The following is a 55,531-nucleotide window of genomic DNA, read 5'->3' as shown; positions in this document are numbered from 1 at the left end:
CGGCGACACGCTGAAGGACCGCAGCTTTGACCTGCACTGGCAGATCCTGAGCGAAGAGGGCTGGCGCCCGGCGGTCGCGGTCGGCCTGCGCGATATGGTCGGCTCGGGCACCTATTCATCGGAATACCTTGTCGCCACCAAAAGCTTCGGCCCGCGGATCAAGGCCACTGCCGGTCTCGGCTGGGGGCGCCTTGGCACCGAGGGCGGCCATGGCGGCGGCACTCGGCCCGCGCCCTCGGGCGATGGCGACATTAATTCCGACATGTGGTTCCGCGGCCCTGTCGCGCCCTTCGCGGGTCTGGCCTATGCCGCCAGCGACCGGCTGACGCTCAAGGCCGAACTCAGCTCGGACGCCTATCTCGCCGAAGAGGCGAACGGCTTCGACCGCAAGACCTCGCTGAATATCGGCGCGGATTACAAATTCAACGAGATGATCGGCGTGGGCGCCTATTACCTTGCCGGCTCCGAGGTCGGCATTCAGGTGAATATCGCGCTGGACCCGCGCAACCCGCCGGCGCCTTCGGGGCTGGAGCGCGCGCCGCTGCCGGTGCGTCCGCGCGTGGCGCCGGGCGCCGATGTCGACGGCTGGACGGGCGCCTGGAGCGCCGATCCGACCGCGCGTCCCGCGATTCAGAAATCGGTGGCCGATGCGCTCAAGGCCGACGGGCAGCTGCTGGAAAGCATGAAGCTCACCGCGACCGGCGTCGAGCTGCGCGTGCGCAACGAAACCTATGACGCGCGCCCGCAGGCGATCGGCCATGTCGCGCGCATCCTGACCCGCGCGATGCCGCCCTCGGTCGAGAGCTTTACCATCACGCTGGTGGAAAAGGGCATGCCGACCTCGTCGACGACGCTGCAACGCTCGGATATCGAGGCGATGGAGAACGGCCCCGCCCATGAGATTCTGGCCAAGACCGCGATCTCGGAGGCCGCACTTGGCACCGCGGGCTATGACGCCAACCCCGATCTCTATCCGCGCTACAAATTCGCGCTCTCGCCCTATCTCGACCTCGGGCCGCATCAGGCGGGCGAGAATATGCGCGCCGATGTCGGGCTGCAGTTCAAGGGCCGCTTCGAGCTGGCGCCGGGGCTGCTGCTGTCGGGCACGGTGCGCCAGCGCGCCGCGGGCAATATCGAGGACGGCACCTACACGCCCTCGCTGACTTCGCCGGCGGTCGTGCGCTCGGATATCGGACTCTACAAGCAAGAGGGCGACCTTGCGGTGCAGAACCTGATGCTGTCGTGGTACGGGCGCCCGGGCGACAACCTCTATTCGCGCGTCTCGGTTGGCTATCTCGAACGGATGTATGGCGGCGTGTCGGGCGAAGTGCTGTGGAAGCCGGTGGATTCGCGCCTAGCCCTTGGCGCCGAACTGAACTGGGTCAAGAAACGCGACTATGACCAGCATTTCGGCTTCCAAGATTACGACACGGTCTCGGGCCATGTTTCGGCCTATTACGACTTCGGCAAGGGCCTGACCGGGCAGCTCGATCTCGGCCGCTACCTCGCCGAGGACTGGGGCGCAACGGTCTCGGTCGATCGCGAGCTGGCGAATGGCTGGAAGGTCGGCGCCTTTGCGACGCTCACCGACATGAGCCAGGCCGAGTTCGGCGAAGGCGGCTTTGACAAGGGCATCCGCCTGTCGATCCCGCTGTCCTGGGCGCAGGGCAAGCCGACGCTGGCCACCTTCGACCATACCGTGCGCCAGTCGATCGGCGATGGCGGCGCGCGCGTGGATGTCGAGGGGCGCCTTTACGAAACCATCAAGGACACCCATGTCGGCGCGCTCTATGACGACTGGGGCCGCGTGTGGCGATGAGCCTGAAGCGCGCGATCCCGGCGGCTCTGCTCTGCGCACTGGCGCTGGGGGCCTGTGCGCGTGACAGCGCGGGGCTTGGCGCGGCACCGACGGGTGGCAGCCTGCTGGCCGGGTCGTTGGCCAGCGCCCTGCCCGGCCGCAAGGCCAAGGCCGGTGCGCCGCAGGACGTGGCCACGATTGCCGCCAATGCGCTGGCCGCGAACAGCGGGCCAGTGCTGCTGGCACAGTTCGAAGGGGCCCCCACGCCGATGGTCATGGCCGAGCGCGGGCGCAACGGCGCGATGCGCACCTTCATCTCGCCCGACAACCGCGCGCTGATCCTGCGCGACGGGATGATGGCGGGCACGCGGGGCCTTGGGCGCGACCTGATGTCGTCGGAGACCGCGGAAAGCGCCGCGCTGATCGGCGCGCGCAAGGCGGGCACGGCGAAGCGTGTGCAATATTATCTGGACGGTGACGGGCTGGAACGGCCGCTGCCGATGACCTGCACGATCGCGCCGGGCGCGCCAATGCAGCAGCAGGGCGTGACGGTGACGCCGGTCTCCGAGACCTGCGCGCCGGCGGGGGCCGAGAACAGCTATATGGTTGGGGCGGATGGCCGCATCCTGGCGTCGCGGCAATGGATCGGGCCGCGCATGGGCTATCTGAACATCACGCAGCTGCGCGACTGAGCCACGAGCACATCTTTATGCGAAAGGGGCCCACGCGGCCCCTTTTTGCTGCCCGGCCCTGCGCGCGGCCCCCGGACAAACGAAAAGGCCGGGAAGCCATTCAGCTTCCCGGCCTTTGGTCTGGGCTTGCGCCCGAACCCTATTAGTCGTTCGACGCCACGGCGATGCCGACCAGCAGCAGCAGCGGGATCAGGATCGCGGCGTTCGACGACGACGCGCCTTCGGCGACGACCGGCTCTTGAGCGACGACCGGGGCTTCGTAGCCGCCGGCAACAGCGGTGGTGGCGGTCAGGCCGAGGGCCAGAGCGAGGGTAGCGAGTTTTTTCATAGTAATCTCCGTCATTACTTGAGACAGCCGCCAACTGTCGGCAGCATCGGGGTGACACTTACACAGGCCCCGAGAATTGCAAAGAGGAAAACGGAATGTCCTCAATATGGTTGAGGCGACTGTTGCAGTTTCGCACATCCCGTAACGGAAAGCGCCTGTATTTTCGGCCCGGACGCCGCGCGGATGTCCGCATGGGAAAAATTTCTGTGTTTTCCCCGTGCCTAAGCCGCGATAATACGCTTTTTGCAACAGCCACATTTGTGCTCCGAAATCGTGCGGCCGCAGAATCACGCCGCAGCCCGGGCGGGAGAACCTAGATGAAAATCGTGATGATCGGGACCGGATATGTCGGACTGGTGTCGGGCGTGTGTTTCTCCGACTTCGGGCACGAGGTGATCTGCGTCGACAAGGACCCGCGCAAGATCGAGATGCTCGAACGCGGCGAGGTGCCGATCTACGAGCCCGGGCTCGAGCAACTGATGGCGAAGAATGTCGAGGCCGGGCGGCTGAGCTTTTCGCTCGACCTCAAGGCCTCGGTGGCAGATGCGGAGGCGATCTTTATCGCGGTCGGCACGCCGACGCGGCGCGGTGATGGCCATGCCGACCTGAGCTATGTGATGGCCGCCGCCGAGGAAATCGCCCATGCGATGACCGGCTACGCGGTGGTGGTGACGAAATCGACGGTCCCCGTGGGCACCAACCGTCAGGTCCGGCAGGTGATCCGCAAGGCGCGCCCCGATCTGGAATTCGACGTGGCCTCGAACCCCGAATTCCTGCGCGAAGGTGCCGCGATCGACGATTTCATGCGCCCCGACCGGGTCGTCGTCGGCGTGACCTCGGAGCGCGCGAAAGAGGTGATGGGCGAGATTTATCGCCCGCTGTTCCTGCGCGAATTCCCGATCCAGTACACCGATCTGGAAACCGCCGAGATGATCAAATACGCGGCCAACGCGTTCCTCGCGACCAAGATCACCTTCATCAACGAGATCGCGCGGCTCTGTGAAAAGACCGGCGCGGACGTCAAGGAAGTGGCCCGCGGGATGGGTCTTGATGGCCGCATCGGCAACAAGTTCCTGCACGCGGGGCCGGGCTATGGCGGCTCGTGTTTCCCGAAAGATACCAAGGCGCTGGCCCGCATCGGTCAGGATTATTCCAGCCCGATGGAAATCGTCGAGACGGTGATCCGCGTGAACGAAGACATCAAGCGCCGGATGATCGACAAGATCGTCGATCTTTGCGACGGCACGCTCAATGGCAAGACGATCGCGGTGCTGGGCGTGACCTTCAAGCCGAACACCGATGACATGCGTGACGCGCCCGCGCTGACGATCGTGCCGGCGCTGGTGGGTGGTGGCGCCAAGGTCAAAGTCGTCGATCCGCAGGGCCGCGCCGAGGGCGAACATCTGCTGCCCGGCGTGCATTGGGTCGAGGACCCGTACAAGGCCACGACCAAGGCCGATTGCGTGGTGATCCTGACCGAGTGGAACGAGTTCCGCGGCCTCGACCTGAAGAAGATGGCGAAAAAGATGACCAGCGCCCGCATGGCGGACCTGCGCAACATCTATACCGCGCGCGATGCGAAACGCGCGGGCTTCGAGGCTTATATCGGTGTCGGGCGCCGCACGCTGGGCGAGCAGGACGACTGACGCCTAGCCGCGCCGCCGGACCATCAGCGAAAGCGTAAACAGCACCGCCGCCGCCGCCACGATCGACGGCCCGGCGGGGGTGTCGAGTTGCAGCGAGCCGTAAAGCCCCGCCAGAACCGAGGCCGCCCCCACCGCCGTGGCACCCAGCGCCATCGCCTCGGGGTTGCGCGCAATCTGGCGCGCCGTGGCCGCCGGGATGATCAGCAGCGCCGCGATCAGCAACGCCCCCACGATCTTGATCGAAACCGCCACCGTCAGCGCCAGCGCGACCGTCAGCGCGAGCCGTTCGGCCCGCGGGTTCAGCCCCGAGGCGCGCGCGAGTTCCTCGTTCAGCGTCGCGGTCAACAGCCCCTGCCAGCGCCAGGCCAGAAGCGCCGCGACCAGCGCCGCGCCGCCCCAGACGATCGCAAGATCCGTGCGGCTGACCGCGAGGATATCGCCAAAGAGCCAGGCGCTCAGGTCGACCCGCAGCCCCGACTGGAACGAGGCCGCGACCAGGCCGAAGGCCAGCGCCGAATGCGCCAGCACGCCTAGCACCGTATCCATCGCGTGCCCGCGCCCCGAGAGCCCCGCCACCGTCAGCGCCATTCCCAGCGCCACCGTCAGCGTGCCGACATAGACCGAGATCCCGAAGGCGAAGCTCAGCGCGACGCCAAAGATCGCGGCATGGGCGGTCGCGTCACCGAAATAGGCCATCCGCCGCCAGACTACGAAAGACCCCAAAGGCCCGGTGGCCAGCGTCAGGCCAAGCCCGGCCAGCGCCGCGCGGATCAGAAAATCGTCAAGCATGGTCATGGTGATGGTGCTCATGTGCGGGGTCATGGGTGCAGGCCGCCCCGCCCTCGTGTTCGTGGTCGTGTTCGTGGCGATAAAGGGCAAAGGCGCCCCCGGTGCCCAGCCCGAAAAGCGCGCGATATTCGGGCGCCTCGGACACCACCTTGGGCGTGCCCTCGCAGCAAACATGGCCATTGAGGCAGATCACCCGATCCGAGGCCGACATCACCACATGCAGGTCATGGCTGACCATCAGCACCGCGCAGCCGGTTTCGGTGCGCAGATCCTCGATCAGCCGGTAGAAGGCGGCGGTGCCGGGCTGGTCGAGCCCCTGCGTCGCCTCGTCGAGGATCAGGATCTGCGGCCGCATCAGGAGTGCACGCGCCAGCAGCACGCGCTGGAATTGCCCACCCGAAAGCCGCGCGAGCTGGCGCGTCTCAAGCCCCGGCACGCCGGTATGGGCCAGCGCCTCGGCGGCCTCGGCATCGCTCACGCGGCGCGGCAGCGACAGGAACCGGCGCACCGTGATCGGAAGGCTCGCGTCGATATGCAGCTTTTGCGGGACATAGCCGATGCGCAGGCCCGGCGCGCGGATCACGCGCCCCTCGGCGGGCGTTTCCAACCCGATCAGCGCCCGCACCAGCGTCGATTTTCCCGACCCGTTCGGGCCGACGATGGTCACGATCTCGCCCGGCTCAAGCGCGAGATCGACCCCGGCCAGCACCCGGGTCTCACCGTACTCCACGGCAAGATTCTCCGCGCGGATAAGCGGCGTCATACGGCCTCTCCGGCGCAGGCGGGACAAAGGCCGAGCGCCTCGATATTGGCGCGCTCGACGGTGAACCCGGCCTCGGCGGCGGCGGCATCAAGGGCCGCGCGCACGGGCTCGCCCGCCGCTTCGGCCACCGCATCGCAGGCCCGGCAGATCAGGAAGACGGGCGCATGCGCCTGCCCCGGATGCATGCAGGCCGCAAAGGCGTTCAGCCGCCGCACGCGATGCGCAAGCCCTTGGTCTACAAGGAATTCCAGCGCGCGATAGGCCACCGGCGGCTGCGAGCCGAAGCCCTCGGCCGCCAGCTTTTCCAGCACCTCATAGGCGCCCATCGCGCGGTGTTCCTGCAACAGGATCTCAAGCGTCCGGCGGCGCACCGGCGTCATCCGGGCGCCTGCGCGCGCAGCCACATCCTCGGCCCGCGCCAGCGTGTCGCGCGCGCAGTGATCGTGGTCATGGCTGGCAAAGGCCAGTGACGGCTGGGATTCGTTTTTCATGTTATACTGTCACATTCATCTTGACGCGTTACGATATAACATAAATATATTCGACCGGATCAACAAGACCAGAATGGACCCGACATGAAGCCCTTGCTCGCCTCCTTGCCGCTCGCCCTCCTCCCCGCTTTCGCCAATGCGGAAGTGCCGCGCGTCGTCACCGATATTCCCGCCGTGCAGTCGCTTGTCGCGCAGGTGATGGAAGGTGTCGGCGCCCCCGAGGTGCTGCTGGAGCAGGGCGCCAACGCGCATAACTATCAACTCCGCCCCTCGCAGGCGCGCGCGCTGCAAGAGGCCGATCTGGTGGTCTGGATCGGGCCGGAAATGACGCCCTGGCTGGGGCGTGCGATCGAGGGCGTAAGCCGGGGCGGCGCGCTGTCGTTGCTGGACGCCCCCGGCACGCATCTGCAGGCCTTTGGCGCGGGTGCGCATGACCATGATGACCACACCGAGGAGACACACGACGACCATGACCACGAGGCCGAAGCCAAGGCCGACATGCATGACGATCACGACCACAGCGGCACCGACCCGCATGTCTGGCTTGATCCGGTCAATGCGCAAAGCTGGCTGGGCCTGATCGCGCAAGAACTCTCGGCCCGCGACCCCGCTAACGCGGCGCAATATGCCACCAATGCCGAGGCGGCGGCAGCGCGGATCGCGGCGCTCGACACCCGGATCGCCGCCGAGCTGGCGCCTATCGCGAGGCGCCCCTTCGTCGTGTTCCATGACGCTTACGGCTATTTCACCGCGCATTACGGGCTGACGCAGGCGGGCACGGTCGCGCTTGGTGATGCCGCTGCGCCGGGGGCCGAACACCTCTCGGAGCTGCGCGCCGACTTGCAGGCAGGCGGCGTGGTCTGCGCCTTCCCCGAAGCTCAGCATGACCCGAAACAGGTCCGCCAGCTCGTCGAAGGCACGGGTGTGAAACTGGGCGGCGCGCTGGACCCGTCGGGTTCGAGCCTCCCCTATGGCCCGGCGCTTTACGAAGGGCTGATGCAGGGGCTGGCCGATACGCTGACCGCCTGCCTCGCCGATTAAGCGCCCGGCCCCGGCTCGGGCGGCTCCAGCAGGTCTTCGATGAACAGGCTCAGGAGCTGCGGCCGCCCGCTCACCCCCGCCTTGCGATAGATCGCGGCGGTCTGCGCCTTGACCGTGCCTTCCGAGGTCGTGCGCAATGCCGCGATCTCGGAGGTCGAAAGCCCCTTGATCGCAAACAGGGCCACGTCGCGCTCGGCGGGCGACAGGCCCCATTCCACGAATCTTTCCTCAAGCACCTCGGCAAAGGCCGATGACGCCCGTCGGAGCTTTTCACGCGCCTCGCGCGCCTCGTGCAACGATCGCCAGAGCATGATCGCGCCAAGGATCACCCCCAGGATCAGCCCGATCGCTGCACCGATCTCCAGCACCTCGCGGCTTTGCCACGAGATCGGCTCCAGATAGACGCCGAACACCGACAGGAGGATATCCGAGACGAAAAACAGCGCACAGAGCGCCTGGATCGCGAGAACGGCCAGAAGGGTCAGGATACGCGTCACAGGCGGCACCTCGCGCCGCTTCGCTCAGTCATCATCATCCGAACCGCTCCCCGAGCCGGAACTGTCGTCCGAGTCGTCGTCATCGCTGTCGGAGCCCGAATGATCGTCATCGTCGTCGCGATCATCGCGGTCGTCGTCGTAAGAGCCGGAGTCCTTGTCATAGCTCCGCCCCGCGCTCGACCCGTCGCTCAGTTCGGGGATATGGCGCCCACGGCGATCGCGCAGCAGGTCGCGCAGGATCTCTCCGGTGCGCGGGTCCAGCACGATCTCACGCTCGGTGTCGCCCCGGCGCGCGGTGATCCGCATCCGGCCCAGGAGCGTGCGCCGGACGGAAACGTCGCGATAGCCGAACGACTCGAGCTGGCGCACCACCGCATCGACCGGCGCCTCGGCCCGGGCCAGACCCGGAGCCAGCGCGGCAGCGGCAAGACCCGCACCCAGCCGTGACAGGAACATGCGCCTGTTCATGAGAGACCCTTCCCGAACGCTCCTGACATCAGAAGCGCCCCCGATAATGCGGGGGCGCTGTGCTGCGGGCAAGGGGGCTTACCCACAGCACGTCGACAGATTCGACACTGCTCAGTCGTCGTCGCCGTCATCGTCCGAACCGGAACCGCCATGATCGTCGTCATGGTCGTCATCCGAGCCGCTACCCGAGTGATCGTCATCGTCGTCATCGTCGTCGTCATCCGAGCCGCTGCCCGAGTGATCGTCGTCGTCATCCGAGTCGTCGTCGGAATCATCATCGGAGTCGTCGTCATCGTCATCATCGTCGTCATCGAGGAAGTCCTCGTCGCGATCGCGCACCGAGACGCCCCGGCTCATGTCTTCGCCTTCGCGCACGGTGTGCGTTTCCTGCTTCAGGACCTCGCCGGTCTCGCGGTCATAGATCACTTCGACTTCGGTCGTGCCATCGCTCGCCTCGACCTTGATCTCGGTCGGGCCGCGCTTGATCTCGATCGAGGTGAAGCCCTGCGCGGTGAAACCGTCTATGATCGACTGCGTCGAGACTTCGGCCGAAGCCGCGCCCCCGGCGAACGTGGCCGCGGTGGCCAGCATCAGGAATTTACGTTTCATCTCTGTCTCCCTTGGTTCCGGCGGCGGATCGGTGCCGCGATGACCCCAATAGAGAGGAGTTTTGCCGGGCCGGCTATTGAACCGAAGGACTAAAACACCCTGTTCTGTCGTTGGTTGAGCCGCATATATCAAAAGTTTATACGCAAAAACCCACGCTTTCGCGTGGGTTTAGCGGAAATTTAACAGATCGTCCGGCCTCAGATCTTGATATCGACCTTGAGGTGCTTCGCGACGGTGAAGATATCCTTGTCGCCCCGGCCCGAGAGATTGACCACGATGATATGGTCCTTGGGCAGGGTCGGCGCGATCTTGATCACATGCGCGAGCGCGTGGCTCGATTCGAGCGCAGGGATGATGCCTTCGGTGCGGCACAGCGTCTGGAACGCACCCAGCGCCTCGGCATCGGTGATCGAGACATACTCGGCGCGGCCGATGTCATGGAGCCAGCTATGCTCGGGCCCGATGCCCGGATAGTCGAGCCCCGCCGAGATCGAATGGCCCTCAAGGATCTGGCCATCGTCATCTTGCAGAAGATAGGTGCGGTTGCCATGCAGCACGCCCGGACGCCCACCGGTCAGCGAGGCGCAATGCTGCATCCGGTCGTCAACGCCGAGCCCGCCAGCCTCGACACCGATGATGTTCACGCTCGGGTCGTCGAGGAATTCATAGAACAGGCCCATCGCGTTCGAGCCACCGCCCACGGCGGCGATGATCGTGTCGGGCAGACGCCCCTCGCCTTCCTGCGCCTCAAGCTGCCAGCGGGTTTCACGCCCGATAATCGCCTGAAAGTCGCGCACCATCGCCGGATAGGGCGCCGGGCCCGCCACCGTGCCGATGCAATAGAACGTGTCGCGCACATTGGTCACCCAGTCGCGCAGCGCATCGTTCATCGCGTCTTTCAGCGTGCCGCGGCCAGACGTCACCGGCACCACCTCGGCGCCGAGCAGACGCATCCGGAACACGTTCGGCGCCTGCCGCTCGACATCCGTCGCGCCCATGTAGACGATGCATTTCAGGCCGAATTTCGCGCAGACCGTGGCGGTCGCAACGCCGTGCTGACCGGCGCCGGTTTCGGCGATGATCCGGGTCTTGCCCATGCGCCGCGCCAGCAGGATCTGCCCCAGCACGTTGTTAATCTTATGCGCGCCGGTGTGGTTCAGCTCTTCGCGCTTGAGATAGACCTTGGCGCCGCCCAGCTCTTCGGTCAGGCGCGGAGCGAAATAGAGCGGGCTCGGGCGGCCCACATAATTCTGCCAGAGGTCCTCCATCTCGGCCCAGAAGGTCGGGTCGGTCTTGGCGTGCTCATACTCGGCCTCGAGATCGAGGATCAGCGGCATCAGCGTTTCCGACACGAAACGCCCGCCGTGAATGCCGAAACGGCCCTTCGCGTCGGGGGCGTTCATGAAGCTGTTGGGGCGGTCTTCGGACATGCGCAGTCACCTTGAAAAATCTGTCCCTCCGCAGATAGCGCGAATGGGGGGGGCGGTAAAGTTAGCGGCGCAAAATATCATGCGCTGCCGCTTTGCGCGCGAAGGGAACCCTGCGGATCAGGCGCTTTGCGCGGCGGCGATGAAGGCGCGGATCAGGGCGGGGTCTTTCTGGCCGGGTGCGCTTTCCACGCCCGAGCTGACATCGACCTGCCAAGCGCCGGTGAGGCGCACCGCCTCGGCGACGTTCCCGGGCGTGAGCCCGCCCGCCAGCATCCAGGGCCGCGCCCATTCGCGCCCGGCAATCAGCCGCCAGTCGAAGGCCAGCCCGTTGCCACCCGGCAGATCGGCCCCTTTCGGCGCCTTCGCATCGACCAGGATCTGGTCGGCCACCGCCTCATACTCGGCCAGCGCGGGCAGATCCGAAGCTTCGGCAACGCCCACCGCCTTCATCACGGGCAGGCCAGTGCGCGCGCGAATCTCGGCCACGCGGGCGGGCGTTTCGGCGCCATGCAGCTGGACCATGTCGATCGGCACTTCGGCCAGGATCGCGTCCAGATCGGCGTCCGAGGCATTCACCACAAGCGCCACCTTGGCCAGCCCGACGGGCGCGGCCAGCGCCAGCGCGCGGGCTTCGGCAAGGCTCAGGTGGCGGGGGCTTTTGGGAAAGAACACGAAACCCGCATAGGCCGCACCTGCCTCGGCGGCGACAGCCAGATGCGCGGGCTCGCGCAGCCCGCAGATTTTCACGCGGACACCGCCCGCGGGGCGGTTCCGGTCGATCGCAACGGTGACCATCTTACTTCGCCGGCGGCTCGATCAGGGCGAGGATCTCGTCTTTCGGGCCCTCTTTCGAGGTCTTGAGACGATCCACTTCCTTCTCAAGATAATGCGCGCGGCGCGTCGCCTTGGTCGCGGTCGTGCGGATCTTGTATTCGCGCATCCACTCCCAGACGAAGCCGATCAACAGGCCCAAGAGGACGCCCGCGAAGATCGCCGCAAACAGCGGCACCTCAAGCGACCAGTTTAGCCCCAGATGCTGGCCGATTTCCTCGGGCAGCACCGAAAGCGTGACCCAGGCGCGGTTCGCCATGGCAATGGTGATGAGAACCACGGCGATCACGCCGAGGAACAACAGTCGCAGTAGTCGGAACATCTCAGCTCTCTTCGCCGTTCAGCCGATCCCGGAGGAGTTTGCCGGTCTTGAAGAAGGGCACGTGCTTTTCATCGACGTCCACCGCTTCGCCGGTGCGCGGGTTGCGCCCGGTGCGTGCGTCACGTCGCTTGACCGAGAAGGCGCCAAAACCGCGCAACTCGACCCGGTCGCCGCGCGCAAGCGCCGACACGATCTCTTCGAAGATCGTATTCACGATCTTCTCGACATCCCGCTGAAACAGATGCGGGTTCTCCTCGGAAATCTTCGCGATCAACTCGGATCGGATCATCGTTTCCCCCCCCAAGGGCCTCGGCTGGCAGGACCGGGTTTCTTTTTCTTTCTTCGACTATACGGAAGAATCCGCTTTGCTCAAAGTCAAAGGCTTGGAAAACGGTCGCAATTTCGTGTGGTTTTCATCGGCCTTCGCCTTTCTGAACGCCCCAAAACCGCGATTGCCCTCTTACCGGGCCGGCACTGCAACTGCAGCATAACGAATCGGCAAAAGAAAACCCCGCCCCTCTTGCGAGGGGCGGGGTCGGTCACTGACCTAAGGTCAGATTACTTGTCGCCCTTGAGGGCCGCGCCGAGGATGTCGCCCAGCGAAGCACCCGAGTCCGACGAGCCGTACTGTTCCACGGCTTCTTTCTCTTCGGCGATCTCACGCGCCTTGATCGACACGCCCAGCTTGCGGGTTTTCGAGTCGACGTTGACGACGCGGACGTCGACGTGGTCACCGACCTGGAAGCGCTCGGGGCGCTGGTCGGCGCGGTCGCGCGCGAGGTCCGAACGGCGGATGAAGGACTTCATGCCGTTGTATTCGACCTCGATGCCGCCGTCTTCGATCGCGGTCACGGTCACGGTGATCACCGAACCGCGCTTCACGCCGTCAACCGCGTCCGAGAAGGTGTCGGCGTCCAGAGCCTTGATCGAGAGCGAGATACGCTCTTTCTCGACGTCCACTTCGGTGACAGCGGCCTTGACCATGTCGCCTTTGCGGTAGTTCTGGATCGCGTCTTCGCCGCGCTGTTCCCACGACAGGTCCGACAGGTGGACCATGCCGTCGATGTCGTTGTCGAGGCCGATGAACAGACCGAATTCGGTGATATTCTTGACTTCGCCTTCGATGACAGTGCCGACCGGGTGGGTTTCAGCGAACACTTCCCACGGGTTGCGCATGCACTGCTTGAGGCCGAGCGACACGCGACGCTTCGCGGTGTCGATCTCGAGGACCATGACGTCGACTTCCTGCGAGGTCGAAACGATCTTGCCGGGGTGCACGTTTTTCTTGGTCCAGGACATTTCGGACACGTGGACCAGGCCTTCGACACCGGCTTCGAGTTCGACGAATGCGCCGTAGTCGGTGATGTTGGTCACGCGGCCCTTGTGGACCGAACCGATCGGGAACTTGGTTTCCACCGAATCCCACGGATCGTTCTGGAGCTGCTTCATGCCCAGCGAGATGCGGTGGGTGTCCTTGTTGATCTTCACGACCTGGACCTTCACGGTCTCGCCGATCGAGAGGATCTCGGACGGGTGGTTCACGCGGCGCCACGCCATGTCGGTGACGTGCAGCAGGCCGTCGACGCCGCCCAGATCAACGAACGCACCGTATTCGGTGATGTTCTTGACCACGCCATCGACGATCTGGCCTTCGGCCAGTTTCGAGATGACTTCGGCGCGCTGTTCGGCACGCGATTCTTCGAGGATCGCGCGACGCGAAACCACGATGTTGCCGCGACGACGATCCATTTTCAGGATCTGGAACGGCTGCTTGAGACCCATCAGCGGGCCGGCGTCGCGCACGGGGCGCACATCGACCTGCGAGCCGGGCAGGAACGCAACAGCGCCGCCCAGATCGACGGTGAAGCCGCCTTTGACGCGGCCGAAGATGGCGCCATCGACGCGCTCTTCCGCGGCGTAGGCTTTCTCCAGGCGATCCCAGGCCTCTTCGCGGCGAGCTTTCTCGCGCGAGATGACGGCTTCGCCACGGGCGTTTTCAACGCGGTCGAGGTAGACTTCCACTTCGTCGCCGATGGCGATCGAGGGGGCCTCGCCCGGGTTCGAGAATTCTTTCAGGTCAACGCGGCCTTCCATCTTGTAGCCGACGTCGATGATGGCCTGGCCCGCCTCGATGGCGATGACCTTGCCTTTGACAACCGCGCCCTCCTGGGGGGTGTCGATCTCGAGGGCTTCGTTCAGAAGGGCCTCGAATTCTTCCATAGTCGCTTTAGCGCACATGCAGATCAGTTCCTTTACTTCTGTTTCGCTGGCCATGCGGTTGGCTCCGCCGGTCTTTCGTTGAATAAGTCCAAACAGGGCAGACTCGCGCCTGCCCTTTCGGACCCGCGCCGTATAGGCCCGAATCCGCCCCTTCACAAGCATTTATTGGGGATCGGGGGCGCACGGGCGCAAAACCGCCCTGCCCGCGCCGCTTAGCCGCGCTGGTGGCGTAGCACCTCGGCGCAGGCGGCATCCACCGCCGCGTCGATCGTCATTTCGGAGGTGTCGATCGTCACCGCATCCGCAGCCGGGCGCAGGGGCGCATCGGCGCGGTTCATGTCGCGATCGTCGCGTTCCTTGACCTCGGCCAGCACCTGCGAGGCGTCGCCACCCACTTCCAGCCAGCGGCGATGGGCGCGCACCTCGGGGCTCGCGGTCACAAAGAGCTTCACCTCGGCGCCGGGGCAGATCACCGTGCCGATGTCGCGCCCGTCGAGCACCGCGCCGCCGTCCTGGCGGGCAAAGCGGCGCTGAAACTCAACCAAAGCCGCGCGCACCGCCGGGATCGCGGCGACTTTCGAGGCCGCCTGCCCCGCTTCGAGCGAGCGCAGATCGCCGCGCTCCAGATCCTCGGGCACGAGCCCCTCGGCTGCCGCCTCGGGCGTCATCCCTTCGGCCACTTTCGCCCCCACCGCACGATAGATCAGCCCGGTATCGAGATGCGCAAAGCCGAACCGCGCCGCGATCTGGCGCGAGATCGTGCCCTTGCCGGCGGCTGCCGGCCCGTCGATGGCCACGGTGAATTTCATAGCGCCTCTCCGTCACTGTAGCGGGCGTAGCAGGGCAGCCCGTCGGTGATCTCATAGTAATCGCCCTTGTCGGCGGCGAAAATATGATGACTGAGCCGCAGACCCGTCGGCGGATCAAGCGTGCCCGCCGTGACCCAGACGGCATCGCCCTCCTGCCAGAACAGATAGGAGCCGCAGACCGGGCAGAAGCCGCGCCGCGCTTGTGGTGAGGACTGAAACCAACGCAGCTCGCCCTCGATCCGCAGCGCCGCCATTTCGGTGCGCGCCGAGGCCGCGTAATGGCCGGTCTGGCGGCGGCACTGGCTGCAATGACAGGCCGTCACCGGCTCCAGCGGCGCCTCGACGCGGTACTGCACCCCGCCACAGAGGCAGCGCCCGGTGGTCATGCCCCGGTCCGCTCGATCTGGGCGCCAAGCCCCGCCATCAGCGCCTCGAACACCGGGAAGGAGGTGGCGATCGGCGAGCCGTCATCGACCGCGACCGGTTTCTGGCTGGCCAGCCCCAGCACGAGGAAGCTCATCGCGATGCGGTGGTCGATATGGGTCTGGCAGGTCGCGCCGCCGGGCACGTTGCCGGGGCCCATGCCGTGGACGATCAGCGTGTCTTCATCTTCCTCGATGCGCACACCGCAGGCCTCAAGCCCGCGCGCCATCGCGTCGATCCGGTCGCTTTCCTTCACCCGCAGCTCATGCACACCGCGCATCACCGTGGTGCCGGTGGCGCAGGCGGCGACAACCGAAAGCACCGGGTATTCGTCGATCTGCGCGGCGGCGCGCTCGGGCGGCACCTCGATGCCGTGCAGCTCCGAATAGCGGACGCGCAGGTCGGCCACGGGCTCGCCGCCCTCGGTCCGTTCGTTCAGGAATTCGATATCGGCGCCCATGTCGCGCAGCGTCAGGAACAGCCCGTTGCGCGTCGGGTTCTGACTGACGCCCGGCACGAGGATATCGGAGCCCGGCACCAGAAGGGCCGCGCAAACCGGGAATGCCGCCGAGCTCGGGTCGCGCGGCACGGCGACCTTTTGCGCCCTGAGCTCGGGCTGGCCTTGCAGGGTGATCTTGTGGCCCTCGGGGGTGTCCTCGGTGGTAATCTCGGCGCCAAAGCCACGCAGCATCCGCTCGGTATGGTCGCGCGTGGGGGTCTTTTCGATCACCACGGTCTGGCCGGGCGCGTTCAGCCCCGCCAGCAGAACCGCCGATTTCACCTGCGCCGAGGCCATCGGCGTCACGTAGCTGACCGGCACCGGATCGGCGGCACCCACGATGGTCATCGGAAGACGGCCGCCCTTGCGGCCATAGGCGCGCGCACCGAACAGCGCGATCGGGTCAGTCACACGGCCCATCGGGCGCTTGCGCAGGCTCGCGTCGCCGGTAAACGTGGCCGAGATCGGAGAACTGGCCATGCAGCCCATGATCAGCCGCACGCCGGTGCCCGAATTGCCGCAGTCGATGACCTGCTCGGGCTCGGCAAAGCCGCCGACGCCCACGCCATCCACCGTCCAGTGCCCCGGGCCAAGCCGTTTCACGGTGGCGCCAAAGGCCTCCATCGCCTTGGCGGTATCCAGAACGTCCTGCCCTTCCAGGAGCCCCGTCACCTCGGTCTGGCCGACCGAAAGTGCGCCAAGGATCAGCGCGCGATGGCTGATCGACTTGTCGCCGGGCACCTCGGCCACACCCGAGAGCGGGCCGCCCTTGCGGGATTTCATCAAAATCGGATCGCCATGGCCGGACATGCGTGCCTCCCTCAAAGCCTTGGCCCCTGTTAGCGCAAGGGGGCGGGGGCGGCAATCGGCAGGCGGGGCGACGGCGCGATTTTCCCGCCGCGCCCCCCTCAGGGGCGGCGATAGGTCAGGTAATGCGGCTTGCGGCCCTCGCGCAGCGCCTTTTGTTCGTAGCGCGTCGAGATCCAGTCATCCCAGGGCGCGTCCCAGTCGCCCGGCACCTCGGCGGGGGCGGCAGGGTCGAAGCCCGCGGGCACCTCGAATTCGGGCACGAAGCCAGCCTGCGGCACCTCTTCAACCGCCTGGCGCACGTAATCGGGAATGTCGGTCGCGATGCGAAATTCAGCCCCCGGTTTCAGCGCGCGAAACAGCGGCGCAAGGTGCTCTTGTGTCACGAACCGGCGGCGGTGGTGGCGCTTTTTCGGCCAGGGGTCGGGGTAGAGCAGAAAGGCCTTTTCAAGGCTGGCTTCCGGCAGCACATCGAGCAGGTCGCGCGCATCGCCCGGATGCACCGCGACGTTCTGCACCTCAAGCCGCCGGATCTTGCCCAGAAGCATCGCGACACCGTTGATGAAGGGCTCGCAACCGATGATCTCGACACCCGGATAGGTCTCGGCCATGTGGACCATATGCTCACCACCGCCGAAGCCGACCTCCAGCCAGACCGGCTTGCCATGAAACCGCGCGGCCATGTCGAGGGGCACACGCGTGGGGTTCTCCTCCCAGCGAACCTTGCCCGGCGAGAGCGCCGCCAGATCCTCGGTCAGATAATCCTTCTGCGCCTGATTGAGCGTCTTCCCATGGCGGCGGCCATAGAAATTGCGCCAGCCGCGCTCGGGGTGATCGGGGGTTTTGGGCGTGTCACTCATGGGGCGCGCACCTAACGCCGCCCCGCGCGCCGGTCAAGCCGTCTCAGGCCTTGAGGATCAGCATCAGCCCCAGCGCCATCGAGCCAAGCCCCGCCGCGCGCATCACGCTGATCGGGCGCTGGATCGCCCCAAACAGCCCGAACTGGTCGATCAGGGCCGCCGAAATCATCTGCCCCATCAGCACGAAGAACACCGCATTGCCGACGCCGAATTTGGGCGCAACCCAGGTGATCGAGAGCACGTAGAAACACACCAGCAGCCCGGCGAGAAACAGATAACGCGGCTGCGCGGGCACGTGGCGGAAGGCCAAAGGCCCCTGCGTCAGCATCATCGCCACCACCGCCCCGGTCAGCGCCACACAAAACAGCACCACCGCCGCGACGACGGGCGATCCGATGCGCGCGCCCAATTGCGCGTTCAGCGCCGCAAGAATCGGAATGCCGATCCCCGCCGCCAGCATCACCATCGCATACCGCATGCTCTCGCCCATGATCGTCTCCCTCACTCCCTGCGCGCAGCCTGCCCGCGCCGCGCGGCGGCCACAACCCCTTTCATCGAGCCGGAAATACTCCGGGGGGAGGCCGCGCCCGCGCGGCCCGGGGGGCAGAGCCCCCCGCCCGGGCCAATGAAAAAGGCGGGCCCAAAGCCCGCCTTTCCCGAAATCCATCGTGACCCGATCTCAGAGCGCCTTCTTCAGCGCCTCGGTCAGGTCGGTCTTTTCCCAGCTGAAGCCGCCATCGGCCTCGGGGGCGCGGCCGAAATGGCCATAGGCGGCGGTGCGCGCGTAGATCGGGCGGCAGAGGTCCAGATGCGTGCGGATGCCGCGCGGGGTCAGGTCCATGCACTCACCGACAATGCGCTCGATCTCTTCATCCGGCACCTGGCCCGTGCCATAGGTATCGGCATAGATCGACAGCGGCTTGGCCACACCGATCGCGTAGGACACCTGGATCAGGCATTTCTGCGCCAGACCCGCAGCGACCACGTTCTTCGCCAGATAGCGCGCGGCATAGGCGGCCGAGCGGTCGACCTTGGTCGGGTCCTTGCCCGAGAACGCCCCGCCCCCATGCGGCGCAGCGCCGCCATAGGTGTCGACGATGATCTTGCGCCCGGTCAGGCCCGCGTCACCATCGGGCCCCCCGATCACGAAAGTGCCGGTCGGGTTGACCCACCATTCGGTCGCCTCGGTGATCCAGCCCTCGGGCAGAACCTCGCGGATATAGGGCTCGACGATGGCGCGGATGTCGTCCGAGGTCTGGCTTTCGTACATGTGCTGCGTCGAGAGCACGATCGAGCTGACGCCGACCGGCTTGCCGCCCTCGTAGCGCACCGAAAGCTGCGATTTCGCGTCGGGGCCGAGCGTCGGCTCCTGCCCGGATTTGCGCACCTCGGCGAGGCGGCGCAGGATCGCGTGGCTGTACTGGATCGGCGCGGGCATCAGCTCGGGCGTCTCGTCGGTCGCATAGCCGAACATGATACCCTGATCGCCCGCCCCATCCTTGTCGACGCCCTGGCTGATATGGGCGGATTGCGGGTGCAGGTAATTGGCGAAGTTCAGCGTCGCCCAGTGGAACTTGTCCTGCTCATAGCCGATATCCTTGACGCACTCGCGGACGATGCCGTCGATCTTGGTCATGAAGTCGGCGAGCCGGGTCTTGTCGCTCAACCCGACCTCGCCGCCGACGACGACCTGATTGGTGGTCGCGAAGGTCTCGCAGGCGACGCGGGCATTGGGTTCTTCGGCCAGGAAGGCGTCAAGCACCGCATCCGAAATCCGGTCACAGACCTTGTCGGGGTGCCCTTCCGAAACGGACTCGGAAGTGAAGATATAATTCTGTCGGGTCATTGGGAGGTGCTCCATTGATGAATCCCCGTCACGCCAGGAAGCCGTTGTGACGGTTCGATGGTCTTGCCTAGCTGGGCTTGCCCTGCCGGTCAACGCGGTATTTTCGCCGCAGGGTAGAAACCACGAGCCCAAGCGCAACAATCAGCGCAAAGACCGGCCAATCCCCCCGGCGCGCGTAAACAGTGGCCGGCAGGCTGCCCGGCAGGTCGGCATCGACCCAACCGATCTCGCCCAAGGCGATCTGTTCGACAATGCGCCCACGCGCGTCGATAAGCGCCGAGATTCCGGTATTGGCCGCGCGCGCCAGCGGCAGGCCCTGCTCGATCGCGCGCATCCGCGCCTGCGCCAGATGCTGGCGCGGCCCCGAGCCCTGCCCGAACCACGCGTCATTGGTGATCTGCAACAGCCAGTCCGCCCGCCCCGCCACCGCGCGGATATCCTGCGGGAACACGGCCTCATAGCAGATCAGCGGCACGACCCGGCCCAAGGGCCCAAGGTCCAGCAGCGTCTCGCCCGCCCCCGCCGTATAGCCGTTACCCTCTTGCGCGGCGAAGGCGGAAATACCGAGACGCGCGGCCAGATCGCCAAAGGGAATGTATTCGCCGAAGGGCACGAGATGGGTCTTGTCGTAAACCGCCGTGACCTGCGCATCAGGCGCGATCACCGCGAGCGAGTTATAGAACCGCCGCCCCTCGCCGCGCTGGATGCCCAGCACGACCGAGCGCCCGCCCGCAGCCTCGGCAATCATCTCAAGGCCCACGCCCGCGTCTTCCAGCAGGAAGGGCACCGCGGTTTCGGGCCAAAGGATCAGGTCGGGCCGGCGCGCACCGCCCAGCGGCAGCTGCCCCGTCAGGTCAAGGTGTCGCAGAAAGAATTCGCGCGCGTAATCGGCCTGCCATTTCAGGTGCTGCGCTGCATTCGGTTGGATCAGGCGCAGACGCACCGGGGTTTCGCGCACGGGCACGGGTACGGCCAGTTGTGCCTGCCCCCAGAGCCCAAGCCCGCTCGTCCCGGCAATCAGCACCAGCGGCACCAGCAGCCCCGCCCAGCGGCGCGCGGCCAGTGCGCGCAGGCCCGCAACCAGCCCCGCCGCCAGGAATGTCGTCAACAGCGACAGCCCGATCGGGCCGATCAGGGCGCCCACCTGCGCGACAGGACTGTCCAGCCAGACATGGCCCAAAAGCACCCAGGGAAAGCCGGTAAACACATAGGATCGGAGCGCGTCCGAGGCCGCAAAGCCGAGCGCCACGCCCCAGGGCCGAGGCGCCCCCGGCCCGGCCAGCGCCGCCCCCGCACCCGTCGCCAAGGCCCAGAACAGCCCCATTCCCGCCGCCATCAGCACCAGCGCGAAAGGCGCCATCCAGCCATAGATCTCGGCTTCGACAAAGAAAGGCTCGACGATCCAGTGCATCGCGGCCAGCGCATAGCCAAAGCCCGCGGCAAAGCCGATCCAGGCGGCCGAACCGGCGCAGCCCGGGCGCGCGGCCAGGCCGATCACCCCCGCCAGCGCCAGCGCCGCCACCGGCCAGAGCCCGAAGGGCGCCTGTCCCAGCGCCACACCCGCGCCCAGCGCCATGGCCGCCAACAGCCAAAGCCAGCCGGGCCGAAGGGGCGCGCGAAACAGGCGAAGGGCGCGCGGCATCTATTCCGCCGCCACACCCGGCAGGCGCACGCGCAGGCGCTTGATCCGGCGCGGGTCGGCGTCGATCACCTCGTATTCCACGCCATTCTCGGCCACGATCACCTCGCCGCGCGAGGGCACCCGGCCCACCTGCATGAAGACCAGCCCGCCGAGCGAGTCGATCTCGTCATCCTCTTCGGGGCGGGCAAGCTTCAGGCCGATCTCGGTTTCGAACTCGCCCAGTGGGGCGCGCGCCTGCACAACCCATTGGCCGGGCTTTTCCTGCGTCCAGAACCGGCCCTCGGCCTCGTCATGCTCGTCCTCGATCTCGCCGATCACCTGCTCGATCAGGTCCTCGAGCGTGACCAGCCCGTCAACGCCGCCATATTCGTCGATCACCAGAGCCATGTGGATGCGCTGGACCTGCATCTTTTGCAGCAGCACACCGATCGGCATCGAGGCGGGCACGTAAAGCAACGGACGCAACAGCTTGCGCACCGAGAACCGCCCGACCCCCGACTTACCGAAACCATGTTCGAGCGCCAGATCCTTGAGGTGCACAAGCCCCAGCGGCGTATCGAGCGTATCCTTGAACACCGGCAGGCGCGAATAGCCATGCTCGCGGAACACCTCGACCAGCGCGTCGCGGGTGATGTCGGCGGGGACGGCGACAATCTCGACCTTGGGGATGGCAACATCGCCCACACGCATCTTGCGCAGATTGCCCATGCCGGGCAGCGGCGCAGGCGCGGCTGGCGCGGTCAGCGCCGGGCGCTCGGGCTCGTCCGGCGCGGGTTCAGGCCCGGCGAACGCATCCAATATCCTGCCAAAGAACCCGCGCGAGGCGGCTTCAGACGAACTCTCGCCCGCGTCTTCCGACGAAGCGGGCGCGTTGGCGGAGGATCCTCCGTCAGCGACTTGTCCCATAGACCCTTTCCAAAACAAACTGCCGAGCCGGCATCATTGCTCATATGGGTTAACAATCCCCATCCGATCAAGGATGCGAATTTCGATTCCTTCCATCAAAACCGCATCTTCCTCGGAAATGTGATCATAACCCAACAGATGCAGAAGCCCATGCACCAAAAGATGCATGACGTGATCGGCCTCGGATTTCTCCTGTTCCGCGGCCTCGCGCGCACAGGTTTCGTAAGCAATCGCCAGATCGCCCAGCGTGATCGCGCCGAAAATATCGGTCTCGGGCGGCGCGGGCGCCTGCCCCGGCGCGGCGGCGCCACGCTCTTCGGCGGGCCAGCTCAGCACATTGGTCGGCGAGGGTTTGCCCCGAAACTCGGCGTTCAACTCGGCGATGCGCGCATCATCGCAGCCCAGCACCGACAGCTCGCACAGCTCCGGATCGAGCCCGAATTCCGCCGCCACCGCAGCCGCAGCGCGCGCGCAGAGATCCTCGAACCCCAGCGCGTCCCAGCGCTTGTCCTCGATATCGATGTCGATCTGCATATCCATGCGCCGCCCTAGCGCCGAAACGGGAAAAAGAAAAGGGGGCGCTGCCCCCTCGGCCTGCGGCCTCTCCCCCGGGATATTTGAAGCAAAATGAAAGCAGGTTCCCCCTTCATTTTGCCGGAAATATCCCGGGGTGAATTCGCCGCGAGGCGAAGAGGGGCAGCGCCCCTCTGCTCAGGCGTCCTCGGACTTGTCGTAGGCTTCGATGATCTTGGCGACCATCGGGTGGCGCACCACGTCCTTGGCGGTGAAATAGTTGAACGAGATACCATCGACGCCGCCGAGGATGCGCTCGGCATCGGCGAGACCCGAAGGCATGCCGCGCGGCAGGTCGACCTGGCTGCGGTCGCCCGTGATCACCATGCGCGAGCCCTGGCCGAGGCGCGTCAGGAACATCTTCATCTGCATGGTGGTCGCGTTCTGCGCTTCGTCGAGCACGACGAAGGCCGAGGACAGCGTGCGTCCGCGCATGAAGGCGAGCGGCGCGATCTCGATGCGTTTCTCCTCCATCAGCTTGGCGAGCTGTTTCGAGGGCAGGAAGTCGTTCAGCGCATCATAGAGCGGCTGCATGTAGGGGTCGACCTTGTCCTTCATGTCGCCGGGCAGGAAGCCCAGCCGCTCGCCCGCCTCGACCGCGGGGCGCGAGAGGATGATCTTGTCGACATGGCCGCCGATCAGCATGGTCACACCAACGGCGACGGCGAGATAGGTCTTGCCGGTACCGGCCGGGCCGATGCCGAAGGCCAGCTCGTGCTGGAACAGGTGCTTGACATAGGCCTTTTGCGCCTCGGTACGGGGCTCGACCTGTTTTTTGCGGGTGCGGATCTCGTATTGGCCAGCCGCGAACATCTCGAGCTGCTCGTCCATCCCGGCGCCGGCGGTGCCGAAATCGGCCATGCGCAGCGCGGCGTCGATCTCTTCGCCGTCGATCGGCTTGCCCTGTTCGAGACGCTGATAGAGGTGGTGCAGGAGCCCTGCGGCCTGCAGCTGCGCGTCGGGCGTGCCGACCACGGCGAGCTGGTTGCCACGCCTGAGGATATGGACGCCGAGCTTGTGCTCTATCTGGGCGAGGTTGCGGTCAAATTCGCCGCAAAGATCGATCAGCAGCCGGTTGTCGGGAAACTCAAGCAGCGTCTCATGCGCGTCCTGAGAACGGGGCGGGGGAGTGATCGCACTAAAGCCCAATGACGTCTCCTTGGCAGAGGTTGACACAGATATGGTGCCTTGAGACCCCCATTCACGCAAGCATTGGTTTTGCCTTTCCGGGCCGTCCCGCAAAATTTCATCTGCTGATTACAAAATGGGCCGCGCAAAACGCCGCACAAGGTCCAGGATGAAATTTTAGGCAAATGCGCGACGAGCAGGCCCTTGCGGCACCCCGTTTCAGGCGCCGATCAGCTCGCCGGCAAGCGAGTTCGGGCCCGAAGCGGTGATCCGCACCCGCGCCAGAACGCCCGGCGCCAGCCCTTCGGCGGCGACATGGACGGCCTGCAGGTAATCCGACTTGCCGACCCATTGCCCCGGCAGGCGGCCCGGCTTTTCGAAAAGCACGCCGACCTCGCGCCCGACCATGCCGGCCTGGGTGGCGCGCTGTTGCTCGGTGATCAGCGCCTGCAACGCCTGCAGCCGCGCGTCGGCGACCTCGGCCGCGACCTGATCGCTGCGATCAGCGGCGGGCGTGCCCGGGCGCGCCGAATATTTGAAGCTGAAGGCCGCGCCGTAATTCACCGCCCGGATCAGCGCCATCGTGTCTTCGAAATCCTGATCGGTCTCGCCGGGGAAGCCGACGATGAAATCGCTCGAGAGCACCATGTCGGGCCGCGCCGCACGAATCCGCTCGACGAGGCGCAGATAGGCCTCGACGGTGTGCTTGCGGTTCATCGCCTTCAAAATCCGGTCCGAGCCCGATTGCACCGGCAGATGCAGATAGGGCATCAGCTTGGGCTCTTCGGCATGGGCCTCGAGCAGGTCTTCGGCCATGTCATTGGGATGCGAGGTGGTGTAGCGGATGCGCTCCAGCCCGTCGATTTTCGCCAGCGCGCGCACCAGCCGCCCGAGGCCCCAGTCACCGCCCTCGCCCGCGCCGTGATAGCCGTTGACGTTCTGGCCCAAAAGAGTGATCTCGCGCACGCCGCGATCGACGAGCTTCTGCGCCTCGGTCAGCACCTTGGAAACCGGGCGCGAGATTTCCGCGCCGCGCGTGTAGGGCACGACGCAGAAGGCGCAGAACTTGTCGCAGCCTTCCTGCACCGTCAGAAACGCCGTCGGGCGCGCCGAGAGCGGGCGCTGCGGCAAGAGGTCGAACTTGTCCTCGGTCGGGAATTCGGTGTCGACGGGGCGCTCGCCGCGGTCGGTCGCTTCGACCATCTCGGGCAGGCGGTGGTAATTCTGCGAGCCCACCACCAGATCGACCAGCGGCATCCGGCGCATGATCTCGGCGCCCTCGGCCTGCGCCACGCAGCCCGCGACGCCGATCTTGAGATCGGGTTTTTCATCCTTGAAGGGCTTGAGGCGGCCCAGATCGGAATAGACCTTTTCGGCGGCTTTCTCGCGAATGTGGCAGGTGTTCAGCAACACCATGTCAGCCTCGGCGGGGTTGTCGGTCAGCACATAGCCCTTGGCGCCCATGGCCTCGGCCATGCGCTCGCTGTCATAGACGTTCATCTGACAGCCATAGGTCTTGATATGCAGCTTCTTCGGCGCGTCCGACATTCCGGCCCCCTTTGCAATGGCCCGCCTGATAGAGCAAAACGCCCCCCTCCCGCAACTGCCCGCGCACGGGCGACTTGCATTCAGGCGCGGCTTTGCCCATCCTGCGCGCCACTGCCAGACCAGCCGACCGGAGCTTCGGGGCCAGATGCAACATCCGTCGCTCGACGATTTCCTTCGCCTTCACAAAGACCTGCTGACGCCCGGCCCGGTGGCGATGATCTTCGCCGAAGACCCGGTCGAGATCGCCTCGACGCTGGATCATCACCTTCGCGCGGGGTTCCGCACGGTGCTGTTCTTCGCCCCGCGCGAAATCCCCCTGCCCGAGGATTTCACGGAAACCGTTCACCATATCCTCTTCGACACCCGTCGCCCCGGCGCAGTGCAATCCGCCGTGAACTCGGTGATCGAGGCCGCGCCCGGCGCCTGGCTCTATTACTGCTTCAACGCGGAATACCTGTTCTTCCCGTTCTGCGAGACCCGCAACGTGCGCGAGCTGCTGGCCTTCCACACCGAAGAGCGGCGCGACGCGATGCTGACCTATGTCATCGACCTCTACGCGCCGAACCTCGCGCAGACGCCGAACGCGGTCGACCTGAGCGATGCGATGCTCGACCGCTCGGGCTATTTCGCACTGGCGCGCGAAGATGCTGCGAATCATTACCACCCCAAGGACCGGCAACTGGATTTCTACGGCGGGCTGCGCTGGCGCTTTGAAGAGCATGTGCCCGTGGACCGGCGCAAGATCGACCGGATCTCGTTGTTTCGGGCCAAGCCGGGGCTGCGCCTGCGCCCCGATCACACCTTCAGCGACGAGGAATACAACACCTATTCCTGCCCGTGGCACCATAACCTGACCGCGGTCGTCGCCTCGTTCCGGGTCGCCAAGGCGCTCAAGCGCAACCCCGGATCGAGCCATGAAATCCAGAGCTTCATGTGGCACAATTCGGTGCCCTTCGGATGGAATTCTCAACAACTGATGGATCTCGGCCTGATGGAGCCGGGGCAGTGGTTCTGAGCCACTGATCCGCGCGCCCGGAGCGACGTTGAGGCGGCGGTTTGCTGTCCCTATATTTCCGAGTATTTTTATCACCCTTTACAAATCCTGATTCTTTTGCTCAGATAATGCCGTCGCGAGTCATTCAGGGATGACCGCTTGGATCAGATCAGGAGAGCACCAGAATGAGACGCCCGATCCCCTCTCATCCGCCGCGCCGCTCGGCGCATCCCTCGGACCCGCCGCTAAGCCTTGGCGATATCGTCGAGGCGCTGTGCGGCGCGCTGCCCGCCAACGGCGCGGGCGTCGAATTCTTTCTGGACCGTCTGGAGAGGCAGAAATGACGATTTCCCCGAATTTCCTCAACGCCCTGCCTGCCCATCAGGCCGAAGCCCTCTGCGACGGCGGCAATCTGGCGAATATCCTGCATAACGGGCAGGTCTACACCTTGCGCATCACCCGTCAGGGCAAGCTGATCCTGACGAAATAAACCATCCCCGAAGTTGCGCGAAGGCGTTATACTGGGCGCATTAAACGAGGAAGTTTGATGCGCCTGTTCTTCGCCCTTGCAGCCGCCGTGATCGCTGCCGCCCCCCTTGCCGCGCAAGAGTTACCCGCCCCTCTGGCCGCAGAACTCGACCGGGCGCGCGCCGATTGCGCGGGCTTCGAAGCGGGGCAATTCACGCTGGAGGACGGCGCGGTGAGCCGGGTCGATCTGGATGGCGACGGCGCGCCCGACTGGGTGCTCTACAGCCGCTTTTTCAGCTGCAGTTCGGCCCATAGTTTCTATTGCGGCACCGGCGGTTGCATGGCTTATTTCCTCGTCGGCGAGACCGTCACCCCGATCCTCACCAAGGGCTGGGACGTCGCCGATCTCGGCCCGTTCCGCGTGCTGCTGACACAGATCCACGGCTCGGAATGCGGCGGGATCAACCTCGCGCCTTGCGTGCGCGCGCAGGTCTGGGACGCGGACAGCCACAGCTGGCGCCATACCGAGTAAATCCGCGGGTAATCGGGGAAACTGGAGCGGGTAGCGGGAATCGAACCCGCCCCATCAGCTTGGAAGGCTGAGGCGCTACCACTACACCATACCCGCCGCTCTGCGCCCTGATTAGCCAATGCGCGGGACGGTTGCAAGAACGCGCGGTCAAATCCCCGGCAAAAGAAAAGGGGCCGCGCGGCCCCCTTTCGCATCCTTGGATCACCGGCTTATTTCACCGTGATGCGGCCATCCAGATAGGGCGTGTAAGGGCCCATGGCCGCGAGGTAATCCGCCGTCACCTCGGCGAGGTCCGGGCCGTAGTCATAGGCGTTCATGCCCTCGGCATCGAACATCTTGTAGCCGTCGCCGCCCTTGCGCACGTAGTCGTTAGTGACCACGCCATAGACCGCCTCGGGGTCGATCGGCGCCCAGGCATCACCCGCCAGCACCATCACCTCCGAGATACGCATCCCCGGCGGCTGCGCGGGATCGAGCGTGTATTTCAGCCCGGCAACCTGGGTAAAGCGGCCCGCGCCCTCCTCAAGCTGGCTGGCGCCGTTTTCCAGCGCCGCGACGATCGTCGAGCCCTTGGCCTGGAAGGTCGCGAGCGTGTTCTGGAACGGCAGCACGGTATAGACCTCGCCCATGGTCACCGGGCCAGCGTCAATCGAGGCGCGCAGACCGCCGCCGTTCTGGATCGCGATGGTCACGCCCTGATCCTTGACCCGGTCCAGCATCGCGTCAGCCACGAGGTTGCCCATCGCACATTCCTTGGCGCGGCAATTGCCACGGTCGCCGTCGATCTCGGCAGCGGCCTCGGCCACGACCTTCTGGCGCACCTCGTCGAGCGGCCCGGCCAGTTCGGCCACGCGCGCGGCAATCGCGGCATCGGGCGCAACCGAGGCATCGAGCAGGACGGTATCGCCCTTGGCCTCTTTCAGCACACCCGCATCGTCGAAGGTCAGCTCCAGATGGCCGACATATTTCGAATAGGCATAGGCCGAGACCACCGGCACGCCGCCCGCCATCGTCGGATAGGCCATCGCGCCTTCCTCGGTGTTCGAGAACAGCGTGTGCGAATGCCCGCCCACGACCGCATCGAGCCCCGGAACCGCCGCCGCCAGCGCCTGATCCTTGACGACGCCGACATGGGTCAGCGCGATGATCTTGGTGACGCCCTCGGCCTCCAGCGCGGCGACATCGGCGGCCAGCGCATCGGCCTCATCCTGGAAAATCACCGCCGGCCCCGGCGACGAGGTCTCCGCCGTATCCGTCGCCAGCGCCGAGACGATGCCGATCTTTTCGCCGCCAACCTCAAGCACCAGCGAATCGGAGACCCGCCCGTTCAGCAGGTTCGACTGCGACAGATCGAGGTTGCCCGACACCATCGGGAAGCTGATCTTGTCGAGAAACGCCGCCAGCGCCTCGGGGCCATCGTCGAATTCATGGTTGCCGACCGCCATCGCATCGAAGCCGATCTGGTTCATGAACTCGGCCGTGTCGGCGCCCTTGTAGGTCGTGTAGAACAGCGAGCCCTGGAACTGGTCGCCCGCATCGAGCACGATCACATTGCCGCCCTCGGCCTTGATCGCCTCGCGCAGCTCGTTGATCTTGGTCGCGACCCGCGCGATGCCGCCAAAGCATTTGCCCTCGGCATCATCCTCGGCCGAACAGCTGGAGTTGTACTTGTTGATCGGCTCGATCCGGCTGTGCAGATCGTTGATGTGCAAAACGTGCAACGTGTAATCGGCCTGAGCCGCGCCCGCCGAAAGCGCGATGATCGCGGCCGAGGCGAGAAGACGAGCAGACATGGGTTCCCTCCGAGTTGTCCAAGTGCAGACACTCTGGGCCACATTTGACCAATCTGTCAAAAATTGAATCGCCTGCCGCATCGTCAGCCACATGGACAACTGCCACCGCGCGCGACACTCCGCCGATTGCGCGGCACTCTTGAGCGGGATTGACCATTTCGCAGGCATCCGCCATTTCTGCCCCATGCTGATCTACAAGATTTTCCGCCGCCCCGAATGGGATGCTTTCAAGGCCGCAGGCCGGACGCTCGGCGCGCCGGTCGATCTGGCCGACGGGTTCATCCATTTCTCCACCGCCCAGCAGGTCGTCGAGACCGCTGCCAAGCATTTTACCGGGCAATCCGACCTGGTGCTGGTGGCGTTCTCGTCCGATGCGCTCGGGGCTGCGCTGAAATGGGAAGTGTCGCGCGGCGGCGCGCTCTTCCCGCATCTCTATCGCCCGCTCGAACTGGCCGAGGTGGTCTGGGACAAATCCCTGCCGCTTGGCGCCGCGGGCCATATTTTCCCGGAGGACCTGCTATGAACCTCGCCGAACGCGCGGGCCTTGCGCTGATGCATCGCCTCGACCCCGAGGCTGCCCACGGCTGGGCGATCAAGGCGCTGAAGGCGGGGCTGGTGCCCCTGCCCGGCCCGGTTTCCACGCCGCGTCTGGCGACGGATCTGGCGGGGATGGCGCTGCCCAACCCGGTCGGCCTTGCCGCCGGTTTCGACAAGAACGCAGAGGCCGTCGGTGCGCTGATGCGGGCGGGGTTCGGTTTCATCGAGATCGGCGCCGCCACCCCGCGCCCGCAACCCGGCAACCCGAAGCCGCGGCTCTTTCGCCTGAGCGAAGACCGCGCCGTCATCAACCGCTTCGGCTTCAACAATGAGGGCATGGAGGCGATCACCGCGCGGCTGGCGCAACGCCCCAAAGGCATTCCGGTCGGGCTCAACCTCGGCGCCAACAAGGACAGCACCGACCGCGCCGCCGATTTCGCCCGCGTGCTCGCCCATGCCGGCCCGCATGTCGATTTCGCGACCGTCAACGTCTCCTCGCCCAACACCGAGAAGCTGCGCGACCTGCAAGGGCGGGCCGCGCTTGAGGCCCTCCTGGCGGGCGTCATCGAAACCCGTGCCGGGCTTGCACGGCAGATCCCTGTTTTCCTGAAAATCGCGCCCGATCTCTCGGCTGACGAGCTGGCCGAGATTGCCGAAGTCGCGCTCACCTCCGGCATCGACGGGGTGATTGCCACCAACACCACACTCTCGCGCGAGGGTTTGAAATCTGCTCATCGTGGCGAGGCTGGCGGCCTTTCCGGCGCGCCATTGTTTGAAAAGTCCACGCATGTCCTCGCCCGGCTTTCGCAACTGACCGACGGCAAACTGCCGTTGATCGGCGTTGGCGGGATTTCCTCGGCCGAACAGGCCTATCAGAAAATCCGCGCGGGCGCCTCGGCCGTACAGATCTACAGCGCGATGGTCTATCAGGGCCTTTCGCTCGCCGGCGAGGTCGCGCGCGGGCTCGATCGTCTGCTCCAGCGCGATGGGTTCGCCTCGGTCGCGGAGGCCGTCGGCAGCGGGAGGGGCGAATGGCTCTGACGATCTGGCACAACCCGCGCTGCTCGAAATCGCGCGAGACGCTGGCGCTGATCGAGGCTCAGGGCGCTACGCCCAAGGTGCGGCTCTATCTGGAAGACGCGCCCTCGCGCGCGGAGCTTGAAGCCGCGCTGGCGCTGCTCGGCCGCCCCGCCGCCGATCTCCTGCGCTGGAAAGAAAAAGACCGCCCCGAAGGCCTGACCAAGGACGCACCCGAGGCCGCGATCCTCGACGCGCTCGCCGCCAATCCGCGCCTGATCGAGCGCCCGCTGGTGCTGAGCGACAGCGCCGCACGCCTCGGCCGTCCGCCGGAGGCGGTCCTCGACCTCCTGTAACTTCTTCTTGGCCGAAATACGCCGGGGGTCCGGGGGCAGCGCCCCCGGCCTTGCTCAGCCGTTCAGGTCCTTGATCAGCCTCCCGTGCTTGCGCACCTCGGCCACCACCTCGCCAAAGCTGTTCAGCCCGCGCGCCTTCAGCGCCGGCAGCAGCTTCAGGAAGGCATCCGCCGTCGCGACCGTATCCCCGATCGCGGTGTGGCGCGCCTCTTCGGGGATGGTAATGCCCAGCCGATGCGTCAGCGAGTCCAGCGAATGGCTTTCGGACTGGCCAAAGACCACCGCCGACAAGAGCACGGTATCCAGAACCGGATTGTCGAAATTCTGCCCGATCAGCAGCTCTTTGCGGCGCAGGAATTCCATGTCGAAGGGCGCGTTATGGGCCACCAGAACCGCGCCTTCGACGAATTTATGGAACTTGCGACCGACTTCGGCAATATCGGGGGCGCCTTCGACCATCGCGTCGGAAATCCCATGCACCGCGGTCGAGGCCTGCGGGATCTTGCGACCCGGATTGACCAGCGTGTCGAAGACCTCGGTATGCACGCGCCGCCCGTTGACGATCCGCACCGCCGCGATCTGCACGATCTCGTCGCCCTCGGTCGGCAGGAGCCCCGTGGTCTCGGTGTCGAAAACGACATAGGTCAGGTTTTCCAAGGGCGTCGCGGCAATCTCGGCCTCGCGCGCCTTACCCAGCAGCTCGAAGTCATAGACCACCGCGCGCGGCACCGGCGCCGGGCGCGCGGTTTCCCAACGCGCCTCGCGCAGCGGCAGACACAACCGCGCCCGCCCGCCAGGCAGGGTTTCGGGCCAAAGCTCGGAGGCGTGGCTGATCAGCACGCGCCGCCCGGTCATGCCCTCAAGGCCGATATCCAGCGGCTCTTCGAGCCAGCCTTCCAGCGCCGCGATCGGGACCGGCGCGCCGCTCCAGCTCAGCGTGATCAGCGCCCCGGCGCCATCCTCATGGACACCCAGCGTCAGATCGGCACAGGGGCCGAGCCGGGTGCTCAGATGCGACAGAAGCGCGACCGTTTCGAAGCCCTCGCAGCGCAGCATCAGTGGCGCGACATCGAGCGCGATGGTCCCGCCTTCGGCCTCGATCCGCGCCTGCACGGCATCGCCAAGGTCCGAGGCCCGGATCATCGCCAGCGGCCACCAGTCGGCGCGGTTCGCTTCGTGGCGCTCGAACAGGGTGTGGATCGCCTCGGCCAGTTGGCGCGCCTCGGTCCGGGCGGCGGAGCGCACCTTGTCGCGCGCGGCCCCCGTCGGGCCGTCATCGTCGGTCAGCACCCCGGTCAGCGATTGCAGCGCCGCCGAGGGGCGACGGATGCGGTCGAACAGCTCGTCCATCAGTTGCTCGCGCTGCGCATGGGCGCGCATGTCGCCCGACACGTCGCGCAGCGTCAGCACATAGCCCGGACGTTTCGACAGGTGGTGATCCTCGCCCTCGGACAAAAGCCGCATCCGCGCGGCCAGCACCTTGCCGTCCGCGATCGTGGCGCAGAGCAGGTCCGATGCCGCGTCGGGGTCTTCGGTCTGGATCAGGCGTTCATAGGCATGGGCGACGGGCGGTTCGTGCAGATAGTCGAAGACGCGCCGATCCAGCCCCGGCGCATGGCCCGCGCCCAGCAGGTCAACCGCCTGCCCGTTGTAGAACGCAAGCTGATGGTCGGGCGTACATAGCAGAACGCCAACGGGCACGTCGCACAGCAGCGCCTCAAGGCGCTCTTTCTCGGAGGACAGCCGCGAGGTTTCACGCTGGACGGCCTCGGTCAGCGCCTGGCGGGTTTCGCGCAGATGCGCGGTCATCGCCTGCGCGGCGGGCGCGAGATCGCCAAGGTGGCGCGCCAGATCGGCATCAAGTTCGCCCTCGACCTCAGCATGGGTGCGCGTGCGCAGGAACCCGGCGAGCCGCTCGATCGGCTTCGAGACGTTTTCGTCAAACAGATACCAGACCCCGGCCAGCGACCCGAGAATGGCCATCCCGGCGATCACGCCGCCGATGATCATCGCGTCGCGCACGCTCGGGTCGCCAAGGCGTTCGTAGCCGAAGAACAGGCCGGTGATCAGGGCGATGACGTTTCCCGCCGCGAGCGCCGCGAAAAACAGGAAAACCCGGACCCGCAAGCTCAGACGAGAAAGGTTCATCACGCACCCTCCTTGTCGAGAATGCGGTGCACCTCCTCGCGCAACTCCTTGAGCTCGAAGGGTTTTGCGATGAACCCGTCGGCCCCGAGCGCAAGCCCCTTGCGCCGCTCCATCGCCGAGCCGCGCGCGGTCATCATCAGGATGCGCACATCCGCGAGGCTCTCGTCGGAACGCACATTCTGACAGATTTCATAGCCCGAAACCTCGGGTAGCATGACATCGAGGAGCACCAGATCCGGCTTGAGCGATCGGATCCGGTCGAGCGCCTCGGCGCCGGACGCGATCCGCTCATGCTCGTAGCCTTCGCGCGTCATCAGATAGTCGAGGGCGATGGCGATATTATCCTCGTCCTCCACGATCAGAACGCGCTGTTTCCTCCCCCCGACAGCCATGCTTTATCCTCCGTTGCACGCCACGTTCAGCCCGCGGTCCTGCGGATCAATCGGCAGCCAGCTTCCTCCGACCAGCTGCCCCTCCTCGCTAATGACCGCGCCGTCCAGAAGGTCGGCACGGGCATGTGCGGCACAATCATAGGCAACCGGCACCGCCTTGACGCCAAGCTGCCAGCGCTGCGCCAGCAAAAGCTCCCCCTCCACGACATCGCCGTGGCGTTTGAGCCGGTTCGTATCCATCGCCATCAGCCGGGTGGTGATCGGCACGAGATAGGTCCAGGGGCGCCACCACGAGCTTTCCTCGCCGGTCAGCACCACCTCGACACCCTCATGCAGCCCCGCGCGCATGGTCGGATACCAGTTGTATTCCTGCCAGATCGTCACCGCGAGCATCGCTGCCCCCGCGCAGGCCGGCATCACCCATTTCGCCATCTCGATGCCGGCCCATTTGCGCAGCGCATGGCGCAGCGCGTAGATCGTCAGCGCCGCAAAGGCGCCGCCCGCCAGCATCGTCATAAAGTCGTTCAGCATTCCGTATTCTTGTCCTTAGCTCATGCTGCCCTTGCCGTGACCGATCGCCGATTGCATCGTGCGCACGACCACGAAGGCATCGCGCAAATGCGACCGCTCGAAATCGCTCAGATCGGAAGGGGCAAGGAAGTTGTCGGGTTTGCGGCCCGCGCGCACCAGATGGGTCTGGTTCTCGAGCCGCATCGTCTGGATCAGGTCATAGGCCTCGATCAGGTCGCGCGCGCCCGAGGCCGAGATGATGCCCGCATCCTCGGCGCCGAAGATGCGCGCGCGGGTGTTCACCTCGGTCAGGCGGCCCTGCAGCGCGTAGACACGCGCCAGATCGGTCACCGGCACCACGCCGTTGTGTTTCATGTCGATATGGTTGCGATGCTCGCCCGAGCGGATCGTGGCAAAGCCGCGCAAGAGGCCCAGCGGCGGCGTGTGCTTGAGCGAGTTGGAGATCATATGCGCCACGAAGATCGAGTTGCGCGCCGCGTTGTCGAGCATCTCGGCCTGCAGCTCGGCGAACAGATGCCCACCGGTGCCACCGATCGCGCGCAGGTCGAACATCACCGAGGCCAGCATCTGCGCCTCGGGGTTGGGCTTGTTGATCCAGTCCTGGAAATAGCCGCGCCAAACCCGCGCGGGCTGGCACCAGCGCTCGGCCGTGGCCATCATGTCGCCCGGGCAATAGACGTAGCCGCATTCATTGAGCCCGTCCGAGACGATCTTGGCGAGCGCCTTGAAATAGGCGTGGTCGTCGGCCGTGGCGGCATCGTCATAGATGATGCAGTTGTCCTGATCCGAAACGCCGGTTTGCTCCTGCCGGCCCTGGCTGCCACAGGCGAGCCAGAGATAGGGCACGGGCGGCGCGCCGAGCTGTTCTTCGGCCATGGTCAGCAGGCGGCGGGTGACGGCATCGGCGATGTCGGTGATCAGGCGGGTGGTGACTTCGTGGCTCTGGTGCCCCCCCACCAGCTGCACCAGCAGTTGCGGGATCTGGGCGGTCACGCGGGCCATCTCGGCCACCGTCCCGGCCGAGGCCACGTCGCGGATCAGCACCGCCGAGCTGACCGCCTGGAAGCGGGTCAGGTCGGTCTGGGTGATCATGCCGACAAACCGGCCCTGATCGACGATCGGCAGGTGGCCGATCTTGCGCTCCAGCATGATGTGCAGGATGTCCGAGCCGAGCGCATTCGGCGAAAGCGCGATCGGATCGGGCGTCATGATCGCGGCCACCGGCGTGGCGATCGGCATCGCCTCGGCGACGATCTTGTTCGACAGGTCGCGCTGCGTGAGGATCCCGCGCAGCTTGTCGCCCTCGACCACGCCCAGCGAGGAGGCACGGGTTTCGCGCATCATCTGCGCGGCGGCCTGCGCGGTGGTGTCGGGGGCGCAGAACAGCGGCTTGCGCGCCAGAAGATCGGCCACTTTCATCGTCGCGATCGTGGTCGGGCGATCGGCGGCTGCCTGTTCGCTGCGCGAGCGGTTGAAGAAGCGGGCAAAGGCCGGCGCCTCATCGCGCAGGCGGGTGAATTCGGGGGCGGGCAGAACCAGCAGCACGCTCTCTTCGGTGGTGCGCGCCGAGGTCAGCGCATAGCCCTCGCGCATCAGCCCGCGTTCACCGAAGGAGTTGCGCGGCCCGAGGATCGAGACCAGCGCACCGTTCGCATCGGTCACCTCGACCCCGCCGGCCTTGATCAGGCACAGCCCGTCCAGCTCGTCACCGAGGTTGTAGATGACTTCGTTTGCCGCGAGCTCCCTGCGGCTGAAGGAACCGGCAACTCGTACCAGCTCGTCCCGCGTCAGGTTGTCATAAGGATGAACGCCTTCGAGAAATGCGATGATGGGCTGCAGATCAGCGCTCATGATTTAGCTCCGAAAAAGAAGAAGGCGCGCCCCGCGCCAATCAGCGGGGCGCGCCCGGGATTTCAGGTCGGGCGATGCTTAGCACATCGCCCGAGCGTTGGCTCAGTGGTCAACCGCCGCACCGGCCCCTTTCGGGATACGGATCGATTCCACCAGTTCCTGGATCTCGGCCGGGGTGTCTTTGGTCGCGCCGGACACGACGAAGGCCACCACGAAGTTGATCAGTGCGCCAACCGCGCCGAACGAGGTCGACTTGATCGAGAGGAGCAGCGGATCGCTATCCGAGAAGGACGCGGTGTCGGCCACGAAGAACCAGCCTTTGTGCAGGAAGATGTAGACGATCGTCACGCCCAGGCCAGCCAGCATACCAGCCACGGCACCGGTGTTGTTGATGCGCTTCGAGAAGATGCCCATCATCAGCGCCGGGAAGATCGACGAAGCCGCCAGACCGAAGGCCAGAGCCACGGTTTGCGCCGCGAAGCCCGGGGGGTTCAGACCCAGGTAGGTGGCGACCGCGATAGCGACAGCCATCGAGATACGCGCGGCGAGCAGTTCGTTCTTCTCCGAGATGTTCGGGTTGATCTGCGACTTGATCAGGTCGTGCGACACGGCCGACGAGATCGCCATCAAGAGGCCCGCAGCGGTCGAGAGCGCGGCGGCGAGACCACCGGCGGCGACCAGAGCGATAACCCAGCCCGGCAGCTGCGCGATTTCCGGGTTCGCCAGCGTGATGATGTCACGGTTCACGTCGAACTCGTTGGCTTCTTTCGACGCGGCGTACTGGATGAGGCCGTCACCGTTCTTGTCTTCGAACTTGAGCAGACCGGTCTTCTCCCAGTTCTTGACCCAATCCGGACGCGCTTCGTAAGCGAGCGGCGCGGCGGAGGTGCCATCGGGATAGATGGTGTTGATCAGGTTCATGCGGGCCATCGCACCCACCGCCGGAGCGGTCAGATACAGCAGCGCGATGAAGACCAGAGCCCAGCCAGCCGACGAACGCGCGTCCTTCACGGTCGGAACGGTGAAGAAGCGAACGATCACGTGCGGCAGACCGGCGGTACCGATCATCAGCGACACGGTGAACAGGAACATGTTCAGCGTGGTGTCTTTCTGCTCGGTGTACGAGCCGAAGCCGAGGTCAGCCATCATGCCGTTCAGGGTTTCCAGGATCGGCTTGCCGGTGGCAGTCGCGTCCGAGAACAGGCCCAGCGGCGGCAGCGGGTTACCCGTGAGCTGCAGCGAGATGAAGATCGCCGGAATGGTGTAGGCGATGATCAGAACGACGTACTGAGCCACCTGAGTGTAGGTGATGCCTTTCATGCCGCCGAGCACGGCGTACATGAACACGATCGCAGCGCCGATAAAGAGGCCGGTCGCGTTGTCCACTTCGAGGAAGCGCGAGAAGGCCACGCCCACGCCGGTCATCTGACCGATAACGTAGGTCACCGAGGCGACGATGAGGCAGATAACGGCCACGGTACGGGCGGTCTGCGAGTAGAAACGGTCGCCGATGAATTCCGGAACCGTGAACTTGCCGAACTTGCGCAGGTAGGGCGCGAGCAGCATGGCGAGCAGCACATAGCCGCCGGTCCAACCCATCAGGTAGGCCGAGGTGTCGTAGCCGCCGAAGGCGATGATACCCGCCATCGAGATAAACGACGCGGCCGACATCCAGTCAGCACCGGTCGCCATACCGTTGACGATGGGGTTAACGCCGCGACCAGCGGCGTAGAATTCAGCGGTCGAGCCCGCACGGGCCCAGATCGCGATACCGATGTAGAGCGCGAAGGTCGCACCCACAACGATAAGGTTAAGCGTAAACTGATCCATTGTCCCTGCGCTCCCTTACTCTTCCACGCCGAATTCTTTGTCCAGCTTGTTCATGCGCGCGGCATAAGCGAAGATCAGGATCAAGAAGACGATGATCGAGCCCTGCTGGGCAAACCAGAAGCCCAGATCAGTGCCACCAATGCCGATGCCCGCAAGCATCGGACGCAGCAGGATGCCAAAGCCGAAGGAACACACGAACCAGATGACCAGGAAGACCTGAATCGTCTTGATGTTCGCTTTCCAGTAGGCGTTGGACGAAGAATTGTCCGCCATAAGCGTTACTCCCTTTGTTTTGCTCCAGACGGGCCCCTCGCGGGCCCGCCCCTCCCCGAAATTAGGCCGAGACGCGTTCGACGATCGACCCGAGGCCCGAAGCGATCTCGTCGATGGATCCCATCGCGTCGACCTCTTCGAGAACGCCGAGTGCCCGGTAGTGAGCGATCAGCGGCGCCGTCTGGGCGTGATAGGCTTCCAGCCGCGCACGCGCCGTCTCGGCATTGTCGTCGGCACGGCGCTTGAACTCCGTGCCTCCGCATTTGTCACAAGTGCCCGCAACCGCCGGCAGCTTGAATTCATCATGGTACCCTTCGCCGCATTTGGCGCAGGTGTAGCGGCCCGAGACGCGCGTGATCATCGCCTCGTCATCCACCACCAGCGAGATCGCCGCAGTGACTTTCTGGCCACTGTCCGACAGCAGCTCGTCAAGCGAGCCCGCCTGGCCCGCGGTGCGCGGGAAGCCATCGAGGATGACACCGGCGCTCACGTCCGGCTCGGCCAGACGATCGCGCAGGATGTTCAGGACGATCTCGTCCGAGACCAGACCGCCGGCTTCCATCACCGCCTTGGCGGCCAGACCGGCCGGGGTGCCCGCAGCCACGGCCGCGCGCAGGAGATCCCCGGTCGAGAGTTGCACGAGCCCGAATTTCTCTTCGAGCATCCGCGCCTGCGTCCCCTTCCCGGCGCCCGGAGGGCCGAGAAGGATGAGCACGGCGGGCTTGGTGTCGACTTGATCGGTCACGAGCCCAGCCTCACTTGTTGCCGCGGTTGGAGATCAGCTCGTCGACCACCGACGGATCGGCGAGCGTCGAGATGTCGCCCAGAGCGCCGAAGTCGTTCTCGGCGATCTTGCGCAGGATGCGGCGCATGATCTTGCCCGAGCGGGTTTTCGGCAGGCCCGGGGCCCACTGGATGACGTCGGGCTTGGCGATCGGACCGATCTCGGTACGGACCCACTTCTCGAGCTCCTTGCGCAGCTCGTCGGTCGGCTCCACGTCGTTCATCAGGGTGACATAGGCGTAGATGCCCTGACCCTTCAGCTCGTGCGGGAAGCCGACAACAGCGGCTTCGGCCACGGCGGCGTGGGCGACGAGCGCCGATTCCACCTCGGCGGTGCCCATGCGGTGACCCGAGACGTTGATAACGTCATCGACGCGGCCGGTGATCCAGTAGTAGCCATCCGAGTCACGGCGGCAGCCGTCACCGGTGAAGTAATAGCCCTTGTACTGGCTGAAGTAGGTTTCCTGGAACCGCTCGTGGTCGCCCCAGACGGTGCGCATCTGGCCCGGCCAGCTGTCGGCGAAGCACAGAACGCCCTCGGCCTCGGTCTCGTCCTGACGCACGGCGGTCTGCGCATCAAGCACGACCGGCTTCACGCCAAAGAACGGACGGGTCGCCGAGCCCGGCTTGGTCGGGATCGCGCCCGGCAGCGGGGTCAGCATGTGGCCACCGGTTTCGGTCTGCCAGAAGGTGTCGACGATCGGGCATTTGCCCTTGCCGACGTATTTGTCGTACCAGACCCAGGCTTCCGGGTTGATCGGCTCGCCCACCGAACCGAGCACGCGGATCGACGAGAGGTCGTATTTCTCGACCCATTCCGGGCCCTGGCCCATCAGCGAGCGGATCGCAGTCGGCGCGGTGTAGAACTGGTTGACCTTGTGCTTTTCGCAGACGGCCCAGAACCGGCCCGCATCCGGGAAGGTCGGCACGCCTTCGAACATGATCGTGGTCGCGCCGTTGGCGAGCGGACCGTAGACGATGTAGCTGTGGCCGGTGACCCAACCCACGTCAGCGGTACACCAGAACACGTCGCCTTCCTTGTAGTCGAAGACATATTCATGGGTCATCGCGGCATAGGCCAGATAGCCGCCGGTGCAGTGCACGACGCCCTTCGGCTTACCGGTCGAACCCGAGGTGTAGAGGATGAACAGCGGGTCTTCGGCGTTCATCGGGCGCGGCGGGCACTCGGGGCTCGCGTGCTCCATCAGGTATTTCAGGTCGACGTCGCGGCCCTGGACCCACGAGGTCTGGTCGCCGGTGTGCTTGACGACGAGGCAGCGCACCTTGTCCGAGCAGTGCAGCAGCGCCGCGTCGGTGTTGCCCTTGAGGGGCGTGCGGCGGCCACCGCGCGGCGCGGTGTCGGCAGTGATCACAACCTTGGCGCCGCAGTCGTTGATACGGTTGGCCAGCGCGTCCGGCGAGAAGCCGGCGAAGACGATCGAGTGGATGGCGCCGATACGGGCGCAGGCGAGCATCGCATAGGCCGCTTCCGGGATCATCGGCAGATAGATCACGACGCGGTCACCGCGCATCACGCCCTGCGAGAGCAGGACGTTCGCCATGCGGTTCACTTTTTCCGACAGCTCTTTGTAGGTGATGTGCTGGGCGGGGGTTTCCGGATCATCGGGCTCGAAGATGATCGCGGTCTGGTTGGCACGGGTAGCCAGGTGGCGGTCGACGCAGTTGACCGAGGCGTTCAGGACACCGTCCTCGAACCATTTGATCGACACATGGCCGAAGGTGAAATCGGTGTTCTTCACCTTGGTATAGGGCTTGATCCAGTCCAGACGCTTGCCCTCGCGCCCCCAGAACTCATCCGGGTTGGTGATCGATTCCTGGTACATCTCGCGATATTTCGCGGTGTCGCAATGGGCGTTCTCGAAGCCCGGCGGGATCTCCTTGATCGTCGGCGCGACGGTGGTCTGTTCCTGAGTGGCCATATGGCAACCTCCCTAGAATTCCTCTTGCGGCGTTAACCGCTCCCTGCCCTCGACCCCAGTCAAGAGCACTCTACCCCACAGCCATTGTAAACCGGAATAGATTTCCCATGTAACCCCCTATGTGCATTGATTTTTTTTGTAAATAAATTCACAGCCACATCGGTAATCCTGTAAATTGCCAAGAAAAAAACGGTAAAATTACGTGACGTTTCAACCCCTTGACTGTTCACGAAATCGGTAACGAACGAGTGATAAATTATAGACCAAAGAAACAAAATTTCGCGCTGCGGCGCGGCATTGCAAGATTCGGCAAGAATCATGTCATGATTCGAAGAGCTCCTGAAATGCGCCCCTTGAACCGGCGGCGCGGGGCTCTAGGCTGACCCTCGAAACCCCACCGGAGAGATGCCATGGCCGCCACTCAGCCCCCGTCGATCGACCCGATCCGCAGCACCGATGACGCGGCGCGCGAGCTGGCGCGCGGGCTCCTGCGGGAAGCCCGGTTCGGAAGCCTCGGCACGATCGATCCCGAGACCGGCCATCCGCAGGTCACGCGTGTGGCGCTGGGGATCGGGCCGGACGGCGGGCTCTATACGCTGGTCTCCGGGCTCTCGGCGCATAGCCGGGCGCTGCGCGCCGATCCGCGCGCGGGGCTCCTGATCGGCGAGCCCGATGCCAAGGGCGATCCACTCACCCATCCGAGGCTGTCGCTGAGCGCGCGGGCCCGAACCATCGCGCCCAACCACCCCGAAGACGCCGCACTGCGCCAACGCTGGCTGGCGGACCACCCCAAGGCCAAGTTCTATATCGACCTGCCAGATTTCTTTTTCGTGGAATTCGTCCCGCTCGGAGCCCTGCTCAACGGCGGCTTTGCCCGCGCCTTCCGGCTGACGCCCGACGACCTGCGTCTGTAAAAGCGGGCGCCCGAAGGCGCCCGCGCCGCCCCGCTCCGGGGTGAGGTCGGCCCGCCCCGGAGCCGCCCATCTCTCCGAACTCAGTTCGGGTTGTCCATGCGGATGCGCATCTGCAGCCGCCCCTTGGCCGCCTCGGGCCAGACCACCTGAACCTGGTTCCTGGCGCTGCCCTGCTCGACATTCACATAGGGCATCGAGCTGACGCGCCCGCCCCCGGCATTGGTGATCGCGCCCTCGGCAATCAGGCTTTCGACATTACGGGCCCAGCCACAGAACGGCAGGTAGGTGCTCGGATCAACCGTCCAGGTGGTCTGCGCCGTCGCCTGGTTCACCTCAAGAGACACCGGGTTCGAGATCAGCTCGGTGATCCCGTTGAAGATGTTGCCCTCGACGCGGATGTTGCGCATCCGACCGTAATCGAGATCGGCATAGGTCGTGTCCACCTTGTCGATCCGGATGATATTGCCGTCGATCGCCTTGAACACATTGTCCGAGATCGTCAGCCCGTGGATGAAATGGCCGCTGCCGTAGGGCTTCACCGAGAAGAAGGTGAACCAGGGCGCGGAATCCATCGCGACGCAGGTGTTGCCGATCACCGTCAGGCCACCAAAGGAATAGCCCAGCCCGAAATCGACCTCGGCCTCGTGCTCGTTGGTCCATTCCACGATCGAGCTGTCGATGTAATTGCCGGTCACCGCCGATTGCACGTTGGGCGTGGTGAACACGAGCCCCGGCATCCGCACGTTATTGTCCTCGTCATCGCCCTGGAACCAGTGGTTGCCGACCAGCAGATGCCCGGTGCCATGGATCACGAAGGTCGTGCCAAAGCGCACGAAGCGCGAGTCGCGGATCTTGGTGTCATTTGCGTTGACGTTGATCGCGACCGAGGTGCGGTCCTGCGCCGGCAGCGCGGTTTCGTTCGAGATGAACTGGCACTGGTCGACCAAAAGATCCTGACAGCCGCGCCCGATTGAGGTGATCGCGCGATCCTTCGGCTTGACGATATAGCTGTCGCGCAGGTGGAACATCTGCCCCGCCGGCGGCATCATGATCGTCGAGGCGAAGCCATTGCAGAGGAACTCGACATCCGCGATGTTGAAGCGGTCGAGCTGCCCCATCCCCGAGAAATCCAGCACATAGCGGAAACGGCGGAAGGTCAGCGTGCGCGTGCCCGAGCCGCCATAGATCGGCTCCGACAGGGTCAGCGATTGCGCCGCCTCGTTCTTCGCCTTCACATAGACTTCGCGGCCGACGCCCGCCCCCGTCACCAGCGCGCCCACTTCGATATTCGCGACATTGACGACGCCGGTCAGTTCGTAGGGCTGCGCGGAACTGTAAGTCGTCAGCGAGGTCACTTCGGCATCGGCCCAGGCCGGACCGTCGATCACGTTGAACTGGCCGTTGCGAAGCACGCGGCGGTTGGAAAAGGTGGTCACGCCCGGCGCGATCTCGGCCACGCGGATCGGCTCGGTAACTTCGACACGGCGCCCCTTCAGGTCGAGCGTGTTGTGATCGGTATAGCCGAACAGCGCCTGCAGCGCCTTCTTGAAGCCCTCCATCTCATCGCCGAAGGCTTCGGCATAGGTCGGGAAATCGTAGCTCGACAGCAGCGCGAGCCGCGCCTCGACCGGCATCACAAGCGTGCCCTCAAACCGCACGGGCCCGGTGATCGACAGCGACGAGCCGATGTAATAGCTGCCCTCGGGCACCAGGATCGAGCGCCCCGCCGCAGCCGCATCCGCCGCGACAAAGGCCGCGCGGTCATCGCTCACGCCATCGCCCAGCGCGCCGAAGTCGCGCACATCGACCCAATCAAGCAGATCGCGCAGGAAGGCCTCGGTGATGTCCTCAATCTCGAAATTCTCGATCCGCACGATGCCGCCGTTCAGCCCCATCAGGTCCAGACCGAAATGGCCATAGGCGGGCTCCAGCCCCCAGACCATGTCGACGCCACCGCGCGCGCCGGTGCCGACGATCGCCTCGACCTCGACCAGCGTGCCATATTCGCTCAGCACCACGCTCTCGCCGATCTCGACCAGCCCGGTAACATGTTGGTTCGCCGCGGTCATCGCATAGCCCGCGATGCGCACCTCGGGCAGGTTCCCCGAGATCGCCTTCACGCGGGTGCGCACGCGCAAGTAGCACCCCGGCAGGATCGGCGTCTCGCCCATCCAGCGCAACTGCTGCGTGGTCTGGGTCTTGGTCAGCTCCAGACAATTGCCGAAATCCTGATCGGCAATCGCAATCGCGGCATTGCTCGCGCCGTCATAGCTCGCCGAGCCCGAGGTGCCATTCTCGCTCGACCAGACGTCGAGCCCCAGTTCAAACGCGGGCGGCGTCAGCACCAGCCCATCGGTAATCGCCTTGTTCATCCAAGAATCCCCTTGTGGTGTTCCGGCCCCCCGCCAAGCCGCCGGCACAACGCCTCCGCCCCGCAAAACAGGCTGGCGCATCACGCGTCGGGTCTCAAACCGGGGTGTGCCGGTGCCTCTCGCCCCGGCCCGAACAGGACTAATCTGGAAGGTTAAAGGAGTGTTTAGGCCAGCGTGCGGTAGCCCCCGCCCGTGGGCTGTCATGAGGATGCAGCAATTCCGTGCTATTCTTCCTGAATTGAACCACCCCGAGAGCCCAATGCCCTACGCGCTGCAACTTGATGATCGCTCCGCCACCGCCGCGCTCCGCCGCATCGCCCTGAACGAGTTGGACAAGGCCATCGGCGCCGCGGGGACCTGCGAAAGTGACACGCTGGTCCACGAGCTGCGCAAGGCGGTCAAGAAAACCCGCGGGCTGCTACGACTGGTCCGGCCGGGTTTCGCCCCTTTCGAGGCCGAAAACGCCGCCCTGCGCGACACCGCCCAGGGCATCTCGGGGCTGCGCGATGCCGAGGTGCTGCGCCAGAGCCTTCAGGGTCTTGGCGAGCAGGAAACCGACCCCGAAGGCGCCGAAGCCGCCCGCGCGCTCCTCACCCAACTACCCGAGACGCCCGCACTGGCGCCCGACCACACCGCGCTCGCCGATTTCTCCACCGCGCTTGGCGAAATCCGCGCCCGCGCCACCCACTGGAAGGCACCCGGCAAGGGCTGGACCGCTTTCGCCCCGGGCCTCGCGCTCAGCTATGCGCAGGCGCGCAAGCGGATGGCCCGCGCCCAGGCCACGCGCACGGACGAGGCCTTTCACGCTTGGCGTAGCCGCGTGAAACATCATTGGTATCACAGCCGCCTGCTGGCCCCGATCTGGCCCGAGATGATGCAGGCCCAGGCCGATCTGGCCGACCGCCTCGGCGAGACGCTTGGTGCGCATCACGACCTGGCGGTCCTGCGCGCGACGCTGCCGGGCCCGCTGTCGCCCGATCAGGCCCATGCGCTCAAGCGCCTGATCCGCAGGGTCCAGAAACGACAGGAAGCCGAGGCGTTTCACCTCGGCTCCCGCCTGTTCGCAGAGCCCCCCGCGGCCTTGGCCGATCGCTGGGGGCGCTGGTATGAGCTGTGGCGCGCCGAGTGATCAGCCTGCCAGTTCGCCCGCCAGCGCGCGCTCGATCAGCGCGACGGTCTCGGGCACGCCGTAAAGCGCGATGAACCCGCCAAAACGCGGCCCCTGGCTTTGGCCCAAAAGCACCTCGTAAAGCGCCTGGAACCAGTCGCGCAGGTTCTCGAAACCATTGGTCTTGCCAACGGCGAACACCACCGATTGCAGGAACTCGTCGCTGTGGAAATCGGCATCGGGCAGCGGCTCGTCGTTGCCGACAAGCGCGTTCTTGGCCGCGATCGCCGCCAGCGCCGCCTCGGGCGAGCCAAGCGCCGCCACGAGATCCTGCATCGCCTTGCGCTCCTGCTCGGAGGGCAGGCGGAAGCTGCGCTCGGGTGCCACGAAATCGTGGAAGTAGCGCACCGCGAAACCTGCCGCCTGATCGAGATCGGGATGGGTTTCGGGCGTGGCCTCGGGCGCATAGCGCCGAATGAAGCCCCAGAGCCCTTCCTTGTCGGTCGCGCCCGCCACAGCCGCCAGGTTCAGCAGCATCGCAAACGGCACCACCATCTTCGACTCGGGCGGGTTGCCGCCATGGATATGCCAGACCGGATTGTTGACCTGCTGATCGATCGTCTGATCGGGATAGGCGCGCAGCTGCTGGTGGTATTCGTCCACCATCTTCGGGATCACATCCCACCACAGCCGTTTGGCAGTCTTGGGCTTGAGATACATGAAGTAGCTCAGGCTCTCGGTCGAGGCATAGGTCAGCCATTCGTCGATCGACAGCCCGTTGCCCTTCGACTTCGAGATCTTCTCGCCATTAGCATCAAGGAACAGCTCGTAGGTGAAATGCTCGGGTGCACGGCCACCCAGAACGCGGCAGATCCCGTCATAGATCGGCGTGTTGGTCGAGTGGTCCTTGCCATACATCTCGAAATCGACATCCAGCGCCGCCCAGCGCGCGCCGAAATCGGGCTTCCACTGCAGTTTCACATTGCCGCCCGTGATCGGCAGCGTCCATTCGCGCCCGTCTTCGTCATCGAAGGTCACCGTGCCGGCCTTGGCATCGACATTCTTCATCGGCACATAGAGCACGCGCCCCGTTTCCGGGTGGATCGGCAGGAAGCAGCTATAGGTCTGCTGGCGCTCTTCGCGCAGCGACTTCAGCATGATCGCCATGATGTCATCGTATTTCTCGGCGGCACGCAGCAGGATCTCGTCGAACTTGCCCTGCTTGTAATACTCGGTCGCGCTGGCGAATTCGTATTCGAACCCGAAGGTATCGAGGAACCGGCGCAGCATCGCGTTGTTGTGGTGGCCGAAGCTCTCGAATTCCTCGAACGGGTCGGGCACAGCCGTCAACGGCTTCTGGATATTGGCCTTGAGCAGGTCCTGGTTCGGCACGTTCTCGGGCACCTTGCGCATGCCATCCATGTCATCCGAAAAGCACAGGAGCTTCGTCGGAATGTCCGAGATCACCTCAAAGGCGCGACGGATCATCGAGGTGCGTGCGACCTCGCCGAAGGTACCGATATGCGGCAGCCCCGAGGGGCCATAGCCCGTCTCGAACAGCACATAACCCTTCTCCGGCGCCTTCTTTTCGTAACGTTTGAGCACCCGACGGGCTTCCTCGAAAGGCCAGGCTTTGGATTTCATCGCGGCATCGCGCAGAGTGCTCATGTCATACCTCTTCGGGGCGCCCTTTGCGCCCATCCGCGCCTCACCTATTGAACGGGCGCGGGATCGTCAATAATTTGCAGGTGAAACCACCAAAGGAAGCCCTCCCGTGACCGCACCCCTGCCCTCCCTCTCGCCCCAGGACGCGCTTGTCGCGGTGATGGTGGCCGTCTCCGCCTCGGACGAGGACATCCGCACCTCCGAGCTGGTCGCGATCGAACGCATGGTCAACCACATGCCGATCTTCGGCACCTATGACATCGACCGCATCCCGACCGTCGCGCAGACCGTCTATTCGCTGTTCACCGAGGAAGACGGGCTTGATGCACTCTTCGGTCTCGTGCGCGAAGGGCTGCCCGAAAAGCTCTGGGAAACCGCCTATGCGCTCGCCTGCGACGTGGCCGCGGCCGACGGTATCCTGCATCAGCCCGAGCTGCGCATGCTGGAAGAAATCCGCGGCGAGTTGTCGATCGACCGGCTGCACTCGGTCGCCATCGAATGGAGCGCGCGCGTCCGCCACATGACCAGCTGATCAGCCGTAAAGCGCGCCCCAGCGTTCCAGCAACCGGCTCTGCAACACCTTGGAGCGGCGGATCCAGCCTTTCGAGGCTCCGCCCTCCCCGTCTGCGGCCTTTTCCCGCGCGCGCCGCGCCAGATCGCCGGTGAAGATCGCGAATCCCAGCTCGCGCCCCGACGGCGCCGTCATGTAGCCCGCCAGCGTCGAGACGTAATCCAGCGTCCCGGTCTTGGCATCGACCCTGAGCGGGTGGCCCTTGACCTTGCGCCCCTCGCCATCGCGCATATCAAAAGGCTTCATCAGCCCGCGCAGCCCCATCGGCGCCCCCAATGCGCCCATGGCCTGCGCCATATCGCCCGCCGAGATCCGCGACCCGGTGTTCAGCCCCGAATGATCGACGAAGCGCGCGCTTTTGACGCCCACCCGTGCCTCAAGCCACGCGCTCATCGCGACGCCCGAGCGCCCCATCCGCGCATCCGCCCCGCGCCGCACCGATGTGGTCATGCCCACCGCTTCGGCGGTGATATTGGTCGAGTATTTCATCATCGCGCGCAGCAGGCCGGGCAGCGCCTCGCTCTGGCGAAAATACAAAACCTCACCCGCAGGCAGGTCCCGCACCTCACGCGGCGCGGGCAGCGCAAGGCCCTGCGCGCGTGCGAGCGTCTGGAACACGTCTCCCGCATAGGCCGCCGGATCGCGCACCGGCAACCAGCGGCTGCCCGCCTTGCCCAGCGCCCCCGCCGCGACCGACCACACCTCTTTGCCGCCCTCGCTGCGATAGCTGTAGACCGGCGCGCGCCGGTTCACGAGCTTCGCCGCCGCCGTGTAGGCCTGCGGGCGGTACCGCTCGCCCAGCGCCTCCATCGCCAACTGATAGCCGCCACCCGCGCGCTTCCAGGCGAAATGGACACGGTTGTAATTCAGGATGATGCCGGCCACCGCGGGGTTATAGCCGACATGGATGGGCTGATCCCCGGCGATCTCGTCGCTGCGCGGAATCGCCCCCGCCCAAACCAGAAACCGCCCCGTGATCCCGCGCACACCGCCGCGCACCAGCGCCGCCGCCATGTCACCCAGATCGTCGGTCGAAAGCGTCGGGTCCGCCCCGCCCGCCAGCACCAGATCGCCCTGAAGCACGCCGCCGCGCACCGGTCCCGTCGCAATCAGCCGCGTCGCAAACCGATAGCCGCCGCCCAGATGCTCGAGCGCGTAAAGCGAGGTTATCGCCTTGGTCGTCGAGGCCGCAGGCAGCGCCTTCTGCGCATTAAACGCCTCTAGCACACGACCGCTGCGCAGATCCGTCACCGCGTAGCCGATGTCTCCGCCCAAGGCCGCCGCCTTCAGCAGTTCGCGCACGGAGGCGCCCTGTTGCGCCCGCGCCGGAACCACAGCGGCGAGCGGCGCGACGGTCATCCCGCCGAGCCCAGAAATCACGTTGCGTCTGGAAATCCTCATGCCGCCCTCCGGCTTTGGCCAAAGCGTAACGCGGCGCCCGCGGGGGCTCAAGGGTCCGAACGCTTCCACTGCCCGCGTGCGCGCAACTCCGACGACGACAGATCGTTCAGCGGCACATCGAGAAAGCACCAGGCTGGCGGCGGCGCATCGGCCAGCGCACGCGCCATGCTCCGAGGCAGCTGCGCGGCGCGGAAGATCCGCGCGGCCCGTGCCCGGCGCGCCCGCATCCGAGCCCCGGGGCGGGCGATCACCCCGACCGGCACCATGCCAAGAATATCCTGCCAGCGATCCCAGCGATCGAATTGCACGAGGTTGTCGCCGCCCATCAGCCAGACGAACTGGACCCCGGGATAAAGCGCCTTGAGCCGCTCCAGTGTCGCCGCTGTGTAACGCGTGCCCAGCGCGCATTCGAGATCGGTCACCTCGACGCGGGGATCGGGCATGATCCGGCGCGCCTCGGCCATACGCCGTTCGATCGAGGCCGGCCCTTCGGACTTGAGCGGATTGCCGGGGCTCACGAGCCACCAGATCCGATCGAGGCCGAAGGCCTTGAGCGCCGCGCGGGTAATATGCGCATGACCTTCATGGGCCGGATCGAAAGACCCGCCCAGAAGCCCCACCCGCATGCCACGGGTCGCTATCGGAAAGCCGCGTTTCATGACCCCAAGCCCTAGCCGATCGCGGGGGGGCAGGAAAAGCGAAATAACTGCGGCCCGCAACTCTCTGTGCAGGCATCAGGCGCGCGGATCACGCGGTGTCAGCCCCCCTCCAATTTCGTCCGGGCGGATGATCGTGCACCGTGCGCGGCCTGACCGCTTGGACTCGTACAGCGCCGCATCCGCGTCGGCGATCATGCGCTCGGCCGAAGGATGATCGTAGCTGCGCGACAAGATCACACCTATAGACCCCGAAATGCGACATAGCCCCCCCTCGAAGGGAATGGGCACCTCAAGTCGCGCAATGATCCTTTCGCCAAGCTCTTTCAGGCGCTCAGAGGCCAGATCCCCGCGCAAAAGCAGGATGAACTCGTCTCCTCCAATCCTCGCGGCGAGATCTTCGTGGCGGATCTCCTCGCGCAGGATCCTCGCGACGTCTTCAAGCACCCGATCACCCGCCGCATGACCCAGCGAGTCATTGACCGCCTTGAAATGGTCGAGATCGAGATGCGCTAGCGCAAACCCGCCCCCACCGGCGCGCGTCGCCGCAATGGCGCCCGCAAACTCGGCGTCAAACGCCCGTCGGTTGGCAAGCCCGGTCAGCGCATCGGTCATCGCCTTGTCTAGCGCGGCGGCGCGCGCATCTTCGAGACGCGCGGTCAAGCCGCGCAACTCGGCCATAATGACCGCCTTGGCCTCTTGAAGATAGAGCAGTTCGACAGCCAGATCGGAGGGCGCGAAATCATCATTGGTGAGGCCGAAACACCTCACCGCCTGCGCCAGGTGGACCCCAAACGTCAGGTTGATCAGCGCCCCACCCCCGCTGCTGGGCGGCAGGGCGATGGCACTCCCGCGCAGACCGATATCGGGATGCTTCCGGAGCCAGAGATGGATGCGTCGCCCCGGCGCAACCCGCCACTTTCCAAGCAGAATTTCGGGTTGCGGGGCACCATCCGGGCCCGGCACCCGCATCGCCCCACTGCGTCGCCACCCGCGCCGCGGCTCGAAATAAGTCTCGATCGGTTGGCCAAGCCCGACGCCACCTGCAATCTTTTTCAGGGTTGGGCCCATCGCCCGCACGCGCCCGCCCGCGTCAAGCGACAGATACATCGGCATCAGGCCGCCCAGCTCCGTCAACGCCGTTTGCCGACACGCAAGGCAGCGGCCGATTTCCTCGTCCCGCGATGCGAGTTCGGGGCGGGGCAACTCAAAATTCATGCCCCCCCCCCCCCGAGCTGTGCGGCAACCGCGTGCTGCCCGGCGGCGAGGTCGAAACCGCGCCCCTCGGCGAAAGTGATGTCGAGCAAGGTGATCGTCAGGCGAGCGCCACGCGCGGTCTCGTCGGGCTCGATCAGGGCAAGCGCGCCATAATCATCTGCCATCGCGCGCAACAGGCCCGCAAGCACCGCCACCCAATCCGAGCGTTGCGACGTCACACGCAGCTCAAACCGCCCCTCGCCTTGCTCGGAAAGTCGCAAGCCGGGCAGTTCGAGATCCGGCAGCGCCATGCGCGCGCGATCCGGCAACTCATCCAGCGAATGCAGAAATTCCCAATAGTTGCTGCCGCCGAAGCGCAAAAGGCGCCGAAGCGCCTCGCGCGAGGCAAGAAACGTGCCCACATCTTCCAGCAGGGCGTCCTCGGGCCGATCAAGGACCACGCCGGCCGCCTCGATCAGGCGATCGGTCAGAACGTCGTCATAATGCAGCATGGTTTCGAACCCGTCCGGGCCGATATCAATGCGCGCGGCGATCCGCTGCCAGACGGCATCGCCATAGGAAGACGTCAGAAAACACTGAATGGACTTGTTAATCAAACCGAGCATGGGACCTCCTGCGCGGCCAGACTAGCCGCGGGAAGTTAAGGAAGCCCAAAGACTTGAGAAGATTCAGAACGGGCGCACGGAGTAGGTGTCGATGCGTTGCTCCACCCCGCCCTCATTGATCACGATCGCGCTGTCACCAATCCGCAATTGCTGAATGGTGGCGGGTTCGATGGCAAAATCGCCCGCACGGATCGCCTCAAGAAGCGCACGGCCTGTCAACGGTGCATCAGCGCCATTTCGCACGAAGGCGACCCCGGTGACGCTGATCCACTCGCCCGACGCGGCGAGCGCCAGCAAGGTGGTGTTGCCGTATTGCACGGAGCGATCACGTCCAATCACCACAAGGGCTTCGTCGCCGGGCCGCGAGGGCACCAGATCGGCGCGCAGCAAGAGGCACCCCGAGATGTCGCGGTTGCCTTCACCCCGACAGTCCGCCGGTTTAATCGCGTTCCCCATCACATCGCGCAGAATCGTATCGAGGAGCGGCTGCGGAATATCTCCTGCCGGCACGCGCTCGATCGCCGCCAGCCATTCCTCGCGCGAGCCCGAGAACATCGCCGTCATCCGGCGCTCGGCATCATAGAATTCCCAGCTAGAATTGGCAGCATCCAGCTCGGTCAGAAGCGCAGCAAGCTCCGTATCCTCCGCCGCCATCTCGCGCAGCTGCGCCAATCCCGCCTGCCCCTCCGGGCCCCAGTCAAAGCGCATCTCGGCCAGCGGCAGGTCCACCACCTTGACCGTGTCCGCCTGATAGCGCGCGATCTGCGAGCGCACCGCGATCTGCTCGGGCTCGATCAACGGCGTCAGCCAGAGCGCAGCGAGACCCACAATACCCAGCGCCATCACGATATTGGCGCGCCGGATCCGTTCCATCCAGCCGCCCGCGCGCAGCGCCGAGGCACCATAGGCCAGCCCATAGCCACAGATCACCGCGACCGCCGCGACACCGACGACGAGCGTGGGCGTCCAGCCCTCGGCGCTCACCCGCCGCCAATAGACCAGCACCAGAAGTGCCGCCAGAACCGGTACCATCCCCGCCAGCGCCCGCGCGACGCTGCGCATGAACCGGCTCTGCACCGCCTCGGCATCGTCCTGATCGAGCGCGATCGACACCAGCGCAATCGCACCCAGCGCCGTCGTGATCAGCACCTCGGAGGCGCTCAGGCCACCCAGCGTGAAGGTCGCGCCCTGCAGCAGGAAGGCCACGACGAAGATCACAACCACCAGCAACACCACCGGCGCCAAAAGCCGCAACAGCCGCAGCACCAGCACCGGCGAGATCATCTCGGAGAATTCATAGACCACCGCGAGCCCAAGCCCGCAGGCCGCGCCGCCGACGGCCATCACCACCGCCTCTTCGCGCAGCAGGTCGCGCAGCAGGTCGACACCGACGAAATGCAACAGCTCGGACAAAAGGAACAGCACGCCCATCGAGACGCTCGCGAACAGCGAGGCCGAAGCGAAGCGCACCACGACATTCCAGGTATCCATGAACAGGTCGGGATAGTCGTGCCAGCCCGCCGAGCCAAAGCGCATCAGGGTCATCGCGAAGGGGATCGGCAGGGTTGAAAGGATCAGCGCCGCCAGCAGCACATGGCCGGTCTCGAAAACCTGCACCGAGGGCACAAAGCCCTGCGCCTGCCATTGCACGAGCCCCGCGGCAACCAGCGCGATCGCGCCTCCCGCCAAGAGCGCCCGACGCGGACCGAACTCCCCCAGCATTGCCAGAGCGGCGGCACCGAAGCTCAGCGCGAAGACCGCCAGCCCCGGCCAGTACCACAGGTCCTCGCCCTGGCGCGCCAGTTCGAACACCGCCCAGAGGCCAAGCCCGGCCATTGCACCAAAAATTACGTGGTACCAATGCGTTCTGCTCATGTGCTCCTCCACTTTGGAACAGGTTAGCGCGCAGAGCCGGGGTTGGATAGAGACTCTATGCGCGCAGCACCCAAGCCGCGAGCGCGCCGATGTCGGGCAGGACGACCTCGGCCAGGGGCGCGAGGTCCTCCGCGCGCGCGGGACCCGTCAGCACGCCGACCGGGCGCATACCGGCGGCGCGGGCGGCGTTCAGGTCATGGGTGCTGTCACCGACCATGGCGCAGGCCTCGGGTGCGACACCGAGGTAATCGGCAAAGGCCAAAAGCGGCCCGGGCGCGGGCTTGGCGCCATAGCCGCTGTCATAGCCCGCAACGAAATCAAAGAACCCGGTCACTCCGGCCGCAGCCAGATGGGCACGCGCGGCGGCCTCGGAGTCGTTCGTCGCGACGCCCAGCCGCAGCCGCTGCCCGCGCAAGCCCGCGAGGCAGGGCGCCAGATCGACCGGCGCGACCAGCGGCAGATCCTGCGCGGCCCCGTCCAGCTCGTCGGCCAGCGCACGCCGCTCCCAGTGCGGCAGATGCGGCAACAGCAGATCGACGGCATCGTCAAGCGTCCCGGCGATCACCGGCGACCAGGGATGAAAGCGCAAGGCCGCAAGATCATAGCCGATCGAGGCCGCCATCCGCCCCGCCAGTGCGCCATCGCCACCCGCCAGTTTCGTCAGCTGCCGCTCGGCCCAGACGCCCCAGCTCGCGTCGAAATCGAACAGCGTGCCGTCCTTGTCGAAAAGAATTGCCTCGATCATCGCGCCCTCAGGTCCAGTGCCGCAGATCGCCGCCGCCCAGGATTGCGCGCGCATCGACAATCTCCTGCGGCGCGACGCCCAAGGCCTGCGCACAGTCGATCACCCAGTCGTCCTGCTGCAAGATGAAATCGAGCACCGAGGCCAGAAACGCGGGCTCCTGTGCCTGCGCGCGCAGATCGGCAAGGCTTGCGCCGCTCATGTGCAGAAATCCGTCCAAAAGCCCATCCTGCCCCGCCAGCCAGCCCAGAGCCTGCAGGGCCCGGGTCTGCGCAATATCTTGCCGCTCCATTAAAGTGACCGCCCGTTGGTAGTGATTTGTTAACCTTCTCTTGGGCATGATGGAGCCATCTCAACGGCAGGTCAAAGGAGTCATTTACGACGATGCCGGGAAAAGTCCTGATCGTGGATGATGTGGCCACCAATCGGATCGTGCTCAAGGCGAAGCTGCGCGGCGCCCGCTACGAGACGATCCAGGCTGGCACGGCGGCGGAGGCGTTGCAACGCCTGGCCGCCGAGCGTCCCGATTTGGCGCTGATCGCCTCCTCGCTGCCCGACATGAGCGGGACCGAGCTGTGCCAGCGGATCAAGGCCGCAGGCGTCGGCGCGCCGGTCGCGGTGATCATGCTGGCCTCGGTCGAGCAGCCGGGCGAACGGCTTGCGGCGCTGCGCGCGGGCGCGACCGATTATCTTGTGAAACCGGTGGATGAGCTGGTGCTGCTGGCGCGGCTGCGCGCGCTGTTGCGGGCGCATGAAACCGACGAGGAGATGGCCCAGCGCGAGGCGACCTATCGCGCGCTCGGGCGTGACGCGGCGCCTGCGTCGCCACCGCCCGCGGGTCGGATCGCGCTGATCGCCGCCACGACCGAAACCGCCGTCTGCTGGAAAACCGCGTTGGCGCCGCGTTTGCCAGGCGACCGGATCGAGATCCTTGACCGCGACATGGTTCTGGCCGGCTCGATCGGCGGCACGGCGCCCGACGCCTATGTCATCTCGGCCGATCTCGACACGCCGGGCGCGGGCCTGCGGCTGATGTCCGAATTGCGCGCGCGGCCCGCCTCGCGCCATGCCGCGATCTGCATCGCCGCCGAGCCGGGGGCGCGTGAGACCCGCGCTATGGCGCTGGATCTGGGCGCCTCGGACCTGCTGCCGCGCCAGATCGCCCAGCCCGCCGCTGCCGAAGAATGCGCGCTCCGCCTGCGTGCCCAGATCGCGCGCAAGCGCCTGCTCGACCGGCAGCGCGCGATGCTGGCCGACGGGTTGCGGCTTGCGGCGGTCGATCCGTTGACGGGCCTCTTCAACCGCCGCTACGCGATGCCGCATCTCGCGCGCATGGAGGAACGCGCCCGTGCAACCGGGCGGCCTTTCGCGGTGATGGCGCTCGACCTCGATCGCTTCAAGTCGATCAACGACCGTTACGGCCACGCGGCCGGAGACCTGGTGCTGCAAGAGGTCGCGCGGCGGCTCAACCTGAACCTGCGCACGATGGATCTGGTGGCGCGGATCGGTGGTGAAGAGTTCCTCGTTGCGATGCCCGACACCTCGCTGGAAGAGGCGCGCCGCGCTGCCGAGCGCCTGCGCGCAGTCGTCGAACACCAGCCCTTCGCACTGCCCGAGGGACGCGGCGCAATCCCGGTGACGGTCTCGATCGGGCTGGCGCTTGGCGGGGTATCGGGGCCCGGCGAAACGGTCGAGCTGGTGATGCGCCACGCCGATCACGCGCTGTTGGGGTCAAAAGCCAGCGGCCGCAATCAGGTGCGCATCTTCAACTCGGCCGCCTGAGGGTTTAGTCGCGATCTTTGCCGCCGAACCGTTTCTCGCCCCGTGCAAGACGCTCGGCAAAAGCCTTGCGTGCCTCGGACGACATCTTGAGAACGCGCTCGCGCATCAGTTCGGCGCCGATGTCGATCCGCGCCAGCATCCGCGTGCGCTGACGCTCCATCACCGCGTCGAACGCCGCCGCATCGAAGGGCTCAGCCCGGAGGGCCGCGAT

At 65.6% G+C, this 55,531-nt stretch carries 56 protein-coding genes, 1 tRNA gene, 1 pseudogene and 1 riboswitch (2 of these 59 running past the window's edge); of the genes and pseudogenes, 15 read left to right on the top strand and 43 right to left on the bottom strand.

The window, feature by feature from the left end:
• Together CLN94_RS02840 and CLN94_RS02835 are read left to right on the top strand one after the other, a co-directional pair.
• Window positions 1–1,819 carry the 3' portion of a YjbH domain-containing protein gene (locus CLN94_RS02840; RefSeq protein WP_096430936.1) on the top strand. Its footprint begins 290 nt before the window's first position, so only the last 1,819 of its 2,109 coding nucleotides appear in the window; its start codon lies off the left edge, out of view; it ends in the stop codon at window positions 1,817–1,819.
• Window positions 1,816–2,490 carry a YjbF family lipoprotein gene (locus tag CLN94_RS02835; protein WP_096430934.1) on the top strand — a complete coding sequence of 225 codons (675 nt, stop codon included), beginning with the start codon at window positions 1,816–1,818 and terminating at the stop codon, window positions 2,488–2,490. Before CLN94_RS02840 ends, CLN94_RS02835 begins: the two co-directional genes overlap by 4 nt.
• Before the next feature lie 142 nt (window positions 2,491–2,632).
• Here the strand turns inward: CLN94_RS02835 and CLN94_RS02830 are convergent, their stop codons facing one another.
• The gene (locus CLN94_RS02830; protein WP_179300213.1) at window positions 2,633–2,818 is read right to left on the bottom strand and encodes a hypothetical protein; all 186 of its coding nucleotides are present in this window, start codon (window positions 2,816–2,818) and stop codon (window positions 2,633–2,635) included.
• Between the two features lie 317 nt (window positions 2,819–3,135).
• Between CLN94_RS02830 and CLN94_RS02825 the strand changes: the two genes are divergently transcribed.
• Window positions 3,136–4,464, top strand: a complete 1,329-nt coding sequence (locus CLN94_RS02825; RefSeq protein WP_096430932.1) for a UDP-glucose dehydrogenase family protein — start codon at window positions 3,136–3,138, stop codon at window positions 4,462–4,464.
• A 3-nt stretch (window positions 4,465–4,467) separates the two neighbouring features.
• Here CLN94_RS02825 and CLN94_RS02820 read toward each other — a convergent pair whose 3' ends face one another.
• Genes CLN94_RS02820 through CLN94_RS02810 form a run of 3 tightly spaced genes read right to left on the bottom strand, consistent with a single transcriptional unit; the run spans window position 4,468 to window position 6,507 of the window.
• Window positions 4,468–5,253, bottom strand: a complete 786-nt coding sequence (locus CLN94_RS02820; protein WP_096431443.1) for an iron chelate uptake ABC transporter family permease subunit — start codon at window positions 5,251–5,253, stop codon at window positions 4,468–4,470.
• Window positions 5,246–6,016: an ATP-binding cassette domain-containing protein gene (locus tag CLN94_RS02815; RefSeq protein WP_096430930.1), complete on the bottom strand. Its 771-nt coding sequence runs from the start codon at window positions 6,014–6,016 to the stop codon at window positions 5,246–5,248. The genes CLN94_RS02820 and CLN94_RS02815 overlap by 8 nt, the downstream gene beginning before the upstream one ends.
• Window positions 6,013–6,507 carry a Fur family transcriptional regulator gene (locus tag CLN94_RS02810; protein ID WP_096430928.1) on the bottom strand — a complete coding sequence of 165 codons (495 nt, stop codon included), beginning with the start codon at window positions 6,505–6,507 and terminating at the stop codon, window positions 6,013–6,015. The genes CLN94_RS02815 and CLN94_RS02810 overlap by 4 nt, the downstream gene beginning before the upstream one ends.
• Before the next feature lie 84 nt (window positions 6,508–6,591).
• Between CLN94_RS02810 and CLN94_RS02805 the strand changes: the two genes are divergently transcribed.
• Window positions 6,592–7,548, top strand: a complete 957-nt coding sequence (locus tag CLN94_RS02805) for a zinc ABC transporter substrate-binding protein (RefSeq protein ID WP_096430926.1) — start codon at window positions 6,592–6,594, stop codon at window positions 7,546–7,548.
• Here the strand turns inward: CLN94_RS02805 and CLN94_RS02800 are convergent.
• The 19 genes and pseudogenes from CLN94_RS02800 to miaB all read right to left on the bottom strand — a co-directional run bounded on the left by CLN94_RS02800 (window position 7,545) and on the right by miaB (window position 24,966).
• Window positions 7,545–8,045, bottom strand: coding sequence for a helix-turn-helix transcriptional regulator (locus CLN94_RS02800; RefSeq protein WP_096430924.1), 501 nt, complete (start codon window positions 8,043–8,045; stop codon window positions 7,545–7,547). The genes CLN94_RS02805 and CLN94_RS02800 overlap by 4 nt on opposite strands.
• Window positions 8,046–8,069: 24 nt before the next feature.
• Window positions 8,070–8,513: a hypothetical protein gene (locus CLN94_RS02795; protein WP_143598868.1), complete on the bottom strand. Its 444-nt coding sequence runs from the start codon at window positions 8,511–8,513 to the stop codon at window positions 8,070–8,072.
• Between the two features lie 111 nt (window positions 8,514–8,624).
• The gene (locus CLN94_RS13905; protein ID WP_179300212.1) at window positions 8,625–9,122 is read right to left on the bottom strand and encodes a PepSY domain-containing protein; all 498 of its coding nucleotides are present in this window, start codon (window positions 9,120–9,122) and stop codon (window positions 8,625–8,627) included.
• A 197-nt stretch (window positions 9,123–9,319) separates the two neighbouring features.
• Complete coding sequence (gene trpB / locus CLN94_RS02785) at window positions 9,320–10,552, bottom strand: tryptophan synthase subunit beta (protein WP_096430918.1); 1,233 nt, start codon at window positions 10,550–10,552, stop codon at window positions 9,320–9,322.
• A 117-nt stretch (window positions 10,553–10,669) separates the two neighbouring features.
• Window positions 10,670–11,347: a phosphoribosylanthranilate isomerase gene (locus CLN94_RS02780; protein WP_096430916.1), complete on the bottom strand. Its 678-nt coding sequence runs from the start codon at window positions 11,345–11,347 to the stop codon at window positions 10,670–10,672.
• Between the two features lies 1 nt (window position 11,348).
• Window positions 11,349–11,705 carry a LapA family protein gene (locus CLN94_RS02775; protein WP_096430914.1) on the bottom strand — a complete coding sequence of 119 codons (357 nt, stop codon included), beginning with the start codon at window positions 11,703–11,705 and terminating at the stop codon, window positions 11,349–11,351.
• Window position 11,706: 1 nt separating this feature from the next.
• A pseudogene (gene ihfB, locus CLN94_RS02770) lies at window positions 11,707–12,033 on the bottom strand (integration host factor subunit beta); the annotation flags it as partial.
• Between the two features lie 230 nt (window positions 12,034–12,263).
• Window positions 12,264–13,943 (bottom strand): 30S ribosomal protein S1, encoded by a 1,680-nt coding sequence (gene rpsA, locus CLN94_RS02765; RefSeq protein ID WP_096431441.1) that lies wholly within the window; start codon window positions 13,941–13,943, stop codon window positions 12,264–12,266.
• 194 nt (window positions 13,944–14,137) lie between these two features.
• Window positions 14,138–14,734 (bottom strand): (d)CMP kinase, encoded by a 597-nt coding sequence (locus CLN94_RS02760; RefSeq protein ID WP_096430910.1) that lies wholly within the window; start codon window positions 14,732–14,734, stop codon window positions 14,138–14,140.
• On the bottom strand, window positions 14,731–15,120 hold the full coding sequence (locus tag CLN94_RS02755) for a GFA family protein (RefSeq protein ID WP_096430908.1): 390 nt from the start codon (window positions 15,118–15,120) through the stop codon (window positions 14,731–14,733). Before CLN94_RS02755 ends, CLN94_RS02760 begins: the two co-directional genes overlap by 4 nt.
• A complete protein-coding gene (aroA, locus tag CLN94_RS02750) occupies window positions 15,117–16,466 on the bottom strand; it encodes a 3-phosphoshikimate 1-carboxyvinyltransferase (protein ID WP_096430906.1) in 1,350 nt (449 codons plus the stop codon). The genes CLN94_RS02755 and aroA overlap by 4 nt, the downstream gene beginning before the upstream one ends.
• A gap of 98 nt (window positions 16,467–16,564) precedes the next feature.
• The gene (gene trmB, locus CLN94_RS02745) at window positions 16,565–17,323 is read right to left on the bottom strand and encodes a tRNA (guanine(46)-N(7))-methyltransferase TrmB (protein WP_096430904.1); all 759 of its coding nucleotides are present in this window, start codon (window positions 17,321–17,323) and stop codon (window positions 16,565–16,567) included.
• A 43-nt stretch (window positions 17,324–17,366) separates the two neighbouring features.
• Complete coding sequence (locus tag CLN94_RS02740) at window positions 17,367–17,813, bottom strand: DMT family transporter (RefSeq protein ID WP_245845048.1); 447 nt, start codon at window positions 17,811–17,813, stop codon at window positions 17,367–17,369.
• Between the two features lie 189 nt (window positions 17,814–18,002).
• The gene (metK, locus tag CLN94_RS02735) at window positions 18,003–19,169 is read right to left on the bottom strand and encodes a methionine adenosyltransferase (protein ID WP_096430902.1); all 1,167 of its coding nucleotides are present in this window, start codon (window positions 19,167–19,169) and stop codon (window positions 18,003–18,005) included.
• A 7-nt stretch (window positions 19,170–19,176) separates the two neighbouring features.
• Window positions 19,177–19,225: riboswitch (SAM-SAH riboswitch) on the bottom strand.
• An 11-nt stretch (window positions 19,226–19,236) separates the two neighbouring features.
• Window positions 19,237–20,811, bottom strand: a complete 1,575-nt coding sequence (lnt, locus tag CLN94_RS02730; RefSeq protein ID WP_096430900.1) for an apolipoprotein N-acyltransferase — start codon at window positions 20,809–20,811, stop codon at window positions 19,237–19,239.
• Window positions 20,812–21,717 (bottom strand): hemolysin family protein, encoded by a 906-nt coding sequence (locus tag CLN94_RS02725; protein ID WP_096430898.1) that lies wholly within the window; start codon window positions 21,715–21,717, stop codon window positions 20,812–20,814. It lies immediately after the preceding gene.
• Between the two features lie 33 nt (window positions 21,718–21,750).
• Window positions 21,751–22,251: an rRNA maturation RNase YbeY gene (gene ybeY, locus CLN94_RS02720; RefSeq protein ID WP_096431437.1), complete on the bottom strand. Its 501-nt coding sequence runs from the start codon at window positions 22,249–22,251 to the stop codon at window positions 21,751–21,753.
• A 177-nt stretch (window positions 22,252–22,428) separates the two neighbouring features.
• A complete protein-coding gene (locus CLN94_RS02715) occupies window positions 22,429–23,439 on the bottom strand; it encodes a PhoH family protein (protein WP_245845046.1) in 1,011 nt (336 codons plus the stop codon).
• A gap of 198 nt (window positions 23,440–23,637) precedes the next feature.
• A complete protein-coding gene (miaB, locus tag CLN94_RS02710; RefSeq protein ID WP_096430894.1) occupies window positions 23,638–24,966 on the bottom strand; it encodes a tRNA (N6-isopentenyl adenosine(37)-C2)-methylthiotransferase MiaB in 1,329 nt (442 codons plus the stop codon).
• Between the two features lie 145 nt (window positions 24,967–25,111).
• On the opposite strand from miaB, the gene CLN94_RS02705 reads away from it, so the two are divergent.
• From CLN94_RS02705 to CLN94_RS02695, 4 genes are all read left to right on the top strand, one after another.
• A complete protein-coding gene (locus tag CLN94_RS02705) occupies window positions 25,112–25,981 on the top strand; it encodes a hypothetical protein (protein WP_096430892.1) in 870 nt (289 codons plus the stop codon).
• Between the two features lie 164 nt (window positions 25,982–26,145).
• Entirely contained in the window at window positions 26,146–26,304 is a 159-nt protein-coding gene (locus tag CLN94_RS13900; RefSeq protein WP_179300210.1) for a hypothetical protein, read from the top strand.
• Window positions 26,301–26,450 carry a hemin uptake protein HemP gene (hemP, locus tag CLN94_RS02700; protein WP_096430890.1) on the top strand — a complete coding sequence of 50 codons (150 nt, stop codon included), beginning with the start codon at window positions 26,301–26,303 and terminating at the stop codon, window positions 26,448–26,450. The genes CLN94_RS13900 and hemP overlap by 4 nt, the downstream gene beginning before the upstream one ends.
• 57 nt (window positions 26,451–26,507) lie before the next feature.
• The gene (locus tag CLN94_RS02695; RefSeq protein WP_096430888.1) at window positions 26,508–26,960 is read left to right on the top strand and encodes a hypothetical protein; all 453 of its coding nucleotides are present in this window, start codon (window positions 26,508–26,510) and stop codon (window positions 26,958–26,960) included.
• Between the two features lie 22 nt (window positions 26,961–26,982).
• On the opposite strand, the gene CLN94_RS02690 is transcribed toward CLN94_RS02695, so the two are convergent.
• Window positions 26,983–27,056, bottom strand: a tRNA-Gly gene (locus tag CLN94_RS02690).
• Window positions 27,057–27,169: 113 nt separating this feature from the next.
• Complete coding sequence (locus CLN94_RS02685; protein ID WP_096430886.1) at window positions 27,170–28,753, bottom strand: bifunctional metallophosphatase/5'-nucleotidase; 1,584 nt, start codon at window positions 28,751–28,753, stop codon at window positions 27,170–27,172.
• A 184-nt stretch (window positions 28,754–28,937) separates the two neighbouring features.
• Here CLN94_RS02685 and CLN94_RS02680 point away from each other — a divergent pair, with 184 nt between their 5' ends.
• From CLN94_RS02680 to arsC, 3 genes are read left to right on the top strand one after another with little or no spacing between them, the layout of a single operon-like run.
• Complete coding sequence (locus CLN94_RS02680) at window positions 28,938–29,276, top strand: DUF952 domain-containing protein (RefSeq protein WP_096430884.1); 339 nt, start codon at window positions 28,938–28,940, stop codon at window positions 29,274–29,276.
• Entirely contained in the window at window positions 29,273–30,331 is a 1,059-nt protein-coding gene (locus tag CLN94_RS02675) for a quinone-dependent dihydroorotate dehydrogenase (RefSeq protein WP_096430882.1), read from the top strand. Before CLN94_RS02680 ends, CLN94_RS02675 begins: the two co-directional genes overlap by 4 nt.
• Window positions 30,322–30,663: an arsenate reductase (glutaredoxin) gene (gene arsC, locus CLN94_RS02670; protein WP_096430880.1), complete on the top strand. Its 342-nt coding sequence runs from the start codon at window positions 30,322–30,324 to the stop codon at window positions 30,661–30,663. The genes CLN94_RS02675 and arsC overlap by 10 nt, the downstream gene beginning before the upstream one ends.
• A gap of 54 nt (window positions 30,664–30,717) precedes the next feature.
• On the opposite strand, the gene CLN94_RS02665 is transcribed toward arsC, so the two are convergent.
• The 8 genes from CLN94_RS02665 to acs all read right to left on the bottom strand — a co-directional run bounded on the left by CLN94_RS02665 (window position 30,718) and on the right by acs (window position 40,411).
• Window positions 30,718–32,811, bottom strand: a complete 2,094-nt coding sequence (locus tag CLN94_RS02665) for a 3'-5' exonuclease (protein WP_096430878.1) — start codon at window positions 32,809–32,811, stop codon at window positions 30,718–30,720.
• Window positions 32,811–33,203 (bottom strand): response regulator transcription factor, encoded by a 393-nt coding sequence (locus tag CLN94_RS02660; protein ID WP_096430876.1) that lies wholly within the window; start codon window positions 33,201–33,203, stop codon window positions 32,811–32,813. Before CLN94_RS02660 ends, CLN94_RS02665 begins: the two co-directional genes overlap by 1 nt.
• A 3-nt stretch (window positions 33,204–33,206) precedes the next feature.
• On the bottom strand, window positions 33,207–33,734 hold the full coding sequence (locus CLN94_RS02655) for a hypothetical protein (protein WP_096430874.1): 528 nt from the start codon (window positions 33,732–33,734) through the stop codon (window positions 33,207–33,209).
• A 15-nt stretch (window positions 33,735–33,749) separates the two neighbouring features.
• On the bottom strand, window positions 33,750–35,585 hold the full coding sequence (locus tag CLN94_RS02650; RefSeq protein WP_096430872.1) for a DUF294 nucleotidyltransferase-like domain-containing protein: 1,836 nt from the start codon (window positions 35,583–35,585) through the stop codon (window positions 33,750–33,752).
• A 102-nt stretch (window positions 35,586–35,687) separates the two neighbouring features.
• On the bottom strand, window positions 35,688–37,415 hold the full coding sequence (locus CLN94_RS02645; protein WP_096430870.1) for a sodium:solute symporter family protein: 1,728 nt from the start codon (window positions 37,413–37,415) through the stop codon (window positions 35,688–35,690).
• Between the two features lie 15 nt (window positions 37,416–37,430).
• The gene (locus tag CLN94_RS02640; RefSeq protein ID WP_096430868.1) at window positions 37,431–37,688 is read right to left on the bottom strand and encodes a DUF4212 domain-containing protein; all 258 of its coding nucleotides are present in this window, start codon (window positions 37,686–37,688) and stop codon (window positions 37,431–37,433) included.
• Window positions 37,689–37,749: 61 nt separating this feature from the next.
• On the bottom strand, window positions 37,750–38,433 hold the full coding sequence (locus CLN94_RS02635; RefSeq protein WP_096430866.1) for an adenylate kinase: 684 nt from the start codon (window positions 38,431–38,433) through the stop codon (window positions 37,750–37,752).
• Between the two features lie 10 nt (window positions 38,434–38,443).
• A complete protein-coding gene (acs, locus tag CLN94_RS02630; protein WP_096430864.1) occupies window positions 38,444–40,411 on the bottom strand; it encodes an acetate--CoA ligase in 1,968 nt (655 codons plus the stop codon).
• 410 nt (window positions 40,412–40,821) lie between these two features.
• Here acs and CLN94_RS02625 point away from each other — a divergent pair, with 410 nt between their 5' ends.
• Window positions 40,822–41,325 carry a HugZ family pyridoxamine 5'-phosphate oxidase gene (locus CLN94_RS02625; protein WP_096430862.1) on the top strand — a complete coding sequence of 168 codons (504 nt, stop codon included), beginning with the start codon at window positions 40,822–40,824 and terminating at the stop codon, window positions 41,323–41,325.
• Between the two features lie 80 nt (window positions 41,326–41,405).
• Here the strand turns inward: CLN94_RS02625 and CLN94_RS02620 are convergent, their stop codons facing one another.
• Complete coding sequence (locus tag CLN94_RS02620) at window positions 41,406–43,697, bottom strand: glycosyl hydrolase family 28-related protein (protein WP_096430860.1); 2,292 nt, start codon at window positions 43,695–43,697, stop codon at window positions 41,406–41,408.
• A 259-nt stretch (window positions 43,698–43,956) separates the two neighbouring features.
• Between CLN94_RS02620 and CLN94_RS02615 the strand changes: the two genes are divergently transcribed.
• Window positions 43,957–44,826: a CHAD domain-containing protein gene (locus CLN94_RS02615; RefSeq protein ID WP_179300209.1), complete on the top strand. Its 870-nt coding sequence runs from the start codon at window positions 43,957–43,959 to the stop codon at window positions 44,824–44,826.
• Here CLN94_RS02615 and CLN94_RS02610 read toward each other — a convergent pair whose 3' ends face one another.
• Window positions 44,827–46,473, bottom strand: a complete 1,647-nt coding sequence (locus CLN94_RS02610; RefSeq protein ID WP_096430856.1) for a lysine--tRNA ligase — start codon at window positions 46,471–46,473, stop codon at window positions 44,827–44,829.
• Between the two features lie 106 nt (window positions 46,474–46,579).
• Between CLN94_RS02610 and CLN94_RS02605 the strand changes: the two genes are divergently transcribed.
• Window positions 46,580–47,002, top strand: a complete 423-nt coding sequence (locus tag CLN94_RS02605) for a tellurite resistance TerB family protein (protein WP_096430854.1) — start codon at window positions 46,580–46,582, stop codon at window positions 47,000–47,002.
• On the opposite strand, the gene dacB is transcribed toward CLN94_RS02605, so the two are convergent.
• The 7 genes from dacB to CLN94_RS02570 all read right to left on the bottom strand — a co-directional run bounded on the left by dacB (window position 47,003) and on the right by CLN94_RS02570 (window position 53,830).
• Window positions 47,003–48,442, bottom strand: coding sequence for a D-alanyl-D-alanine carboxypeptidase/D-alanyl-D-alanine endopeptidase (dacB, locus tag CLN94_RS02600; protein ID WP_096430852.1), 1,440 nt, complete (start codon window positions 48,440–48,442; stop codon window positions 47,003–47,005).
• Window positions 48,443–48,489: 47 nt separating this feature from the next.
• Entirely contained in the window at window positions 48,490–49,101 is a 612-nt protein-coding gene (locus CLN94_RS02595; RefSeq protein WP_096430850.1) for a nicotinate-nucleotide adenylyltransferase, read from the bottom strand.
• 75 nt (window positions 49,102–49,176) lie between these two features.
• Window positions 49,177–50,304 (bottom strand): GGDEF domain-containing protein, encoded by a 1,128-nt coding sequence (locus tag CLN94_RS02590; RefSeq protein WP_245845044.1) that lies wholly within the window; start codon window positions 50,302–50,304, stop codon window positions 49,177–49,179.
• Window positions 50,305–50,312: 8 nt separating this feature from the next.
• Complete coding sequence (locus CLN94_RS02585) at window positions 50,313–50,921, bottom strand: heme NO-binding domain-containing protein (RefSeq protein WP_096430846.1); 609 nt, start codon at window positions 50,919–50,921, stop codon at window positions 50,313–50,315.
• A gap of 63 nt (window positions 50,922–50,984) precedes the next feature.
• Window positions 50,985–52,796, bottom strand: coding sequence for a DUF4153 domain-containing protein (locus tag CLN94_RS02580; RefSeq protein ID WP_096430844.1), 1,812 nt, complete (start codon window positions 52,794–52,796; stop codon window positions 50,985–50,987).
• Between the two features lie 55 nt (window positions 52,797–52,851).
• Window positions 52,852–53,541: an HAD family hydrolase gene (locus tag CLN94_RS02575; protein WP_096431435.1), complete on the bottom strand. Its 690-nt coding sequence runs from the start codon at window positions 53,539–53,541 to the stop codon at window positions 52,852–52,854.
• 7 nt (window positions 53,542–53,548) lie between these two features.
• Window positions 53,549–53,830: a DUF3572 domain-containing protein gene (locus CLN94_RS02570; RefSeq protein ID WP_096430842.1), complete on the bottom strand. Its 282-nt coding sequence runs from the start codon at window positions 53,828–53,830 to the stop codon at window positions 53,549–53,551.
• A 92-nt stretch (window positions 53,831–53,922) separates the two neighbouring features.
• Between CLN94_RS02570 and CLN94_RS02565 the strand changes: the two genes are divergently transcribed.
• Entirely contained in the window at window positions 53,923–55,320 is a 1,398-nt protein-coding gene (locus CLN94_RS02565) for a diguanylate cyclase (RefSeq protein ID WP_096430840.1), read from the top strand.
• Window positions 55,321–55,324: 4 nt separating this feature from the next.
• Here CLN94_RS02565 and CLN94_RS02560 read toward each other — a convergent pair whose 3' ends face one another.
• On the bottom strand, window positions 55,325–55,531 hold the 3' portion of the coding sequence (locus CLN94_RS02560) for a periplasmic heavy metal sensor (RefSeq protein ID WP_096430838.1). 279 nt of this gene lie beyond the right edge of the window; the window shows 207 of its 486 coding nt (coding positions 280–486); the start codon falls outside the window, past its right edge; it ends in the stop codon at window positions 55,325–55,327.

Source organism: Pseudothioclava arenosa (assembly GCF_002358085.1).
In the GTDB taxonomy this organism is placed as follows: domain Bacteria; phylum Pseudomonadota; class Alphaproteobacteria; order Rhodobacterales; family Rhodobacteraceae; genus Pseudothioclava; species Pseudothioclava arenosa.
This window is presented reverse-complemented; position numbering and strand designations above follow the sequence as displayed.

Coding starts and splice junctions, on each gene's coding strand:
- CLN94_RS02640 (WP_096430868.1), bottom strand. CDS start 37,688: ATGGCGGACAATTCTTCGTCCAACGCCTACTGGAAAGCGAACATCAAG.
- CLN94_RS02835 (WP_096430934.1), top strand. CDS start 1,816: ATGAGCCTGAAGCGCGCGATCCCGGCGGCTCTGCTCTGCGCACTGGCG.
- CLN94_RS02725 (WP_096430898.1), bottom strand. CDS start 21,717: ATGGGACAAGTCGCTGACGGAGGATCCTCCGCCAACGCGCCCGCTTCG.
- CLN94_RS02645 (WP_096430870.1), bottom strand. CDS start 37,415: ATGGATCAGTTTACGCTTAACCTTATCGTTGTGGGTGCGACCTTCGCG.
- CLN94_RS02620 (WP_096430860.1), bottom strand. CDS start 43,697: ATGAACAAGGCGATTACCGATGGGCTGGTGCTGACGCCGCCCGCGTTT.
- CLN94_RS02760 (WP_096430910.1), bottom strand. CDS start 14,734: ATGAAATTCACCGTGGCCATCGACGGGCCGGCAGCCGCCGGCAAGGGC.
- ybeY (WP_096431437.1), bottom strand. CDS start 22,251: ATGCAGATCGACATCGATATCGAGGACAAGCGCTGGGACGCGCTGGGG.
- CLN94_RS02740 (WP_245845048.1), bottom strand. CDS start 17,813: ATGGGCGAGAGCATGCGGTATGCGATGGTGATGCTGGCGGCGGGGATC.
- trmB (WP_096430904.1), bottom strand. CDS start 17,323: ATGAGTGACACGCCCAAAACCCCCGATCACCCCGAGCGCGGCTGGCGC.
- miaB (WP_096430894.1), bottom strand. CDS start 24,966: ATGTCGGACGCGCCGAAGAAGCTGCATATCAAGACCTATGGCTGTCAG.
- CLN94_RS02565 (WP_096430840.1), top strand. CDS start 53,923: ATGCCGGGAAAAGTCCTGATCGTGGATGATGTGGCCACCAATCGGATC.
- acs (WP_096430864.1), bottom strand. CDS start 40,411: ATGGCCACTCAGGAACAGACCACCGTCGCGCCGACGATCAAGGAGATC.
- CLN94_RS02660 (WP_096430876.1), bottom strand. CDS start 33,203: ATGGCTGTCGGGGGGAGGAAACAGCGCGTTCTGATCGTGGAGGACGAG.
- CLN94_RS02695 (WP_096430888.1), top strand. CDS start 26,508: ATGCGCCTGTTCTTCGCCCTTGCAGCCGCCGTGATCGCTGCCGCCCCC.
- CLN94_RS02675 (WP_096430882.1), top strand. CDS start 29,273: ATGAACCTCGCCGAACGCGCGGGCCTTGCGCTGATGCATCGCCTCGAC.
- aroA (WP_096430906.1), bottom strand. CDS start 16,466: ATGTCCGGCCATGGCGATCCGATTTTGATGAAATCCCGCAAGGGCGGC.
- CLN94_RS02775 (WP_096430914.1), bottom strand. CDS start 11,705: ATGTTCCGACTACTGCGACTGTTGTTCCTCGGCGTGATCGCCGTGGTT.
- CLN94_RS02655 (WP_096430874.1), bottom strand. CDS start 33,734: ATGCTGAACGACTTTATGACGATGCTGGCGGGCGGCGCCTTTGCGGCG.
- dacB (WP_096430852.1), bottom strand. CDS start 48,442: ATGAGGATTTCCAGACGCAACGTGATTTCTGGGCTCGGCGGGATGACC.
- lnt (WP_096430900.1), bottom strand. CDS start 20,811: ATGCCGCGCGCCCTTCGCCTGTTTCGCGCGCCCCTTCGGCCCGGCTGG.
- CLN94_RS02680 (WP_096430884.1), top strand. CDS start 28,938: ATGCTGATCTACAAGATTTTCCGCCGCCCCGAATGGGATGCTTTCAAG.
- CLN94_RS02595 (WP_096430850.1), bottom strand. CDS start 49,101: ATGAAACGCGGCTTTCCGATAGCGACCCGTGGCATGCGGGTGGGGCTT.
- CLN94_RS02650 (WP_096430872.1), bottom strand. CDS start 35,585: ATGAGCGCTGATCTGCAGCCCATCATCGCATTTCTCGAAGGCGTTCAT.
- CLN94_RS02825 (WP_096430932.1), top strand. CDS start 3,136: ATGAAAATCGTGATGATCGGGACCGGATATGTCGGACTGGTGTCGGGC.
- CLN94_RS13900 (WP_179300210.1), top strand. CDS start 26,146: ATGAGACGCCCGATCCCCTCTCATCCGCCGCGCCGCTCGGCGCATCCC.
- rpsA (WP_096431441.1), bottom strand. CDS start 13,943: ATGTGCGCTAAAGCGACTATGGAAGAATTCGAGGCCCTTCTGAACGAA.
- trpB (WP_096430918.1), bottom strand. CDS start 10,552: ATGTCCGAAGACCGCCCCAACAGCTTCATGAACGCCCCCGACGCGAAG.
- hemP (WP_096430890.1), top strand. CDS start 26,301: ATGACGATTTCCCCGAATTTCCTCAACGCCCTGCCTGCCCATCAGGCC.
- CLN94_RS02830 (WP_179300213.1), bottom strand. CDS start 2,818: ATGAAAAAACTCGCTACCCTCGCTCTGGCCCTCGGCCTGACCGCCACC.
- CLN94_RS02585 (WP_096430846.1), bottom strand. CDS start 50,921: ATGCTCGGTTTGATTAACAAGTCCATTCAGTGTTTTCTGACGTCTTCC.
- CLN94_RS02580 (WP_096430844.1), bottom strand. CDS start 52,796: ATGAGCAGAACGCATTGGTACCACGTAATTTTTGGTGCAATGGCCGGG.
- CLN94_RS02820 (WP_096431443.1), bottom strand. CDS start 5,253: ATGCTTGACGATTTTCTGATCCGCGCGGCGCTGGCCGGGCTTGGCCTG.
- CLN94_RS02575 (WP_096431435.1), bottom strand. CDS start 53,541: ATGATCGAGGCAATTCTTTTCGACAAGGACGGCACGCTGTTCGATTTC.
- CLN94_RS02805 (WP_096430926.1), top strand. CDS start 6,592: ATGAAGCCCTTGCTCGCCTCCTTGCCGCTCGCCCTCCTCCCCGCTTTC.
- CLN94_RS02665 (WP_096430878.1), bottom strand. CDS start 32,811: ATGAACCTTTCTCGTCTGAGCTTGCGGGTCCGGGTTTTCCTGTTTTTC.
- arsC (WP_096430880.1), top strand. CDS start 30,322: ATGGCTCTGACGATCTGGCACAACCCGCGCTGCTCGAAATCGCGCGAG.
- CLN94_RS02755 (WP_096430908.1), bottom strand. CDS start 15,120: ATGACCACCGGGCGCTGCCTCTGTGGCGGGGTGCAGTACCGCGTCGAG.
- CLN94_RS13905 (WP_179300212.1), bottom strand. CDS start 9,122: ATGAAACGTAAATTCCTGATGCTGGCCACCGCGGCCACGTTCGCCGGG.
- CLN94_RS02570 (WP_096430842.1), bottom strand. CDS start 53,830: ATGGAGCGGCAAGATATTGCGCAGACCCGGGCCCTGCAGGCTCTGGGC.
- CLN94_RS02815 (WP_096430930.1), bottom strand. CDS start 6,016: ATGACGCCGCTTATCCGCGCGGAGAATCTTGCCGTGGAGTACGGTGAG.
- CLN94_RS02810 (WP_096430928.1), bottom strand. CDS start 6,507: ATGAAAAACGAATCCCAGCCGTCACTGGCCTTTGCCAGCCATGACCAC.
- CLN94_RS02625 (WP_096430862.1), top strand. CDS start 40,822: ATGGCCGCCACTCAGCCCCCGTCGATCGACCCGATCCGCAGCACCGAT.
- CLN94_RS02685 (WP_096430886.1), bottom strand. CDS start 28,753: ATGTCTGCTCGTCTTCTCGCCTCGGCCGCGATCATCGCGCTTTCGGCG.
- CLN94_RS02705 (WP_096430892.1), top strand. CDS start 25,112: ATGCAACATCCGTCGCTCGACGATTTCCTTCGCCTTCACAAAGACCTG.
- CLN94_RS02780 (WP_096430916.1), bottom strand. CDS start 11,347: ATGGTCACCGTTGCGATCGACCGGAACCGCCCCGCGGGCGGTGTCCGC.
- CLN94_RS02795 (WP_143598868.1), bottom strand. CDS start 8,513: ATGAACAGGCGCATGTTCCTGTCACGGCTGGGTGCGGGTCTTGCCGCT.
- CLN94_RS02610 (WP_096430856.1), bottom strand. CDS start 46,473: ATGAGCACTCTGCGCGATGCCGCGATGAAATCCAAAGCCTGGCCTTTC.
- metK (WP_096430902.1), bottom strand. CDS start 19,169: ATGACCCGACAGAATTATATCTTCACTTCCGAGTCCGTTTCGGAAGGG.
- CLN94_RS02615 (WP_179300209.1), top strand. CDS start 43,957: ATGCCCTACGCGCTGCAACTTGATGATCGCTCCGCCACCGCCGCGCTC.